Genomic DNA, 57,671 nt, shown 5'->3' with positions numbered 1-57,671 from the left:
CGAGTCGAGGATCTTGAGCGTCTCGAGGACGACCTGAGCCGCGAGGGCCGGGTCGCGCACCGAGGCAAACTCGACGAACCAGGCCCCGTCCGCGAAGGTACGTCGGGCCGAGCGGGCCACATGGAGTGCTGTGCGGGTCTTCCCGATGCCGGCCGGACCGGTGACAGTGACCAGGCGCTGGGTCGCCAGGAGGTTGCGGATGTCGGTCGCCTCCTGGCGACGACCGACCATCGTGTTCATCTCCAGCGGCAGGTGTCCGACCACCTGCTCCGCATGCGACGACCTCATTGCCCTCGCCTCGGCAGCTCGGCTTCCGATTCCGAATGTACTCCCGGCGCTCTGTCCGAAGTCGCTCGCCGGGGAGCTCAAAGAAGGAGGACAACGGGGGGCGACCCCATTCCGGTGACCTCGCCCATGCCGATCCACCGGGGTGTCCGGAGCGCCCTGGTGGGTCCGTCGAACGTCGAACCCGGAACCTTCCCGTTACGAGTCAGACGTCTTGTTGCTGCCCGTGAGCGCCCGGTTGCACGTGATCGCGCGCGTCAGTGCTCGGTCGTTCGTTCGCGTTGGTGCCCATCACCGTCACGCCAACAGTCAAAGGCGGACGGTTTCGCGGACGCTTGGGCCCGAAATGTCGGGAACGACGAGCACCAACGAGGGCCAGCAGGGCCCTGACGAGTACTGATGAGTGCGCCGCCAGGGACTCGAACCCCGAACCCAGTGATTAAGAGTCACTTGCTCTGCCAATTGAGCTAGCGGCGCAACGGAGGGAAACGTTAGCAGTCGCCCACGGTCCCGACAAAATCGGTTCGGACCCCCCGACAGCCTGTTAGGCGACCCCCCGGGACGGGCATGTGAGGGACGAGGCGCGCAGTCATTGAGGGATGGCTGCGCGCCCGCGACCATCCCTACCTGCGTCATGTACGCTCCGCGCCATGTCTCGCCTCGCGGCCTTCGCCGTGCCCGTCGCCGTGTCCCTTGTCGCACTGACCGCCGCATGCTCAGTACCGGACGCTCCGGCAGCCACTCCGGCCACCTCAGCGCCCGGATCTTCAGCCACCGCGACAGCGACCGGGAGTCCCACCGGCAGCACCACGAGCAGCCCTCAGGCGACCGCGACGACACCGTCCCCACAGGCGCGGTCGCGGACGAAGGCCGACCTCGAGGACGCCCTGCTGACGCTGGATGACATGCCGTCCGGCTTCTCGGAAGAACCTGTCGGCTCGGACGAGGGCGGTGCGCCGCGGATCACCTCGACGAACCCCAAGTGCGCCGCGTTCGTCAAGTACTCGAACGCCGAGAAGGCTCCGGGATCGCTGGCCAGTGCCTCGGCTTCCTTCTCGGGCGGCCAGGACGGACCGTACATCGATGAGTACCTCGACTCCCTCGGCAAGCCCGCGAACGTGGCGGCGCTCCACAAGAAGCTGAAGGCCGCGGTGGCCTCGTGCTCCAAGGTGACGCTGTCGCTGCCGGGTGTTGGCAAGTCCACGATGCTCGTCCGGGCCGTCAAGGCTCCGGCGGTCGGTGACGCCCCGGTCGCCTTTCGGGTGACTGCTGACGGAGGCGCCCTCGACGGGTTCGAGCTGACGCAGGTTCTCGTCGGTGCTTCGGACGTCGAGATGACGATGGTGTTCATCGGCGCCTACCCCGAAGAGATCGAGGGCGCGACCCAGGCCGCACACGAGAAGGCGACCTCCAAGCTGGGTGTCTCGGCCGGACAGCTGAGCAGCTGACCGAAAGCGACACGCGACGGTCGCTCGCCCGTCTACAGGGGAGGCGGGCAGTTCGCCTCGCCACCAGGTGGGGGAGGCATCGCGATGGGGCTGGGGCTGAAGACCGCTGCGCTGGAGGCCCTGAGCAGGGTGCCGATGTCCGCCGCCGTGCCCGATCGGCATCGGTGGCGGATGCTTCGGTGGCTCGGTTGGCAAGGGGTCGAGGAGTCGTGGATCAGCGCTGGCTGCCGGTTCACCGGCCAGGACCTTCACCTGGCGTACTGCTTCCTGAACCGTGAGGTGTTCATCGAGGCTGAAGCCCCGGTCAGGATCGGCCGGAACACCCTGATCGGACCGCGCGTCACGATCATCACAGCGACTCACGAGATCGGTGGCCCCGACTTTCGGGCAGCCCGGCTCACCCACCTCCCGGTCACGATCGGCGACGGATGCTGGATCGGTGCGGGCGCGACCATCCTCGCGGGAGTGAGCGTCGGCGAGGGGTGCGTCGTCGGGGCGGGTGCGGTCGTCACCCGGGACGCCGATCCTCACGGCCTCTATGTGGGTGTCCCTGCGAGGCGGGTCAGAGACCTCGACGCCTGAGCCCTCGTATGCCGTCCGCTGCTCCTCGCGGGGACCGCTGGCTCCCCGGGCGCGCCGGCTCCGCCAAAACCCCGACAGCGGCCAGCCTGCAGAGCACACTGGAACCAACGAAGCAGTGGCCTCGTGGTCGAGCGCCGATCGGCCCCAGATTCAAGCGGCGTCGACCGGAGGAAACATGAAGCGATCCCGTGCCCTGTTGTCGGCCGGTCTGCTGGTAGCGGCGGCCGTCCTCGCAGCCCCGCAGGCTTCGTCAGGAAGCCCAAGCGGGTCGCTCGGGCCCCTGTGCGAGCGGCATCCGACGCTCTGTCCCGACCCGAGCTCCCGTCAGGACTACGAAGGCGACTACGTGGGCCACGACGAGCCCGCCATGCTGTTCTACTCGAACCGGGCCGGATCCGGGAACACGAACACGTGGCAGCTCCGGCTTCCGCGTGAGGCGCCGACGCTGCCCAAGCAGGACGGGACCGGCGGCACGTGGAACTTCCAGCGCAGCATCGCGTTCTGGTTCGGCATGGATCTGTGCGAGACGCAGAGCTATCCCAACCCCGGCGTCCCGTGCACGCCGGACTCGGATGCCAACATCAAGGACAGTAGCGACCACGCCTCACCGGACTGGATGGGCAACCACGTGGGGACCGGCTTCCTTGAGCTGCAGTTCTATCCACCCGGCTGGGTGCCCGAGCCGAACGTGTCCTGCGACCCGACCAAGTGGTGCGCTGCGATGGCCGTGTTCGGCCTGTCCGCGACCCGCACCCAGCTGAACAACACCGACTGCCTGAACCGCGCGGGTGAGGAGTGGGTGGACTTCGCGTTCATCACCAAGAGCGGCTCACCTCAGGCGCCACCGGACCCGCTGAACGCCACCGCCGCGACGTTCACCCCTGATCCTGCGCAGGTGCTGCTCATGGACGCCGGCGACTCGCTGCAGATCTCGATTCACGACTCTCCGTCCGGGCTCGTCAACTCGGTCACGGACCTGACCAGCGGACAGAGCGGGTCGATGACCGCCAGCGTCGCGAACGGTTTCGCCCACCCGCTGTTCCAGCCGTCGGCGGCCACGTGTACCGAGGAGCCGTACGCGTTCCACCCGATGTACAGCACATCGAGCGAGCACACGATCGTTCCGTGGGCGGTGCACACCTACAACGCATCCTTCTCCGACGAGATCGGCCACTTCGAGTACTGCGACCGCGCGAACGTGCAGGGCAGCTGCGTCAACCCGGGTGTCGGTGAGGCGAAGAAAGATGCGGACGACACAGGCTGCTTCAACGCCAGTGCCTCCCTGCTTGCCCCGGTCGGTGGCTGCATCGGGACCGAGTTCGACTTCGACGGGACGTCGTACCAAGCCGACTGGTCCGGCACGCTGGCGGACCCGGTGAAGGACCAGCTGTTGCACTCGGAGTCCTTCGTCGTCACCAGCCCACAGACCAACGGCCACAACTACAGCCGGATGTCGTTCGAGGCGGACCTGCCGGCCATCCAGCCGTGCGCGCTGGACGGAACCGGCTGTGTCAACCCACCACCGGGCGCTCAGTTCTACCCCATCTACTCGACCCGGTCGGGCCCCAGCGGCGGGTGTGCGTGGCAGGAAGGAGGTACCTTCATCCCCGGCACGACGAACACGTTCGGAGGCACCTCCACCGCCGAGTACGGCCCCCAGCTGGCGACCTACTACCCAGGCGATCCCGGTTTCCCCGAGGGCACCTTCGTGAGCAACTTCCGCAACGTGCTGCCGGAGAACCCCTGCCCGAGCAGCGGCCGACTCCCGTAGGTCAGGGCTGCCGCGGCGTGGAACCGTGACCGTTTGACAGCCGCGGCATACCGCGTTGCGTCCCGGCAAGGGAGACGTCATGGTGAGCACGTGCGGTTCCTCGTCGGAGCGTTCGTCGGCCTGCTCTTCGTCGCGGCCTGCTCGGCACCGTCGATCCAGCCATTCCCGGCCTCCCCCGGGACCTCATCCCTCACCTCACAGCTGACCTCGGGCGCGGAGGGCACATCCTCCGGCGTCAGCGGCGATGCGGGTATCCCGCTGGACTGCAACGCGATCGGCGACGAGCTACCCACACCCGACCGCCTCGTCGTCCTCGGCCAGGTCGCGCTGCCCTCGCTGCGGGCACCGGCCCTGCAAACGGCCCGACAGCCGGATCACACGTCTCCGCTCTTGGCCTACTTCGCCAAGACGGGCCTCGGGTTCAAACGCGGGAGTCACTGGAAGCTGAGAGTCGCGCCCGAACATCTCGCGCACCTACGCATCGGCTGGGGATCGCCCGCTGTCCCGACGACGCTGGTTGTCCCGCCCACGACCTGTAGCCCCGCCTCTGGCACCGGGTGGCTGTGGTACCCCGGCGGCTTCTGGACCGATCGTCCCGGCTGCTATGCGGTTGTGGTGCAGGTCGCCGATCAGAGCAGGCGCGTCGCCGTCGGGGTGGGCGCTCCCTGCCCGGCACAGAAGCCGCCGCCTGAGCCGTCCGATCGCTGACGGCGCGAGAGCCTGGGCCGCGGGTCTCGAACCTGGTCACGGTCGGATGACCACGCCCCTCGATCCGCGGGATCCGGTTGGAGCCGCCGCCTCGTGAGCGCGTACTGCAACGAGGAGCGGGTCCCGGATCAGGGGGTCACAGCCCGGGACCTGCTCGGCTCGTGAGGCTGGGACCCGTTGCGTCAGGGCCCACAGGTGCCTGGTTGGTTGACGCACATGACGATGGTCAGAGGGATCGACGCGGTTCTGGTGCTCGTCCCGGACCGGTAGGTGATGGTGAGGTCTTTGGCGGTCACCGTAGGTGCGTGAACGGGTTGCATGGTGATGCGGAGCTCGGTACGGGACGTGCCGTTGGTGGCGCGGGGTGGCTTCACGCGAGCGTCACGCTGGTCGAAGCCTGCGCTGGCGACCGGTTGGGAAATCAGCGTGCCGAGCATGGTGTCCCCTGGGGCGAGGTCGCGCAGACCCCAAGCCTTGACGCGGACGAGGTCTGAGCCGGTGGCGAACTGCACATTGGTGATGGTGGGGGCAGCTCCCACGCCGGTACTGCACAGCAGGAGCGCGCCGATGCTTGCGGTGCTGGACAGAGTTGGGACTGGGATGCCCATCCCGAACGCCTGGTTGTCCTCAAACTCTCCGATCCAGTGGATCAGTGGCTCCACGCCTGTGCTCGGGTGGGTGGTGCCCGGTGTCTGGTGCACAGTCGGCGTGGTGCCGCTGGTTGTGGCGGCAAGCGCCGCCACAACCAGCGCCGGCATCAGCCGGTGCCTCCGCCGTGAGGGGAGACTCACCATGCAGTCACCACTTACGGGCGTCCAGGTCGGCTGAGCAGGGCCATCCCACGCTGCTCGACCCGCAGATGCGTGTGTTGGCCGTGATGGCCCAGGTCAGTTTCGTTCCCACATTCCACCCCGACTGTGCAGATACGTTCACGGGGCCGATGTCCACCCCAGAGCTGAACGTGACGTTGGTGCCTTGGTTCTTCCAGACTGACTGACCCGATCCCAAGGGTGTGGTTGCTGCCCGTGTCGAAGTCCACCGTCCCCTTGGACCCGGACCACGCATACACGTGGGCGAATGCATCGGGAAGGTTCGTGATGAGCGGCCCGGACGAGGTCACGCACGTCTCCATCGGCACTGCGGGTGACGTCTGACCCAGTGCGGGCTCATCCCACCCCTTCGCCGAGGTCCTTTCAACCGCCAGTTTCCGCGTGCCGAGCACCGGGGAGCCGAGGCGCCCGTCCGCCCCCGCTTGGCGTGACTTTGGCGACGATGCTGCATCGGCGGTGCCCTTGCCGATGTCCAACGTAACGATCTCGTTGCCGGCCTGGTTGCGGGCGGATGCGGGGACCCACACCCGGCTTCGCTGCTTGTCCTGCGTCAGCTGGTCCTTCTCCGCACGCACCACCGAAGTGAACCAGCTGGCTTGGCTCACGCCGTCCGAAACGATCAGCTCGAGATCGACCTGGTCGCCGCTGCCGAGGTATCGCGCCGGTAGCGCCGACGGATCCACGGTCACGGCGAAGCGACCGCTCGCGGGGATCGCTTGCCGTGAGACGACCGGTGTCGTGAACGAGTCGCCCTCAGGCAGGGCCGAAAGGATCTGTTGCAATGGCCAGACCCGAACCATCAAGCGGCCCGCAACCGCGTGACCGTCTCGTCTCAGCTCGCCAGTCACGGCCACGAGGTCACCCCCTGGCGGGGCTGTAGACACCCCGCTCTGCGTGACGGTTCCAACGTCCGGCTGCGAGTTGCTCGAATCAGACACGTCGCTCGTAGTGAGGTGCGCTGGTCCAAGGCCCGCCGATGGGCCTGCCCCCCTTCCGAGCTCGCTGATCGCGGTCGCTGGGCCTCCAGGCGACGCGGTGGCCAGCGCGTCTACGAGTCGGGGCGCTCCGGCGCCCCCGACGTGCGGCCTTCTTGGCGGATCACTGCGAAAGAACCCGCATCCCAGTTCGTAAGAAGGGATTTGTTTGCGGGACGCACGAATTTCGGGCGCCACATCACAAAAAACGCCACCACCCCCGCAAAGGCTGAGGCGATTTCGTGGCGTCTTTCGGTGGCGAGGGGAGCCAGGTCGGTTCTGTGATGTACTCGCGGCGTTGTCCCTGGAGGGGCAACGTCGACGGGCTCGCCCGCGGGGATTATGCCGGGCCATCGGCGGCCTCATAGCTGGTGGCGGACATCGTCGACCGCTCGGCGGGGCGTCGCACGTCCGCCCACCATTCGGTGCCGCCACGGACGAGCACGCAGCGGGGGAGGTCGCGGATGAACCCGACCTGGAGCGGGGACGCCCTACGCGGGCTGATGCGCTGCTCTGGTGAGATGAAGAGGACGGCAACGGCCCCCGATCCGCGTTTGCGCAGGTCAGGGGCCGTTTTTACCAACTCGATGTGGGGTGAGCGACGGGACTTGAACCCGCCGAGTGTCATGCTCGGCGGAGCGTCGATCCGGCGTTTCCGCAGGTCAGAGGACATTTTCAGCCTGGCATCGCTTGGCTTCGGAAGGCACCTGTAGCGACCTTTTTGTGTATATGTGCACAAACGCCGGGAGGCACGCTGCTCGCCGGGCTACGTTCGGCGTCACTTTCGGCCGCGAACCGTGTCTTACCCAGTGAGGGCGACCCGCGCTGAGCGGTGTCCCGCCCTCGGCCCGACCGGTTCAACAGGGGATCGGTAACACGGGCCCTGACACCGCTTTGGAGGGCATGTTGAGTCGCTCAGATCGTCCTTTCGTACCCGCTGCATCCGGTGACCGCGGGAGGCTTGTCATCGCGGCCGTCGCTCTCGCGATGGGGACACAGTCGCTGGCTGCGGCCGTGCCAGCGACCGCCGACGCCTCGTCGACAGACCAGGTGCTCACCGGTGTGGTTCAGCTCGCCGACGCGCACATCAGCAAGGGCAAGATCATGGCGGGCACGGCACGAAACGAGAGACCGGCGGCCCGTGCCCAGATCACTCTGTCGCTGCTGGATCTCCAGAACGCACGCGTCGGGACGGAACTGACGCCGCGTGTTCTGGCCAGCGCCACCGCCGACGACAGGGGGCACTACGCGCTCCGTGTACAGCCCGACGCCGACCTGCTGCAGAAGCTCGCGGCAAACAGCAACTACCTGAATCTCGACCTCGGGGTGCGTGCCAACGGCCAGGTGACCACAGAGGCGGTCAGTGTCTTCTGGAATGGCAAGGGGTGGGGCAACCCGGCGCGCCGGAGTTTCGCCCCGGGCGTGCTGCACTCGACCGTTATCGCCAAGGATCCAGCAAGCGGGGCGACCACCGGGGGGAAGGTGGCCTCGTCACTGACGCCCGACCTCGCACAGACCATCGTCTCGGTCCCGTGCTCGTTCATCGTCACGAGTAAGCCGACCAAGTACACCAAGGTCGTTGAGTTCCACAGCACCGGCGCGACTTCGGGCAGCTGGCGTTACGGACAGACCTCGGACAGTGACATCGATGCCGGCCTGAACATGTCCGGCACCGCCGGATGGGCTGTCAGCGGATCGACACACGTAGGCTCGTCGCTGAGCTCTTACGTCGGGGTCGACAGATCAGGGGTTCTGACGGGTAACTACGGCACGACGAACATGGAGTTCACCCAGGGCTACTACAAGCCGTACGGGCTGTACGACTCGTACACCTACTGTTCGGGGCTGTCGGTCAAGCCGAACACGCAGAGCCTCAAGGCGACCAGGTGGCTGGGTGGCGCTTCATCCAGCGGCAACCTCACGGCCCTGGACTGCTACGACGCCCCGCAGAGCAAGTGGCGGAACGTCCAGACCGTCGGATCTGTCTTCGGTACATCGTCCGCGCGCGCAGCCAAGCTGGGGGCCGCGGCGAGTTGGACGTTCATCTCGCTGGGCGCCACCAGCGGGTTTTCCACCGACGTGCAGCTCGACTGGAAGTGGGACCATGGACGATCCGGCCTGTCGTGCGGATCGAACGACTACCCGCCCTACGCCAAGACGGTCTATGTCAACTGACGCACCGAAGGGGTCCGCCGCAGCAACGGCGGGCCCTCGGCCGAACTCGCGACGTCGGCGTCGCATCCTGATGGGATCCATCGCCATTGGGGCAGCGCTTGTGGCCTGGTTCTTGTTCGGATTCGCGTCCAAGGCCGGCAGCGGGCCGGTGCACGCGGCGCCCAACCGAACCATCCATGGGGCAAGCATGCGGACGGGGGATGCCATCACCTGGGGTGGGGTGTACCTGCACAATGATGCCGGAGAACCGATCACCATCGAGAAGGCCACGCTGGTCCCGGCCATCGCGGGATCCGAGGATGCGGTCGAGGTCGAGCGCGTCGAGGCGCAGGACCCGAAGGGGTACAGCCTGGGGGTCGGCATCGACAATGGGGACGCATACGAGGCCGTCCCTTCCTCGCGACGGCACTCGATCCCCGGGTTTGTCACCCCGCCACGCGGGTACGCGAACTTGCTCATCAAGGTTCGTGCCGTTAAGCCCGGCACCTGGCGCTTTGACAGCGTCGACATCGAGTACCGGATCGGCGACAGCCGCTACGTCGTATCCATGCCCCAGGCTTTGGGGGTATGTGTAGACATCCCGGGAGACTGCAATGTCGATGCCCCGAGAGCGGGCTGAACGCCCTTACCGACATGGTCTGAGGATTGGAGCGTCTACCAGAGTGCCGCGCCTCATCGCTCGCGAGGCGCGGCGGGATTCCCGGGCCACCAGGTCAGGTCCGTGGCCCGGGACTCCCCTCATCGCACGGCGCGAGGTCTAGAGCGGGTGGTCGGCGACGAACCGTCGCGTCTGCTCGTACTGGGCCGCGATCCACTTCCCGAGCTGGACACTGGGCTTGGATCAGCGTCAATAACTAGGCCGGACTGCCGGACGGCTCCCATCGCCGCGAACGCGTCGAGCGTTTTGGGTGACACGTCAGTGATCAGCCTCCCGTAGACGCCGATCGTCGTCTGGATGCTCGCGTGTCCGATGCGCGACTACAGCTCAGGCAGCGACGCGCCGGCTAGGACCATCCACGCCACGTGCGTGTGCCGCAGCCAGTGCGGCGTGGGCCGCCGGCCGAGGTTCGCGGCCTTCACAGCGGGAAGCCAGTAGCGCTGGACGAAGTTCGAGTAGCGCCACTGGTTTCCGCCGAGCCCGTTCTGGGCGGTGACCCCGGTCGTGAAGACCAGGCCGCCGCGCACCTGCCGCGACACACGCGCGCGTACCATCGCGGCGGCCGCCGAGTCGAGCTCCACGGGCAGCATCTACGCGGCGGCCTTTCCGTCCTGCACGACGACGTGCTGCCCGGCCGCGTTGCGGCGCATCACCTGCGACATCGTCACCCACACCCGCTCGCCGTCGTCCTCGACGTCGAAGGTGTTGAGCGGTCGCCTCGGACCACCGCCACCCGGTGGCGAGCAGGAACCACGCCAGGTCCGCGACGTCGCCGTCGCCCTGGCGCAGCATCGAGTAGAGCGCGTCCCACTCCGCAGGGCGCAGACCTTTGGGCTGTCCCGGGCGCTTGGCCGACAGGTTGGTGGCGGTGCACGGGTTGTGGCTGAGCTTGTGGGGCGGGCCGGCAGCCCACTTGAACGTCGCGTGCAGTAGCGCATGCCGGTCGAGCACCGACTTCGCGGCCAGGGCCTTGCGGTCGCGTCCACCCTCGAGCATCCACTCGACCCAGGCCTGCACGTCGGCCTCCGTGACGTGCCCCGCCTCGGACGAGCCGAGCCGGGGGCGGATCCAGTTCTCGTAGTCGCGGCGGTAGTCCTTGATGGTGCGGTCGGAGCGGACGCGCTTGGCTTTCCAGTCGAGGTAGCCGTCGAACAGCTCGTCGACGGTGGGGGTGGTCTCGGTGTCCTCATCGAACATCCGCACGGCATAGTCGACGCCGCGGTCTACGACGTCCCCGGCGACGATGTCGGCCTTGCTCACGGTAGACCCGAGTTTGAGTATCCATCGTGTGTACGGCGATACGGCAACGGCCCCTGACCTGCGTTTCCGCAGGTCAGGGGCCGTTTTCACCAACTCGATGTGGGGTGAGCGACGGGACTTGAACCCGCGACCACCTGGACCACAACCAGGTGCTCTACCAGCTGAGCTACGCCCACCATGCAGACCACGAGCCGAGCCGTCATCGGCTCGGCGTCGTGAGACAGCGTCGCCAATCGTACATGCTCGGGCGGGGTGCTCGTGACCACCCCGGCGAGCGGCATACCCGGGCACGGCGAGCACCGGCATACTCCCACCGAGTGCGCCTGGCGAGCCCGGCGCGCGCGTTCAGTGCTCGATGACGTGCGCGGTGGCGAGCGCCTTGGCGGTCGCGCTGTCGGGCCCCGGGGGCGGGACGAAGACGGCCTCGCGGTAGTAGCGCAGCTCGGCGATGGACTCGCGGATGTCGGCGAGGGCGCGATGACCACCCGACTTCTTCGGTGCGTTGAAGTAGACGCGCGGGTACCAGCGGCGCGACAGCTCCTTGATCGAGCTGACGTCGATGATGCGGTAGTGCAGGTACGACTCCAGCACGGGCATGTCGCGGGCGAGGAAGCCGCGGTCGGTGGCCACGGTGTTGCCCCCGAGCGGGGCCTTGCGTGGCTCGGGCACGAAGGTGCGCACATAGTCGAGCACGATGTGCTCGGCCTCCTGGATCGAGACCCCTCCGTCGAGCTCCTCGATCAGCCCAGAGGTGGTGTGCATGTCCCGGACGAAGTCGTCCATCTGCTCCAGCGAGTCGGCCGGAGGCTTGATGACGACGTCGATGCCGTCGCCCAGCTGGTTGAGCTCGAAGTCGGTTACGAGCGCGGCCACCTCGACGAGGGCGTCGGACTTCAACGACAGGCCCGTCATCTCACAGTCGATCCAGATGATCCGGTCGGCGATGGCGCGGTGGTTCGTGTCGCTCACCGCTCCACCATAGATGCTGGGCGGCCTCGCCCGGACCGGTCAGGCCCGACCCGGCCCTAGGGCAGCTTGCTGCACTAGCCTGCCGACATGACTGCAGGGGATGCGTCACACGGCCCGTCCGACAGCGTGGGCACGAGCGGCCCGCTGCCGCAATGGAGTCCGGCGCCGAACCCGACCCGGCGGCCGATGCTCCGCACCGCCATCACGATCGGCGTCATCGCCTCGCTGTTCCTCGCCTGCCTGCTGCTTCTGGTCAGCATCGTCGGCGAACGGCTCGGCGCCCAGACCATCCTCGTCTCGGTCCTCATGGCCATCATCCCGCTGTTCATCATCGTGCCGACCTACCTCTGGCTCGACCGCTACGAGGCTGAGCCGGTCAGGTACCAGGTTGGGGCGTTCCTCTGGGGTGCGGTGGTCGCCGTCGTGGGGGCGTTCTTCCTCAACACCTTCGGACTGAAGCTCCTCGTCGAGGCCCGGTGGACCGAGCCCCTGGAGACCGGCGCGGTCTACCTCGCGCCGGTCACCGAGGAGACGCTCAAGGGCCTGGGCATCCTGCTCATCTACCTGCTCCGGCGGCGCGAGTTCGACGGGATCATCGACGGCATCGTCTACGCGGGCCTCATCGGCGCCGGCTTCGCGTTCAGCGAGAACATCCTCTACCTCGGCCAGGCATACACCCTCTACGGAGACGAAGGGCTCACCTCCACCTTCATCGTCCGCTGCCTCATGGGGCCGTTCGGCCACCCGCTCTTCACGTCCTGCATCGGCATCGGCATCGGCATCGCAGTGACCACGCGAAATCCCGTCGTCCGGGTCCTCGCGGTCGTGCTCGGCTGGGTCTGCGCGGTCGTCCTGCATGGCCTGTGGAACCTGTCGGCCCTGGCCGGCATGGACGGCTTCGTCGAGGCGTATGCCACGTACCAGGTGCCGCTCTTCCTGGCGTTCATCGGCTTCCTCGTGTGGCTGCGTCGCCGTGAGGGCAGGCTCATCGGGCAGTACCTCTCGCCGTATGCCGACGCCGGCTGGCTCACCTACGGCGAGGTGACGATGCTCTCCAGCATCCAGCTGCGCCGGGCCGCGCGGGACTGGGCGAAGCAGACCGGAGGCAAGGCGGCCAAGCGCTCGATGGACGCCTTCCAGGACAGCGCCTCCGATCTCGCGCTGCTTCGCTCGCGCCTCGTCCACGGGACGGCCGAGTCCAACGCGTCCGAGCGAGAGATGGTCCTGCTCAACGCGATCACCGCCCACCGGCGTGACTTCGTGGGCTCACCGGTGACCTGAGCCGGCCTCACCAGCCGGCTCCGGAAATCATCCGGGGCGGATGACGCACGAACCGGTCCCGTCGGACATCGTCGTGAGGATGAGACCCAGGTGAGCGCCCGGGAGGTCCGCGCGCCACCGCCCACTCATGACGGGAGAAGCATCCGATGGCGCCGACAACCCTCACCGAGCCGAAACCGGCGGATGTGCTCGTCATCTTCGGCATCACGGGCGACCTCGCCCGGGTCATGACCTTCCGGTCGCTCTACCGGCTCGAGCGCCGCGGGCTGCTCAGCTGCCCGATTGTCGGCGTCGCCGTCGACGACTGGAGCCGCGAGCAGCTCGTCGAGCGCGCCCGGACCTCGATCGAGGGCACGGGAGAGACGGTGGACCCGTCCGTCTTCGACCGGCTCGTCGCGCGGCTGTCCTACGTGAGCGGCGACTTCAACGCGCCGGACACGTATGCCGCCGTCGGCAAGGCGATCGCGGGCGCGCAGACGCCGGTGTTCTACCTGGAGATCCCGCCCTTCCTCTTCGGTCGCGTGGTCAAGGGGCTCTCCGAGGCCGGCCTGACCGACAGCGCCCGGGTGGTGGTGGAGAAGCCGTTCGGTCACGACCAGCAGTCGGCGCGGGCCCTGGCCGAGGAGCTGCACACCTACATCGACGAGTCGCAGCTTTTCCGGATCGACCACTACCTCGGCAAGATGGGGCTCGGCGAGATCCTCCAGCTGCGTTTCGCCAACGCGATCCTCGAGCCGATCTGGAGCCGGCAGTACGTCGACTGTGTGCAGATCACCATGGCCGAGGACTTCGGGGTCGAGGACCGCGGCCACTTCTACGACCCGGTGGGCGCCCTACGAGACGTCGTCGTCAACCACCTCATGCAGGTGGTGGCGGCTGCCGCTGCCGAGCCACCGTCGCGCGGGGATCCCTTGACTCTCAAGGAGTCCCAGGTCGCGCTCTTCCGCGCGATCGAGGAGGCCGACCCGGCGCACTACGTGCGCGGGCAGCACACCGGATACCGAGACATCGACGGTGTCGCCCCGGACTCCCAGACGGAGACGTATGCCGCACTCCGCCTCGACATCGAGAACTGGCGTTGGGCGGGGGTGCCGTTCTTCATCCGCACCGGCAAGCTGCTCCCGGTGACCCAGACCGAGGTCCGGCTCGTCTTCCGGCGCCCGCCACGCCTCGGGTTCGGCGGGGTGGACTTCACACCCGAGGCCAACATGCTCGTCGTCAAGCTCGACCCGATGACCGGCATTCGCATCCAGGTCGATGCCCACCGGGCCGACATGGCGAAGGTCGCGCCCATCACCCTCGACATGGAGTTCGCCGAGGAGGGCGGTGAGGGCCCGACCCCCTACGAGGTGCTGCTGAATGCCGCGATGACCGGCGACACGATGCGCTTCACGCGGCAGGACGCCGTCGAGGAGACCTGGCGCATCATGCAGCCGTTGCTCGACGCGCCGCCACCGGTTCATCCCTACGCCCCGGGCTCGTGGGGGCCGGCGGAGGCCGACGCGGTGACGGCGCACCACGGCGGGTGGCGCGACCCCTGGATCACCTGACCCAATCTGACAACACACCGAGCAACGGCCAACATCGCTGGTTATATCCGGCGGAGTTGGCCGTTGCTCGGTGTGTTGCCGGGGGAGATGCGCGGGCCGCGAAGCGGATCAGGCCAGCCGCGCGACCAGGTGGTCGCCGACGCGCAGCGCGTTCGCCATCGCGGTGAGGGCCGGGTTCACGGCACCGATGCTGGGGAAGAAGCTCGTGTCGACGACGTAGAGGTTGTCGACCTCATGGGCCTTGCAGTCGCGGTCGAGCACGGAGGTGGCCGGGTCGGTCCCGAACCGCACGGTGCCGGCCTGGTGTGCACAGCCCGCCACCGGCACGTCGTTCTTCATGTAGACGTCTCGGGGGACGAGGTGGTGCGGGTGCATCCCCAGGTGGCTCAGGTGCTTCTTCACCCGCCGGTAGAGCTGCTCCATCGGCTCCTGGTTGTTCGGCTTGTAGTTCAGGTGCACCTTGCCGTCGCCGTCGAGCGTCACCCGGTTGTCGGGGTCGGGCAGGTCCTCGACCGACAGCCAGAAGTCGACGGCGTGCTCGGCGACGTCGCGCAGGGCGAACATCGGCGCGAGCGCGGCCTCGATCGGCTTCTCACCCCGGTACATCGGCGCCGACGACTTGCCGACCATCTGGAGGTTGCCCATCGGGTACTCGAAGTCGGCGTCGCCGAAGTAGTAGTCGTTGAGGCCCAGCGTCTTCTGGAACCTCGTGTCGTTCTTCTCGGTCGACACGGCCAGGAACGCTCGGCTGTTGTGGAACACGTAGTTGCGCCCGACCTGGTCAGACCCGTTGGCCAGGCCGTTCGGGTGGCGGTCGTTCGCGCTCGCCAGCAGGAGCTTGGCGGAGTTGACCGCGCCGGCTGAGACGACGACCACGTCGGCGGCGAACCGCTGCTCCTCGCCGTCGACGTCGGCGACCACCGACGTGACGGTCCGCCCGGACGCGTCCGTCTCGAGCCGGCGCACGCGTGCGTTGCGCAGCAGTGTGACGTTGTCGTGGCCGATCGCTGGGCGCACGGCGATGACGTCGGCATCCGACTTGGCGTGCACGAGGCACGGGAACCCGTCGCACGTCGCGCAGCGGATGCAGGCGCTGAACGCAGGGCGGCTCTCGTCGAGCATCACGCCCGACGGCGAGTGGAACGGGTGCAGGCCCACGGCTTGCATGTCCTCGAAGAGCTTCTGGATGCGCGCCTCGTGCGAGACGGGCGGGTACGGATACGGCGCCGACGCCGGCGGCTCGGTCGGGTCCTGACCGCGGGCACCATGCACCTGGTAGAGCTCCTCGGCCTGGGTGTAGTACGGCTCCATCACGTCGTAGCCGATGGGCCACGCAGGGGACAGACCGTCGTGGTGCTTCAGCTCGCCGAAGTCGCGCTCGCGCAGCCGGTAGAGCGCGGCGCCGTAGAACTTCGTCGCTCCGCCGACGTAGTAGTGCACCTGGGGCTGGAAGGCCTTGCCGTCAGCGTCGAACCACTGCTCGGGCGAGACGTACCGGTTGTCGACGAAGACGGCCTCGGCATCCCAGTTCTGCGGCTCGCGCGGCAGCCAGTCGCCCCGCTCGAGGATGAGCACTCGCTTGCCGGATGGCGCGAGCCGGTGAGCGAGGGTGCCCCCGCCGGCCCCGGATCCGACGATGATGACGTCGTAGTGGTCGGACATGTCTTCGCTCCTCCGATAGCTGAGGGTCAGGACGTCGGCGAACCGCCGGGATCGACCGAGATGGTCGGCATGTCCAGGTCCTCGTCCCCCCAGGCGATGCGTCTGGGTGTCGACGACCCTTCGACGATGGCGGCATGGTCGCGGTCGAAGTAGTCCCACGCCCAGGACAGGAAGGCATCGGTCTTGCTGTGCGCCCCGCTGAGCAGCATCGCGTGGACGCCGAGCCAGGCGGCGAAGGCCACCGGTCCTTCGACCTGGTGCCGGTGGTGGCCGACCTCGGCGACGGCGGCGTTCCGGCCGATCATCGCCATGATGCCCTTGTCCTTGTACTGGAACGCGGCCGGCTCCTGGCCGCGCAGCTCGCGCAGGATGTTGCCCGCGGCCCAGCGCCCGGACTGCTGGGCCACCGACCCGAGCTGGGGAAGGGTCCCACCGCCCGCCGCGGGGATGTTCGCGACGTCGCCGACGGCATACACCTGCGGGTGACCGGGCAGCGTGAGGTCGGGCTGCACGTCCAGCCGCCCACCGCGGCCGGTGGCGAGCCCGCTGGCCTGCACGACGGCCGCGGCCGACTCGCCGCCACCCCAGACGACCGTCGGGGTATGCAGCGTGGTGCCGTCGTCGAGGTCCACGCCGTGTGCGTGCACGGCCTTGACCCCGGTCTGGAGCCGCATGACGGCGCCTTCGCGGGTGAGCTTCTTGTGGGCGTACTCGTGCGACTTGTCGGAGAACGCCCCGAGCACCGTCTGGCCGCGGTCGACCAGCGTGACCTTCCCGGGTCGCGGGATCGCCTTGGTGGCCGCCAGCGCCGCCATGAGCTCGGTGAGAGCCCCGGCCACCTCGACACCCGTGGGGCCGCCGCCGACGACGACAACGTCGAGCGAGGCCACTGCGTCGGGGTCCGCTCCGGCCGAGGCGGCCTCGATCAGCGCCTGCAGGTGACGGCGCAACCGCTCGGCGTCGGCGACGGAGTAGAGCGGGTAGGCGTGCTCAGCGGCACCCGGCACGCCGAAGAACTCCGGCCTCCCTCCAGCGGCGAGAACCAGGTGGGTCCCGGCGACCCTGTCTCCGTCCGCGAGCGTCACGCTGGGCTCCTCGACGTCGACAGCGACGACCTCCTCGGTCCTCAGGTCCACGGACGGGTAGCCGCGGAAGATCACGCGGTGAGGCCGGGCGATGTCCTCGGCGGGCAGCTGCGAGGTCGCGACCTGGTAGAGCAGCGGCTGGAACTGGTGGTAGTCGTTGCGGTCGACCAGGGTGACGCGGATCCCCTCGTCACCCAGCCGGTGGGCACAGGCGACGCCCGCCAGCCCGCCGCCGAGCACGACGACGTGCGTGCCCGCGCCCGGGCGCTCGGTCACAGCGACAGCTCCTCCCGGAAGTCGGACAGGACGATCCGCCCGGCGGCCTCGATGAGTGCCAGGTGCGAGAACGCCTGCGGGAAGTTGCCGAGGTGGCGAGCGCGCTCGACCTCGTACTCCTCCGCGTAGAGGCCGAGCGAGGACCGGATCCGCAGAAGTCGTTCCATGAGGTTCGTCGCGCGGTCCATCTCCCCGATCATCGCGAACGCGGAGACCAGCCAGAAGGAGCAGATGAGGAACGTGCCCTCCTTGCCGGAGAGGCCGTCGTCGGTCTCCTCGGTGCGGTACCGCAGCACGAATCCGTTCTCGGTCAGCTCGCTGTCGATCGCCTCGACGGTGTTGCGGATCCGCTCGTCGGTGCCGGGCAGGAAACCGAACATCGCCGCGAGCAGCGTCGAGGCGTCGAGCGCGTCGGTGTCGTAGTGCTGGCGCAGGACACCCCGGTCGCTGACCCCGCGGTCGAGGATGTCCTCGCGGATCTCTTCGGCGGTGGACCGCCACTTGTCGGACAGGGCATCGTCGTTGCGGATGGCCGCCAGCCGGGCCGCACGGTCGAGGGCCACCCAGCCCATCAGCTTGGACGACACGTAGTGCTGCGGCTTGCCGCGTGCCTCCCAGATCCCCTGGTCCGGCTGCTGCCAGGCCGCCGTCGCGCAGGCGGCTTGTGACTGGACGAGGGGCCACAGCCGCATCGGCAGGTGCTTGCTGCGCGCCGTGTGCAGCAGCAGCGAGTCGAGCACGGCCCCGAAAACGTCGTTCTGACGCTGGTCGAACGCCCCGTTGCCGATCCGGACCGGGCGGGCCCCCTCGTAACCACCGAGCTCGTCGCGCGTGGACTCGGCCAGGTCGCGGCGGCCGTCGATGCCGTACATGATCTGCAGCGAGCCGTCGGGGTTGGGCTCGAGGTCAGCGACGAACTGCATGAACTCGTCTGCCTCCCAGTCCAGGTTGAGGTAGTGCAGCGCCTGGAGGGTGAAGGTCGTGTCGCGGATCCACGTGTAGCGGTAGTCCCAGTTGCGCTCCCCGCCGGGCGTCTCCGGAAGGGACGTCGTCAAGGCCGCCACGGTCGCACCGGTCGGCATGTAGGTCAGGCCCTTGATGGTCAGCGCGGAGCGCTCGAGCGGGTGCCGGAGCGGGTGGTCGGGGATCCGGGCCCGCGACAGCCACCCGCGCCAGAACCGGACGGTCGCGGCGATCCGCGCCTCCGCGTCGGCGGCGTCCGCCGGAGAGGCGAGCCCGTCGGCCCACGAGAGCGCGCAGAACGCCTTGTCGCCCTTGTTGAGCACGTGCCGGGCGCGTGCCGCACCACCCTCGATGCCCACGAGCAGGTCGGTGGACAGGCGGAAGGCCTGTCCGGCACCCGCCGCGTCCGCCGCATGGTCGTCGTCACCGGCGAGCGTCCACGTGGCGGCCTGCCGGCCGTAGTCGAAGGCGGGCTCGCACACGAGCTCGACCTCGACCGAGCCCTCGATGCACTCGACGAGCCGCACGAGCATGTGGTCGGCATCGTCATCCGAGGGCGGCCGCGTGTGTGGCGTCACCGTGTCGGGACCGCGTCGCGGGCCCATGGTCAGCGCGTCGTGGACGGCGAGCCAGCCGCTCGGCGTGTGCCACGTGGTCGTCATGACGTTGGTGCCGGGGACGTAGTAGCGCGCGTTCGGCACGTTGATGCCGTAGGGGCCGAACCGGAAGGAGCCCGCCCCGCGGTCGAGCAGGTTGCCGAAACAGCTGGGCGCATCGAAGGCCGGGATGCAGAGCCAGTCGATCGAGCCGTCCGGCGCGACGAGGGCGCCGGTGTGGCAGTTGGACAGGAACGCGTAGTCGGCGATCGGCGGGAATGGTGACGTCGTGGCGCTCATGTCGGGGCTCCTCACACGTGCCGCTGGGGAAGGCACCTGCCCTCCACCATCGAAGGTTTGCCTGCACGAGGGATCCCCCGCCGCAGATGAACGGCCGCCGCGGGGTCCCTGGACTCACTCACGCGGACCATCGACGGCCAGGTCGCTCTCGTCCTCCACGCCCTCCTCGGGAAGCAGGCCGCGTTGGTCCAGCAGGTACAGCACCACGAACCCCGGCACGACGATCAGCACGGCGGCGCCGGTGGCGACCAGCAGGGCTGTCAACGTGCCCGTGGGTGCCGCGGCGTCGGCGAAGGTCAGCGTCTCGGGCAGGATGTATGGCCACTGGGCCACGCCCCACCCGACGATGATGGTGGCGACCGCGAGCGCAGCGAGCACCCGAGCGCCCCGGGTCGCCCGTCGGACGAGCAGCACCAACGCCCCGGCGCCGCAGAGCACGGACAGGACGAGCAGTGGCAGCGCCCGCGACGTGAGCCCTTGGTAGACGTGCGGCGCCCGGTCGTGGACGACGACGAGGCCGACGACGGCGAGCACACCGGCGACGCCGGCAGCCAGCACCGCCCGGCGGCGGAAGTACGCCACGAGGGCCTCGTCCCCACCGCGCCGCGCCTCCCATACGAGGTACACCGAGGCCAGGTATGCCGCGAGCACCACTCCGAGCGCTCCGGTGACCAGTGACGTCGGGTTCAGCCAGCTCTGGACGGGGTCGCCCGCACGGCCGCCCGAGGGGACCTGTCCCGATGCGTTGCCACCCGCGATCGCCCCCATGCAGAAGGGCACGAGCAGCGAGGACAGGGCGAAGCCGCCCCCGAAGATCCGGCGGTAGCGCGCACTGACGACGGCCTTGCGGAAGGCGAAGCTCGCGCCGCGCAGCACGATCCCCAACGCCGCGATCGAGAGCGGCACGAACATCGTCAGCACGATCGACTGGTACGCCGAAGGGAAGCCGGACCACGTGACGACGAAGATGAAGATCAGCCAGACATGGTTCGCCTCCCACACGGGCCCGATCGACCGCTCGATCAGCGCACGGGGCCGCTCGCCCCGCCGTGCGTCGCCCGCGGCCAGGTCCCAGAAGCCCGCGCCGAAGTCGGCACCCCCGAAGACGGCATACGCGACGAGGGCGACGATCAGGACGACGGCGACGGCGGTGCTCACGGAACCGGCTCCGTCTCGGGCGCTGCTTCCGTCTCCGGGCCGGACGGACCAAGGATCGCCTTGGGGCCGTAGGGCGTGTCGTGGTCGACGAACCCACCGGCCCGACGGAACCGACGGCTCATCGTGCGCAGCACCAGGATCGTCGTCGTACCGAGTGCCAGGTAGAGGACCGCGATCGCCAGGAACGTGACCCACACCCCGCTGTTCGCCGTCGCGGCGTCCTCGACCCTCATGATGTTGTAGACGATCCACGGCTGGCGGCCGACCTCGGTCACGACCCAGCCGGCCTCGAGGGTCACCACGGCGAGGACGCCTGAAGCGGCCGCGACGCGCAGGAACCACCGGCTCGCCGGCATCCGTCGGCGGAAGAGCCAGGTCGCGCCGTACCAGAGCGACACAAGGAACAGCAGCGTCCCCAGGCCGACCATGACGTCCCACGCAAGGTGCACGACATTGGTCTCGCGAACAGTCGGGCGGTCGTCGGTCGGGACGCTGTCGAGGCCCTGGACGACGGTCGAGCGGCCGGTGCTCGGGTTCGACAGCCACGACGCGAGGCCCGGGATGGGGAGGCCACCCGAGACCGTCCCGTCCTCGTTGAGGTGGCCCAGAAGCGTCTCGGGCACGTCCGAGCTCGTCGTCGGCACGAGCTCGATCGCCGCGAACTTCACCGGCTGGTTGTCGTAGACCCACCTGGCGAGCGCGTCTCCCACCCCCATCTGGACCGGGGTCATCACGGCGGCGACGGTGAACGCGATGAGGAACCCGAGCCGGTGGTAGCGGTCGGTGCGGCCCCGGAGCATCGCCGCGGCATACACGGAGGCGACGAGGAAGCCGCCGACGAGGTAAGCCGCCACGAGCATGTGGGCGGCCTGCAGCGGCATCGAGTCGTTGAAGATTACGCCGACCGGGTCGACGTCGACGACGGCTCCGTTCGCGTCGAGAGTGAACCCCGACGGCGCGTTCATCCACGCGTTCGCCGCCACGACCGAGACCGCGCCGAAGAGGCCCGCGAGCACGATCGGCACACCGGTCCAGAAGTGGGTCCAGGGCCGCAGCCGGCGCCAGCCGAAGATGTAGACCGCGACGAAGATCGCCTCGGTGAAGAAGAACAGGCCCTCGAACGCGAACGGCACCCCGAACGCCTGCCCCCACGCCCCCATGAACTTCGGCCAGAGCAGCCCGAACTCGAAGCTGAGCACCGTCCCCGTGACGGCCCCGACCGCGAACGTCACCGCCATGTACTTCGACCAGCGCTGCGCTAGCAGCAGCGCAGCGCCGTCGCCGTGCTTGATGGCGCGGTAGTTGGCGACCAGGGTCATGAACGCCCAGGACACGCCGAGCGGGACGAGGATGATGTGGAAGGCCAGGGTGAAGGCCATCTGCGCGCGTGCCCACGGCACCGGGTCGACGGCGGTGACGAGGCTTGCGGTGGTGATCATCGTGCTGGAGATCATGGGTCGTCCATCTCGGTCGATTCAGACCAGGTCGAGCTCGCGGGCTCGGCGCACGGCCTCGTGGCGACGGGAGACCGAGAGCTTGCCGAGAATCCTGCGGATGTGGGTCCGCACGGTGTTGGCCGAGATGAACATCTCGGCAGCGATCTCCTCGGTGGTGAGCAGGTCCGAGAGATGGCGAAGCACCTCGAGCTCGCGCTCGGAGAGATCCTCGACGACCGGCGCACGCTCCCGTCGGCGGTGCCGGTCCTGCGAGGTGGTGGTGTGGTTGGGCCGCAGCCAGTTCGCCTGCGAGCGTAGGGCTGGGTCGTCGCGAAGCAGCGCCCGGATCTCCGGCGATGCGTGCGTGAAGGGCCGGCGACGTTGTTCCCCTTGCGCCCGAGCGAGCGCGGCCGCGACGGCGGACCGGCTGGCACGCCGGTCTCCCCGGAGCCAGTCGATCCGTGCGGACTCGAGCATCGCGTTGACCTGATGCGTCGTCGCGACCGGGCGCGAGTCCGGCTCGTCCAGGCCGGCGGCGGGCGCGCGTCGGTCCGGGTGGAGCTCTGCCACCGAGGCGAGCAGACCCACCGCGGCAGCCTCCTCGTCGAAAGCGTCGCGCAGCCAGCCGACCCGCGAGTCGACGCCCTGAAGCAGGCGCCGCGCCCCAACGCCATCACCGTGGTCGCGCTTGAGCCGCACCCGTAACAGCAACGAAACCCATTGCAGCAGTGGCGGATCGACTCCATCGGTGAGCTGACCGACCCTGGCCAGAGCGTGGGCGGCGCGTGGCAGATCCTGCCTCTCGAGTGAGACCCAGGCGCGCGCCAGCTCGAGCGCCGGGGGAGGAGCCGTGGCACCCGACCGCTCGACGCCAGGAACACCTGCCTGCTTGGCGACCTGTTCAGCGGACTGCCCAGCGATCTGCCCAGCGATCTGTTCGGCGACCTGGTCAGCCGCGTCCGCAATCTCCTGCGCACGGGTGAGCCGCCCGAGGCACGCCTCGGCCAGGGAGAGCATCGACATGCATCGGAGCGTGAGGTCGCCGCGGCCGCCCTCGGCCGCGGCGGACACGGCGGCCTCGAGCGCGACCGACGCGTCCTGGAGCCTTCCGCCGTGGGCGTATGCCGTCCCCTCCGAGCACCGCACCAGTGCGGACACGGTGGCGAGCCCGGGGTCGCTGTCCTCCGCGTTCGCTGCCAGCAGGCTGCGCGCTCGGTCGGCCGCTGCCAGGGTCGCTTCATCGTCGCCGGACAGCTCGCCGAGGTGCGCAGCAAGGACCGCGGCCCACACCCGCCTGCGGTCCTCCGGTTCCGAGTCGTGCGCCGGTAGCCCGCCCGACCGGGGCTCGCCGCTGGCCCGCTCGGCGACCTGCCTGTGGGCCGGATACTCCTGTGCCAGGTGTTCTCGGGCACGGTCGAGGTCGCCCTGTGCCAGAGCCATAGCAGCGCGGACCACGGTGATCTCGGGACTGCCACCAGCCGGCATACCCCTGAGGCGCTCCGCGACAGCGGCGCCCTGAGGCGCCGTGAGAAGCAGATCGGCCAGGCCGTCGAGCCGTACCGTCCAGGCTGCCGCCCGCTCCCAGTCGCAGGCAGTGACGGCATGGTCGACGGCAGGGACCAGCTGCCCGGCAGCTCCGAACCAGTCCGAGGCGATGCGGTGCAGCTCGTCCTCCCGGCTCTCGCCGGTCGCCCGCCGCCGTGCAGCGAGAAGGCTTCGCAGGAGCGGGTGGATCCGGTGGTGGCCGGGGCGGCTCCGGACGGCCTGCACGAAGGCGTTGCGTCGCGCGAGGTCCCGCAGACATGCCTCAGCGCTTCGTTGCCCGCTCAGTGCGGCCGCCAGGTCGGGGGAGACCTCCTCGACGACGGCCACGCTCAGCAGCACGTCCTCCTCCGCCTCCGAGAGGGAGTCCAGCACCTCGGCGGCGAGATACTCCGCGGTGAACCGCTCCAGCGTGGAGCCGTCACCATCGGGCCGGAGGGCCAGTGCGGCCATCCTCGCGCCCGCCGCCCAGCCCTCCGTCCGCACGAGTACGTCCTGGACCGTCTCGTCGCGGGCGTCCAGGTGATGCACCTCGAGCAGCGTCGTGAGCTCGCCGCTTGTGAACGCGAGGTCGTCCTGACCGAGCTCGGCAACAGTGCCTTCTAACCGGAAGCGGTGCAGCGGCATCGGTGGCTCCTGGCGGGTCGTCATGACCACCCGGAGGAGTCCGCCCGCCCCGTCGACAAGGGCGGCGAGGCCGGCGAAGACCTCTTTCCCGACGAGCCGGTCGGCAGCATCGATCACGAGGACGACCGTCCTGCCGAGGCGCAGCAGCTGGTCCGCCAGCAGGTCGGCATCGTCTGCCTCGTCGGCATCGACCGGACCATCCGCACGATCGACGTGCTCGCCCGTTGCGCCGATCCGGACCGCGTCACCTTCGGCGAGCGCCGACCACACATGCCCCCAGAAGGCACGTGGGTCGCTGTCGCGCTCGCTGGCCGTCATCCACCCGAGGGGCGGCCGGGCGCTCCTGGCCCAGTGCGACACGAGGACCGTCTTGCCCGAGCCGGCGGGCGCGGACAGGACGGTCAGCGGCGCAGAGTCGACGGCGCCGGACAGCATGTCGAGCAGCCGGTGTCTCTCGACCAGAGCTGCCGGCAGCGTCGGGACCCGGAACCTTCCCGACCGCCTCGGCGCACTGCGTCGCGGGACGGCCGGAGGCCCAGAAAGCGGTCCCATCCCCGAGTCGACTTTCATGGCTACCCCTGACCGTCGCTAGCAGATGTCTTCCATCCCGCGCGACAGCCCGCCAGCGCGACGTGAGGGAAGGTCGCCCTTCGATGGTCACCCGCTCGACGCCCGAGGTCAACGCCCCGACGCGATGGTGTGGGACCAGAACGACGCACGGCGCCCCCGGGAGACACCGACGCCCCCCGCTCCTCGTGCCGTTCACCCCTGGCGGACACTCTGTCGAAACTACCGGCGCACCTTCGACCTGTTGGCCGGAACCGCCGAAACCCATCCGCGAACAGCGCAAACATACGAGGGTGAACGCGATACCAGCACACGAGTGCGGCGTCGCCCGGACGAGGGCGACGTCAATGGGCACCACTTGAGGCGATGGGGCAGGACGATGAGCGACGAACCGACCCTCGAACCGGATACGCCGGTGCTCGAGGCCCGCTGGCCGATCCTGCTCGCCGTCATCGTCATCATGACGCTGACGGCCCTGCGACCGGCAGAGATCCGGGTGGCGGCCCCGTGGGTCCTTCCAGCGATCGAGCTGGTCTTCCTCGTCGCGCTGGTCCTGGCCCACCCCGCACGGACCGGTCCGCGGGCGCGACCGCTGCGCATGGTGTCGATCGTCGTCGTCGGACTCGTCGTGGTCGACACGCTCGCAGCCACGGTGCGCCTCATCAACGTCCTGGTCAACGGCGGGCAGGCGACGAACTCCGCGGAACAGCTCCTGGCGGTCGGCGGCCTCATCTGGGTGTCCAACGTCATCGCCTTCGCGCTGCTCTACTGGCTCCTGGACAGCGGGGGTGCCGCAGTCCGAGCCGCAGGCGGCTCGCCGACCCCTGACCTCGCGTTCCCGCAGCACATGAACCCGGAGCTGGCACCCGCTGGATGGCGACCGATGTTCGCCGACTACCTCTACCTGGGCATCACTGCGTCCACGGCGTTCAGCCCGACGGACGTCATGCCGCTGGCCCGGTGGACCAAGCTCGCGATGGGCGCGCAGTCGCTCATCTCGCTGGCGGTCCTGGGCCTCGTCGTGGCGCGCGCCGTCAACGTCCTCACCTGATCGAGCCCGAGGTCGCCGTCCCGGCGACCGATGCCCTCCTGGCGCGCCGGGGCCGGCTTCCGGATGCCTATCATTGGACGGCGCCCGGATCGGGCGAACGGCCCCTGTAGCTCAGTGGATAGAGCAAGAGCCTTCTAATCTCTTGGTCGCAGGTTCGAGTCCTGCCGGGGGCGCTGCGCGACCGGGGTCCGGGGGTCGCGGAGCCCGACTGGCTCACGCCATTCGGGAATGTTCCGGAGCCCCCATGCGTCAAGTCATCGAGTGGACGCCGAGCGCACATGCCCGTCGTCCGGTTTGTCGCTGTCTGCGAGACAGGGAAGGATTGTGGCGTGGCAGGTGATTCAGGGGTGGGCGTCGCCCGTCTCCTCGCGACGGTGCAGGCCCTGCGGTCTGCCGTCGCCGAGACGACCCTCCCGCTGGACCTGCCCTCGGCGGGGTCGGCGCGCCTCACCCGCAGCCGTCTGCTCGACCAGCTCGACGACTACGTCATCCCGCGGCTCACCTCTCTCGACGCACCCCTGCTCGCTGTCGTCGGCGGCTCCACCGGCGCCGGCAAGTCCACGCTCGTGAACTCGATCGTCGGCCGTGAGGTGACCCTGCCGGGCGTGCTGCGCCCCACGACGCGATCACCCGTCCTGATCCACCACCCCTCCGACTCCGCCTGGTTCTCCGGGCAGCGGATCCTGCCCCGCCTCGCTCGGATCACCGGGAGGCACTCGGCCTCCGACGGCCCGGGGGCCGTGCGTCTCGTGTCGACCGATTCCGTCACCGCCGGGCTGGCGCTCATCGACGCGCCCGATATCGACAGCGTCGTCGAGGCCAACCGCGAGCTCGCCGCCCAGCTCCTTGCCGCTGCCGACCTCTGGGTCTTCGTCACGACGGCTGCGCGCTATGCAGACGCGGTCCCGTGGGAAATGCTGCGCGAGGCGTCGGAGCGCGGCACTGCGGTCGCCGTGGTGCTCGACAGAGTGCCGCCGGTCTCGGTCGACGAGATCCGCACCCACCTCGCATCGATGCTGCGCGAGCAGGGCCTCGGGCAGGCACCGATCTTCACCGTGCTCGAGTCCGAGCTCACGGACGGCCTGCTTCCCGCCGACCAGACCGAGCGGCTCACGGGCTGGCTCGCGGCGCTGGCGAGCGACGCGCAGGCGCGGGCGGTCGTCGTCCGGCAGACGCTCGACGGCGCCCTCGGGTCCCTCGACGCGCGCACGGACAGCCTCGTCGACGCCTCGAAGGAGCAGACCGCGGCAGGTCACGCGCTCGTCGAGGCCGCCCGGACGGCATACGACGAGGCGACGGCCCGCGTCCACGACGGCATGGTCGACGGCACACTCCTGCGTGGTGAGGTACTCGCGCGCTGGCAGGAGTTCGTCGGCACCGGTGAGTTCTTCCGGCACGTCGAGACGACGGTGTCGCGGATGCGCGACCGGTTCACCTCGTTCATCAAGGGCGAGCCCGCCCAGTCTGACCGGCTGGGGGAGGCCCTGCAGTCCGGCGTCGAGTCGCTCGTGGCCGACCAGGCCGAGCGGTCCGCCGGCTCAGCCGGGCGCGCCTGGCGCACGCTGCCCGGCGGCGACCAGCTGCTCGCCGCCGATGCGTCGCTGCTGCGGTCCAGCGATGCCGCCACCGAGCACATCCAGCGTCTCGTGCGCGACTGGCAGGGCGACATCCTCCAGATGGTCCGCGCGGAGGGCAAGGACCGGCGCACGACCGCCCGGATCATGGCGTATGGCGTCAACGGCCTCGGGGTGGTCCTCATGCTCGTGACGTTCGCGAGCACGGCGGGCATCACCGGCGCCGAGGTGGGGATCGCGGGTGGCACGGCCGTCGTCGGCCAGAAGCTGCTCGAGGCCGTGTTCGGGGACCAGGCCGTGCGCGACCTGGCACGCAACGCGCGCGAGCGCCTGCTCGCACGCGTCGAGGACCTGTACGCCGTAGAGCTCGCACGATACGAAGGAGCAGTCACGACGTTGCAGGTCGACGACGAGCAGACCAAGGTCCTCGAGCACGCTGCGGCGGCCGTGAAGGCAGCACGATGAGCCCGATCCGGATGGGCCGAGCGACCGTCAGGAAGGTCACGGCTGCCGAGCTCGGCACTCGCACGACCGCCCTGTCGATGGCGCTCCTCGCCGGCTCCGACGAGCTCGACCCTGTCGGGGTGGACCTGGCCCGCCGCGCGGTCGACAAGGCTGTCGAGCGGTCGAGCATCGCCGGCGAGCACACCGTCGTCGCCCTGGCCGGCGCAACCGGGAGCGGCAAGTCGTCACTGTTCAACGCGCTCGTCGGCGCCGAGGTCGCCACGATCGGAGCGCGCAGGCCCACCACGGCAAAACCGACGGCGGCGATCTGGGGAGACGGCGATGCGAGCGAGCTGCTCGACTGGCTCCGCATCGACGCGCGGCACGGGGTCGAGTCCGAGCCGCGCGATGGCGCGGACCCCGAGCCGGAGGGCGACGGGGCCAAGGCTCATGAGGTCGTCGGCTCCCTCGACGGGCTCGTCCTGCTCGACCTTCCCGACTTCGACTCCAGAGAGCTGGAGCACCGGCGCGAGGCGGAGCGGGTGCTCGAGCTGGTCGACGTGTTCGTCTGGGTCACCGACCCGCAGAAGTACGCCGACGCGAAGCTGCACGACGAGTTCGTGAGCCTCATGTCGCACCATGACGCCGTGACGCTCGGCGTGCTCAACCAGAGCGACCGTCTCCCAGAGGCAGCGGTGCCGACGCTCTCCGAGGACCTGGCGCGTCTGCTCGTCGCCGACGGCGTCCGGGACGCGAAGGTGCTCGTCACCTCGACGGTCACCGGCAGCGGGATCACGGAGCTGACCCAGCGGCTTGCGAATGCCGTTGCGGGACATGCCGCTTCGCGGCAGCGGCTCAAGTCCGACGTGGTCACGGTCGCATCGCGGCTCCGCCGCGACGTCGCCGACAGCGAGCCGGTCGTCGCCGAGCTAAAGCGGGACGACCTCGACGCGGCCCTTGCGCGTGCTGCCGGGGTGCCGATCGTTCTCGACGCCGTCGCCCGCGACTACCAGCGCGAGGCGTTCGCCCGCACCGGGTTCCTCTTCGCCCGCTGGACCAGGGCCTTCGGCGTCAAGCCGCTGCGCCGGCTCCGGCTCGACGGGAGCGGTGGCCGGACACCCATTCCGGTCGACATCGAGGGCGCCGACGTCCGCGCGGTGCTCGGCCGGTCCTCGATCCCCGCGCCGAGCGCTTCGGCGGTGTCCGCGGTCGATCTCGCGACCCGGCGGTTCGTCCGGGAGGCCACGACGCCGCTGCCCCCACGGTGGCAGCAGGCGGTCGAGGAGACCGTCGAGGGTGGAGAGGTCGATCTCAGCGATGCGCTCGACCGGGCGATGATGAGCACCTCCCTGCGCGCCCGGCGGCCGGTCTGGTGGTTCGTCGTCGACGTGCTTCAGTGGGCTGCCGGGCTCGCCGCCGTCGCCGGGCTGGCGTGGTACGTGTTCCTGTGGGTGACCGGCCTGCTGCAGTTGCCGCGGCCGGAGGTGCCGACCGTGTGGGTCCTGCCGGCCCCGCTCGTCATGCTCGTCGGTGGGGTGCTCGCCGGCCTGGTCCTCGGCGCCCTGTCGCGCTGGTGGGCCCGGGTCGGTGCTCGGCGCCGCAGGTCCACTATCGGCAGGCGCCTTACCGAGGCGGTGGCCACGGTCGCCGACGAGCGCGTCCTCATCCCTATCGACGAGGTGCTTGTCCGCCATCGCGAGACGCGTGAGCAGCTCGACGCGGCGGCAGCGTGACGGTCGTCCACATCCCCTGGGGCCACAGGGGGCTCGTCCACAGCTGTGCGCCTGTCGGTGTCGTGGGACGCCGCGGCGCCCGAAGGTGGTTCTGGCGGAACACCGCCTGCGGACCACCCCGGAGGAGCTGAACCCATGAACGAGACCCGAATCACCGTCCACGGCAACGTCGTCAGCGAGCCGGTCGAGCGCCAGGGGCGCAACGGCTCGGTCTTCACGACGTTCCGGGTCGCCACGACGCCGTACCGCCGGCTTCCTGACGGCCGCTTCATCGACGGCGACACGAGCTTCTACTCCGTGATCGCCTTCAACGCCCTGGCCGCCAATGTCGCCGCCGTTGTCAGGAAGGGGCACCCGGTGGTCATCGAGGGCAAGCTGGCGATCAAGCAGTACGTCGACAGCGATGGCCAAACCCGGACCTCACCCGAGATCGACGCCGACCACGTCGGCCACGACCTGTCGTGGGGGCGCTCGCGGTTCGAGCGGGTCAGCAAGGCCGCGGCCCTCGGGCACGACCGCACTGCCGACCCGCACGTGCGCGCCGAGATGCTGGCCATGACGGAGTCGGCCGACACACAGCAGCGCCCGCCGCATGTCGACGCCAACGGCGTCGTGAGCAACGACTACGACCCGGGTCCGGGCCTCGCCGGACCCGACGACGCCGTGGTCGGGTCCAGCGCGGAGCCGGGCGGGCCGGCCGACGGCCTGGGCGACCCCGAGACCGACGACTACGAGGTGGTCGACAGGGCGTCGGCCTGACCGGGCCGATTCGGTCGCAGGGTGCGGTGACGGATAGCCTTCAGGGCATGGCCGAGTACATCTACACCATGACCCGTGCCCGCAAGGCGCACAACGAGAAGGTCATCCTCGACGACGTCTCGATGTCGTTCTACCCGGGCGCGAAGATCGGCATGGTCGGTCCCAATGGCGCCGGCAAGTCGACCATCCTCAAGATCATGGCCGGACTCGACCAGCCGTCCAACGGTGAGGCACGACTCGCGCCGGGGGCCTCCGTCGGCATCCTCCTGCAGGAGCCGCCGCTGAACGAGGAGAAGACGGTCCTCGGCAACGTCGAGGAGGGCGCAGGCGAGATCAAGGCCAAGCTCGACCGGTACAACGAGATCTCCGCCGAGATGGCCAACCCGGACGCGGACTACGACTCCCTGCTGACCGAGATGGGCAAGCTGCAGGAAGACATCGACCACGCGGACGCCTGGGACCTCGACAGCCAGCTGGAGCAGGCGATGGACGCGCTCCGCTGCCCGCCCGGGGACTCCCCGGTTGCGAACCTCTCCGGTGGCGAGCGCCGCCGGGTCGCGCTGTGCAAGCTGCTGCTGCAGAAGCCCGACCTCCTGCTGCTCGACGAGCCGACCAACCACCTCGACGCGGAGTCGGTCCAGTGGCTGGAGCAGCACCTCGAGTCCTACCCGGGCGCGGTGATCGCCGTCACCCACGACCGGTACTTCCTCGACAACGTCGCGCAGTGGATCGCCGAGGTCGACCGTGGTCGGCTCTACCCCTACGAGGGCAACTACTCGACCTACCTTGAGAAGAAGTCCGAGCGGCTGCAGGTCCAGGGCAAGAAGGACGCCAAGCTCCAAAAGCGGCTCAAGTCCGAGCTGGAGTGGGTGCGCAGCAACGCCAAGGGCCGGCAGGCCAAGAGCAAGGCCCGACTCGCTCGCTACGAGGAGATGGCGGCCGAGGCCGAGCGCACCCGCAAGCTCGACTTCGAGGAGATCCAGATCCCGCCCGGTCCGCGGCTCGGGTCCACGGTGATCGAGGTCAAGGACCTCCGCAAGGGCTTCGGCGACCGCCTCCTCATCGACGGCCTCTCGTTCTCCTTGCCGCGCAACGGGATCGTCGGGGTCATCGGCCCCAACGGCGTCGGCAAGTCGACGCTGTTCAAGACCATCGTCGGGATCGAGCAGCCCGACGGGGGTGAGGTCAGGATCGGCGAGACGGTCAAGATCTCGTACGTCGACCAGGCCCGTGAGGGGCTCGACCCGAAGAAGAACCTCTGGGAGCTCGTCTCCGACGGCCTCGACCACATCAAGGTGGGCCAGGTCGAGATCCCGTCCCGCGCCTACGTGTCGCAGTTCGGGTTCAAGGGCCCCGACCAGCAGAAGCTCTCGGGCGTCCTGTCCGGCGGTGAGCGCAACCGTCTCAACCTCGCGCTCACGCTCAAGCAGGGCGGCAACCTGCTCCTGCTCGACGAGCCGACCAACGACCTCGACGTCGAGACTCTCGGATCGCTGGAGAACGCTCTGCTGGAGTTCCCCGGCTGCGCGGTGGTCATCTCACACGACCGGTGGTTCCTCGACCGGGTCGCGACGCACATCCTCGCCTACGAGGGTGACGACGAGAACCCTGCGAAGTGGTACTGGTTCGAGGGCAACTTCGAGTCCTACGAGGCCAACAAGGTGGAGCGCCTCGGGCCCGAGGCCGCGCGCCCGCACCGTGTCACCTACCGCAAGCTGACCCGCGACTGAGCGCCCGCCGCGCGACTCAGCGTCTGCGCTACTGGGCGCCGCGTGCCCGGGCCGGCGCGTGACCGGGCCGGCGCGTGACCGGGCCGGCGCGTGACCGGGCCGGCGCGTGACCGGGCCGGCGCGTGACCGGGCTGCCGCGCGAGTGCCCACTCGGCCGATCGAGTCGAGTGGGCACCCCGCGCGCGGATGTCGCGCTGCCTGCGTGCTGCGTGGTCGCTACGCGATGAGCGGGGTCGAAGGCTCGCTCGTCGAGCGACTGCCCAGTGCCAGCTGCCAGGCCTCGGCGAGCCTGCGCCCGACGCCGTCACACTCGTCGGCGGGCACGGAGTAAGGCACCCGGACGAACCGGTCCATCCCGCCACCCACCCCGAACTGCGTCCCGCGCGCCAGACGCAGGCCGACCGACTCGGCAGCCCGTGACAGCGCGTCGCCACGTTCGACCGGCAGCTCGCACCACAGCGTCAGACCGCCGGCGGGCACCATGAAGGCCCAGTCGGGCACATGGGTCCGTAGGGCGGTGACCATGGCGTCCCGACGGGCGCGGGCTTCGGCGCGTCGGTCGTCGAGAACCGCAGGGCCCGCGCGAAGGAGCTCGACGAGGACCAGCTGCTCGAGCACGGCAGTGCCGAGGTCGAGGCTGTGCCTCGCCTCCAGGACCGGCGACACGAGATCGCGTGGCGCTCGGACCCATCCGACGCGCAGCCCGCCCCAGAACGTCTTGCCCGCGCTGCCCAGGGTGATGGCTGACGCGGAGGCGGTGGCGAACGGCGCCGGAGGCGTGACATCGAGTCCCAGCTCGACGAAGGTCTCGTCGATGATGGGTTGGGTGCGGGTGCGTTTGAGCACGTCGGCCACCGCACGGCGCTCGTCGGCCCCCATGAGGCGACCGGTCGGGTTCTGGAAGTCGGGCACGAGGTAGGCCATCCGCGCCGCGCCCTGCCGCAGCGCGAGCTCGAGCGACTCGGGCTCCCAGCCGAGTGGGTCGATGGGATACGCGACCGGTCGCAGGCCCGACCGGCGAACGCCGACAAGGGCGTTCGGGTAGGTGGGCGACTCGAGCAGCACCCGGTCCCCGGGGTCCAGCACGGCCCGCAGCACCGAGGAGAGTCCCGCGTGGGCGCCGCAGGTGATGACGATGTGGTCGGGGTCCGTCGTCAGGCCGCGAGACTCGTACCAGTCCGCCAGCGCCTGCCGGGCCTCGGGCAGGCCGTGGGGGTCGTAGCCGGCCGATGCGAGGTGCCGCGGGAGCTCGGCCAGGGCCCGCTCGTAGGCACCGGTCACGCCCGACGCAGCGGGCAGTGCGGCATACGTCAGGTCGACGACGTCCTCGGGCAGTGCCGTGGGCATCAGCCCGGCGCTCGACAGGGCCAGGCCGCTCGGACCGGCGGGCAGCGCGGCAACGCTGCCGGACCCACGGCGCGTCACGACGAAGCCTTCGACGCGTAGCGTCTCGAAGGCACCACCGACGGTCGTCCGGCTGAGGCCGAGCTCGGCCATGAGGGCGCGCTCGCTCGGTAGGCGGGTGCCGACCAGCACGCGGCCGTCGCAGACGAGCCGGCGGATCCCGTCCGCGAGGGATCGGTAGGCGGGACGGGCGAGGGGCTCCCGACCGAGGAGGAGGGCCAGCGACCGGGCCGAGATGGTGCGCATGGGTCCACTGTCGCACGATTGGCTCTCAAAAAGCAGACCAGTTGCGATCATGCTGGACCTTATGAGACGTCAGGTCGCCTTGCAGAACCTCACCCCAGGCCAACAGGTGCGCGCCGGCCGGCTGCCCCGCCGCCTGGCGCAGCTGCTCGTGGGCCTGACCCTCTACGGCATCTCCATGGCGATGATGGTCCGCTCGACCCTGGGCCTTGACCCCTGGGACGTCCTGCACGCCGGTATCGCGGCCCACGTGCCGCTCAGCTTCGGTCAGGTGACGATCGTCGTGGGTGCGCTCGTGCTGCTGCTCTGGGTGCCGCTGCGCCAGTGGCCCGGCCTCGGCACGCTCGCCAACGTCGTCGTCATCGGACTGGCCGCCGATGCGGGGCTGGCGCTGATCCCGGCGCCCGAGTCGCTCTGGACGCGGGTGCCCCTGCTCGTCGTGGGCATCGTCCTCAACGGCATCGCAGGCGGCCTCTACATCGGCAGCCAGCTCGGTCCGGGCCCGCGCGACGGGCTGATGACCGGCTTCGCCCGACGGACCGGGCTCTCGATCCGCCTGGTGCGCACGACGATCGAGGTCGTCGTCCTCGCGGTCGGCTGGCTCCTCGGCGGCCCGGTCGGGCTTGGCACCGTCCTCTACGCGGTGACCATCGGGCCGCTCGTGCAGTTCTTCCTGCCACGCCTGACCGTCGACCTGACGCCCGCCGAGATGTCACCCGGTCGTCTGGAGCCCTCGACAGTCCCGTGACATCGCGTGGAGGATCGAGTCATGCGACTCGGACTCCAGATCTCTCATTTCGGCTGGCCGGACGCGCCGGCGTCTATCGGGCCCACATTCGGCCGCATCGCGCGCGACGCCGAGGCCGCGGGCATCTCCAGCCTGTGGGTGATGGATCACTTCTTCCAGATCGGGATGATCGGTCCGCCAGAGGACGAGATGCTCGAGGGCTACACCGCCCTGTCCTTCGCCGCGGGCCAGACGTCCACGATCGAGCTCGGCACGCTCGTCACCGGGGTGACCTATCGCCATCCGGGGATCCTCACGAAGATCGTCACGACGCTCGACGTCCTGTCAGGCGGGCGGGCGTGGCTCGGGATCGGTGCCGCGTGGAACGAGCAGGAGCACCGCGGGCTCGGCATCCCGTACCCGTCGACGAGGGAGCGGTTCGAGCGGCTGGAGGAGACGCTCCAGATCGCCCTGCAGATGTGGGCGGGCGACGAGTCGCCGTATGCCGGACGCCACCACCAGCTCGAACGCCCCCTCAACCACCCGCCGGCGATCCGCGAGCCGCATCCGCCGATCCTCATCGGCGGCATGGGCCAGAAGCGGACGATGCGGCTGGTCGCGACGTATGCCGACGCCTCCAACTTCTTCGACGTCGGGTCCGATGGCCTCCGGGCCGCCTGCCAGAACCTTCGCGGGCACTGCGCCGAGGTCGGCCGCGAATACGCGGACATCACCAAGACGGTGCTGACCCGGATCAGCGTCTCGGACGACGGCGCCACGGCTCCGTCGGGTGAGCCGACGATGTCCGTCGCGGCAGCTGTCGACCAGCTGGGCCGTCTGGCTCAGGACGGGATGGACTACGCGATCCTCGGGATGGGCAACGCGACCGACCCGCGAGCCTACGAGCTGCTCGCCGATGTGGTGCGCCAGTCAGAAGGAATCACGTCGGCGGACCGCTGACGCGAGACTGCGTGCACGCGCCCCGGACCCAGCCCTGACCTAGCCGCTTCACAGGGGTGGGTCAGGGTGTGGCGCTCACGAGCCGCAGGGCGAGGGCGGCGTTCGTCGCACCGATCTGACGGGGGGTGCGCCGGATCGTGGGGGAGTACCAGCGGGCCACGTCGACGGCGAGCGACAGCAGGGCCAGCGCCGTGTCGCCGCTGTCGTCGACGACGAACGCACCGTCGGCCACGCCACGGTCGAGCACGTCCCTCACGAGGGCGTCCATCTCCTTGCGCAGGGCCAGGACCTCGGCGTGATGCTCGGGACTGAGGTGGTGGTGCTCGTACTGGACGACGCGCGCCAGCTGGTACCCCTCGGCGTGCCACTCCGAGAAACGGGCGACGAGGTTGTGCAGCTGCTCGGTCGGAGTCCCACCGTCGGCGATCGCCGAGCGCAGCAGCCGCAGGGCGGACTCGTGCCCGCTGCGGCTGAGGTTGAAGAGCAGCTCCTCCTTGGAGCCGAAGTGGACGTACACCCCGGCCGGGCTGAGGCCGGCGCCGGAGGCGATGTCGCGGGTCGTGGTGGCATGGAAGCCCTTGTCCGCGAACGCGTGGGCGGCCGCCACCATGAGGCGGTCGACGGTGGTCGTGTCGGCGGGCGCGTCGGGACCGGGCGACGCGACCGTCTCAGGACTCACGCCGCCTCTGACACCAGGGCGCGCGTCGGGGCTCGTCGTGGGCTGCGGCACGTTGACAGCATGCCGCAGGGAAGGGACACTAAGCAAGCGCTTAGTGACTGGCGAGTAACCCCCGATGGAGGACCGATGCCCCGCAACATCTACGACGAGGACCACGAGGCAGTGCGCTCGTCGGCCAAGGAGTTCATCGACCGCGTCATGCGCCCGCGGGCCGAGGAGCTGATCGAGCTGAAGTCCATCCCGCGCGACATCTGGCGCGAGGCGGGCAAGCAGGGGCTGTTCGGCTTCGACATCCCCGAGGAGTTCGGTGGCGCGGGCGCGGACGACTACCGGTTCAACGCGATCGTGGCCGAGGAGTTCGCCCACTTCAACATGGCGACGAGCTCGTGCTTCGGCATCCACGCCGACGTCTGCCCGCCCTACATCGTCGACCTCGGCACCGAGGAGCAGAAGCAGCGGTGGCTGCCCGGGATCGCCAGCGGCGACCTCATCATCGGGATCGGCATGACGGAGCCCTCCGGCGGCTCCGACCTCGCCGCCCTCAAGACGACCGCGGTGCGCGACGGCGACGACTGGCTCCTCAACGGGTCCAAGACATTCATCACCAACGGGTACCAGGCCGACCTGGTCATCGTCGCGGCCCGCACCGACGCGAGCAAGGGTGCGAAGGGCATCACGTTGTTCATGGTCGAGCGCGGCATGGAGGGCTTCGTCAACGGCCGCAAGCTCGACAAGGTCGGCCTCGAGGAGTCGGACACCGCTGAGCTGTTCTTCGACAACGTGCGCGTGCCCGACGAGAACCGCCTGGGCGAGGTGGGGATGGGCTTCGTCGCCATGATGCAGCGGCTCCCGCAGGAGCGGATCGGCTCGGCCGTCGCCAACACCGCGCATGCCAAGGCGATCCTCTTCGAGACGATCCAGTACGCCAAGGACCGCAAGGCGTTCGGGCAGTCGATCGGCGCCTTCCAGTGGAACAAGTTCCTGCTCGCCGAGCTGGTGACCAAGATCGAGGTCGCGGAGGCGTACGTCGACGACTGCGTCCTGGCGCACACCAAGGGCGAGCTGACCGCGATCGACGCCGCCAAGGCGAAGTGGTGGACCGCCCAGGTGCAGAACGACGTGCTCGACGCGTGCGTCCAGATCCACGGTGGCTACGGCTTCATGAACGAGTACCGCGTCGCGCGTGCCTGGCGCGATGCTCGCGTGACGAAGATCTGGGCGGGCTCCAACGAGATCATGAAGGAGCTCATCGGCCGGGACCTCGGCTTCTGATGGCGGGGGAGGGCGGCGACCGGCGTCACGAGGGCGCGGTCGCGATCGTCACCGGTGCGAGCCGCGGCATCGGCCTCGGGATCGCCGAGCGTCTGGTCGCCGACGGCGCCAAGGTGGTCATCACGGCCCGCAAGCCAGAGGTGCTTGCCGAGGCGGTGGCCCAGCTGGGCGGCCACGCCAACGCCATCGGGATCGCCGGCAATGCCGCGGACGAGGAGCACCAGGATGTCGTGATCGAGGCTGCCCGGGAGACCTTCGGTGGCCTGCACCTGCTCGTCAACAACACCGGCATCAACCCGGTCTACGGCCCGATGCTCGACACGAGCCTCGACGTGGCCCGCAAGGTGCTGGACGTCAACGTCGTCTCGGCCTTCTCGTGGATCCGCAAGGCGGTCGCGGCCGGCCTCGGCGACGAGGAGCACCCGGGTGCCGTCGTCAATCTCGCGTCGGTCGCCGGCCAGGGCGCCAGCGGCGTCATCGGGTGGTACGGCGTGTCCAAGGCAGCCCTGATCCACCTCACCACCGAGCTGGGCTATCAGCTCGCCCCCGACGTGCGGGTCAACGCGGTCGCCCCGGCCGTCGTCAAGACGAAGTTCGCCGAGGCGCTGTACGAAGGCCGCGAGGCCGAGGTCGCGCGGACGTACCCGATGCGGCGGCTCGGTCTCCCGCAGGACATCGCCGGTGCGGTCAGCTTCCTGCTCTCCAGCGACGCCGCGTGGATCACCGGCCAGACACTCACCATCGACGGAGGCCGGACCCTGGGCGGGGCTCTCTGACAAGCGAGCCCCAGCACCGCCCCGGGCCTGGCCGCCCCCTCCTCGGGCGAGCTGGGCATGCCGCCTCGCCAGGTCGCCTTCATGAGGTACTGGAAGGTCGGCCGGATCGGCTGAGCACAGCTGCGGGACGCAAGCAGGCGGCATACCCGTTGGTGTTGCGCGGGACGCAGCCGGTCACGGAAGAATGGCGCTCCCGACAATGGAAGAGGGTCCATGGAGATCTGGCCCGGCAAGCCCTACCCGCTCGGTGCGACCTACGACGGCACTGGGGTGAACTTCGCCGTGTTCTCGGAGGTCGCCGAGCGCGTCGAGCTCTGCCTCATCGGTGACGACCTGACCGAGACCCGCGTCGACCTGCCCGAGATCGACGGGTTCGTGTGGCACGGGTATCTGCCCAACGTCCAGCCGGGGCAGCGCTACGGCTTCCGCGTGCATGGCCCCTACGACCCCGCCGAGGGCGACCGCTGCAACCCCAGCAAGCTCCTGCTCGACCCCTACGCGAAAGCCATCGAGGGTCAGGTCGACAACAACCAGGCGCTCTACTCCTACCCCTTCGGTGACCCCAAGGCCGCCACGACGACCAAGATCAACACCGACGACAGCATCGCCCACACGATGCACTCCGTCGTCGTCAACCCGTTCTTCGACTGGGCGAGCGACCGGCCGCCCCGGCACGAGTACCACCAGACGGTCATCTACGAGGCGCACGTCAAGGGCCTGACCAAGCTCCACCCCGACATCCCCGAAGGGCTCCGGGGCACGTACGCCGGCATCGCCCATCCGGCGATGATCCGGCATCTCACCGAGCTAGGGATCACCGCGATCGAGCTGATGCCGGTCCACCAGTTCGTGCACGACGCCCCGCTGGTCGAGCGAGGCCTCTCGAACTACTGGGGCTACAACACGATCGGCTTCCTCGCTCCGCACAACGGGTATGCCGCCGGTGGACAGCGCGGCCAGCAGGTGCTCGAGTTCAAGGGGATGGTGCGGACGCTGCACGAGCACGGCATCGAGGTCATCCTCGACGTCGTCTACAACCACACCGCCGAGGGGAACCACATGGGGCCCACCCTCGCGTTCCGCGGCCTGGACAACAACAGCTACTACCGCCTCGTCAGCGACGACCTGTCGCACTACTACGACACGACCGGCACCGGGAACTCCCTGCTCATGCGCCACCCGCACGTGCTCCAGCTGATCATGGACTCGCTGCGCTACTGGGTCACCGAGATGCACGTCGACGGGTTCCGGTTCGACCTCGCCGCCACGCTCGCGCGGCAGTTCCACGAGGTCGACAAGCTGTCCGCGTTCTTCGACCTCATCCAGCAGGACCCCGTCGTCAGCCAGGTGAAGCTCATCGCCGAGCCGTGGGACGTCGGCGTGGGCGGCTACCAGGTCGGCAACTTCCCGTCCTTGTGGACCGAGTGGAACGGGCAGTACCGCGACACCGTGCGCGACTACTGGCGCGGGCAGGGAGGCACGCTGGGGGAGTTCGCCTCACGGCTCTCCGGGTCGAGCGACCTCTACGAGCACTCGGGCCGCAAGCCGATCGCCTCGATCAACTTCGTCACCGCCCACGACGGCTTCACGCTGCGCGACCTCGTCTCCTACGACGAGAAGCACAACGAGGCGAACGGCGAGGGCAACAACGACGGCGAGAGCCACAACCGCTCGTGGAACTGCGGCGTCGAAGGCCCCAGCCCCGACGCCGCCGTCCGTGAGCTGCGGGCCCGGCAGCAGCGCAACTTCATCACGACCCTCATGCTGTCCCAGGGCGTCCCGATGCTGCTGCACGGGGACGAGCTCGGCCGCACCCAGGGCGGCAACAACAACGCCTACTGCCAGGACAACGACATCTCCTGGACCCAGTGGGTGCTCGACGAGGACGACGAGAAGCTCATGGCGTTCACGCAGTCGGTCGTCGCGCTGCGGCGCGAGCACCCGGTGTTCCGCCGCCGCCGCTTCTTCGCGGGCAGCGCCGACCACGGCGGGGAGAGCGAGCTCGGCGACATCGTGTGGTTCATGCCGAACGCCGAGCACATGGACGACGAGGCGTGGACCAATGGGCTCGCCAAGTCGCTCATGGTCTTCCTCAACGGATCGGCCATCCCCGAGCCCGACCCTCGCGGGCAGCAGATCCTCGACGACTCGTTCCTCATCATGTTCAACGCCCACTACGAGCCGTTGACGTTCACCGTGCCCGACGACGAGTACGGCGCTGCGTGGGTCCCAGTCGTCGACACCGCCCAGCCGAAGGTCGACCCGACCCCGCTGGAGCCGAGCTGGCAGCGCCCGGTCGACGCGCACAGCATGGTCGTGCTCCGATGCTCGAGGAAACCGGCGAACGGATCGGCGGTGGTGGAGGCCATCTCGTGAGGGGTCGCGAGGTTCCCGTCTCGACGTACCGGCTCCAGCTCGAGCCGGGGTTCGCCTTCGACGATGCGGCCGCGCAGGTGGACTACCTTGCGGCCCTGGGGATCTCGCACCTCTACCTGTCGCCGGTCCTGCAGGCGGCGCCCGGATCGCTGCACGGCTATGACGTCGTCGACCCGACGCGCCTGTCGGATGACCTAGGGGGCGAGGCGGGCTTCGCGCGTCTGGTCGACGTGGCCCGCCAGGCGGGCCTGGGCATCGTCGTCGACGTCGTGCCCAACCACATGACCACGCCGACCCCGCTGAGGCAGAACCGTCCACTGTGGTCCGTGCTGCGTGACGGACGCCGGTCGCCGTATGCCGCGTGGTTCGACATCGACTGGGGCGCCCAGGGCGGGCGCGTCCTGCTGCCGGTGCTCGGCGGGTCCCTTAAGGATGCCCTCCGGGCGGGCGAGGTCACGATCGGGCGGGTCGACGACGAGCCGGCGGTCCGCTACTACGACCACGTGTTCCCGGTCGCCCCAGGCACCGACCTCGCGGCGCCGCTGGCCGACGTGCTCACGGCGCAGCACTACCGCCTGGCGTCCTGGCGGACCGGTGCGAGCGACCTCAACTACCGCAGGTTCTTCGACGTGACGTCCCTCATCGCGGTGCGGGTCGAGGACCCTGCCGTGTTCGAGGCCACGCACGCGCTGCTGCTGCGGCAGGTCCGCACGGGTGCGGTCGCGGGACTGCGGATCGACCACCCGGACGGGCTGGCCGACCCGGAGGGCTACCTCGACGCGCTGGCCGATGCCACCGACGGCGCCTGGGTCGTGGTGGAGAAGATCTTGGAGGGCAACGAGCGTCTGCCCGTCTCGTGGCGCACCGCCGGCACGACCGGGTACGACGCCATGCTCCGCATCGGCGGGCTCTTCGTAGACCCCGCCGCGGCGGACCCGCTCGCCGATGTCGCCGCGGAGGTCCTCGGAGAGCGACAGGACCTGTCCCGGATGGTGACCGAGGCGAAGCGGTATGTCATCGAGAAGGTGCTCGTGGCCGAGGTCAACCGCCTCATGCGCGTGATCGGGCGCGCGTTACCCCGGCTCGACCAAGCGCGGGCTCGCCGCGTCGTCGAGGCGCTGCTGCTCGGGATGGACCGCTACCGCGTCTACGTGCGACCGGGCGAGCCGCCCTCGGGCGCCGCTGCGGTGCAGCTCGAGAGCGCCGCTGCGCGGGCCGTGGAGACCGTCGGCGAGCTCGACCGGGCCGTCCTCGATCCCATCATCGACCTCGCGCTCGGGCAGGCTCCGGGGGCCGACCCGGCGGCGCAGGCGGAGTTCATCGTGCGGTTCCAGCAGACGTGTGGCCCGGTGATGGCCAAGGCGGTCGAGGACACGGTCTTCTACCGGTACGTGCGACTGGTCGCCCTCAACGAGGTCGGCGGCGACCCAGGGCACGTCGGCGTCGGAGTGCCCGTGTTCCACGGTTTCAGCGGGAGCCTGCTCGCCGAGTGGCCGACCTCGTTGACGACGCTGTCGACGCACGACACGAAGCGGTCCGAGGACGTCCGGGCCCGACTGTTCGTCATGTCCGAGCACCCCGCGGCCTGGGCCGAGTGGGTTCGCGACGCGCGCCGCCTCCTCGCCGACGTGCGTCCCGCTGGGCTCGACCCTGCGACCGAGTACCTCCTGCTCCAGACGCTCGTGGGCTGCTGGCCGGTGTCTCGGGACCGGCTCTCGGCATATGCGCAGAAGGCGACACGCGAGGCGAAGATGCGCACGACCTGGACCGATCCCGACGCGGCGTACGAGGAGGCCGTCGAGGCATACGTCAACCAGCTCGTCAGCGACCCAGGCGTGGCGGCGCATGTCGAGGGCTTGCTGCAGCGGACCACCGCTGAGGTGCGCGCCAACACCCTCGGCCAGAAGCTCGTCCAGCTGACCATGCCCGGTGTGGCCGACGTCTATCAGGGCTGCGAGCTCGTGGACCTCTCGCTGGTCGATCCCGACAACCGTCGACGTGTCGACTACGCCGAGCGTCGACGGCGCCTCGGGCGGCTCGACGGCGGCGGCGCACCCACGGACCTGGCCGACGAGAAGCTGCTGGTCACGACCGCGGCCCTGCGCGCTCGCAAGGACCGGCCCGAGTGCTTCGTCGGACCGGGAGCGACCTATCTGGCCCTGGACACCGGCTCCCCGCACGCGGTCGCCTTCGGTCGTGGCCCTGGAGGCGCCGGCGAGGGTGGCGGTCGCCCCGACGAAGCCATCGACGTGGTCACCGTGGTCACCCGGCTGGCCGGGCAGCTCTCTGACGCGGGCGGGTTCGGCGAGGCGACCCTCGACCTCCCGTCCGGCACGTGGTCCGACCTGCTCTCAGGCCGCACCCACGAGGGGGGCCCGACCCTGCTTCGGCGCCTCGTCGGTTCTGGTGCGGGCGGGGTGGGGCTGCCTGTGGCGTTGCTCGTCCGGGTACGAGACCGGGCATGAGCTCATTGATCCGCGTCTGGGCGCCGGCCGCAGAGCGGGTCGACATCGCCTGGTCGGCGGCCCACCCCGACCCCTGCACCGGCATCGCCGCGCAGGCGGCCCAGGCGACCCAGGCGACCCAGGCGACCCGGTGCCCAGCGAGTCCGGCGACGACGACCCCCATGACTCCCGCAGACGACGGGTGGTGGTCCTGGTGGCCGGAGGGGGTCGGCGCCCTCGACTATGCGTTCCGCCTCGACGGCGGCGACCCGAGGCCCGACCCGCGAAGCCCGTGGCTGCCCGACGGGGTCCACGGCGCGACCAGAACCTTCGACGTGTCGGCGCACACCTGGCAAGACGCCGGATGGCGCGGTGCCCGTGACGGACGGGGCCTGCTCGGCGGGGTGGTCTACGAGCTGCACATAGGCACCTTCACGCAGGCGGGCACGCTCGACGCCGCCGTCGAGCACCTCGAGCACCTGGTCCGCCTCGGGGTCGACGTCGTCGAGGTCATGCCGGTCGGCGCGTTCGGAGGCACCCATGGCTGGGGCTACGACGGGGTGCAGCCGTATGCCGTGCACCAGCGTTACGGAGGCCCCGCGGCCTTCCAGCGGTTCGTCGACGCGTGTCATCGCGTGGGCCTCGGCGTCTGCCTCGACGTCGTCTACAACCATCTCGGCGCCACGGGCAACTACCTGGCGGAGTTCGGTCCGTACTTCACCGACCGCTACTCGACCCCCTGGGGACCCGCGGTCAACCTCGACGGCCCGGGCAGCGCCGTGGTGCGACGGTGGGTGGTCGACAACGCGCTCCGGTGGTTCCGCGACTTCCACGTCGACGCCCTCCGGCTCGATGCAGTGCACGCCTTCCACGACGAGTCCGACCGTCACATCCTTGCGCAGCTGTCGGACGAGACCGCGCTATTGGCAGCGGAGCTCGGCCGTCCTCTCGACCTCGTCGCCGAGAGCGACCTCAACGACCCGATCGTGGTCACACCTACGTCCCAGGGCGGCCGGGGCATGACTGCGCAGTGGGACGACGACGTCCACCACGCGCTCCACGTCGCGCTGACCGGCGAGACACAGGGCTACTACGCTGACTTCGCCGGCGGCACGCCCGCGTGGCCTGCGGGTGGGCCGCTGTCGGTGCTGGCCAAGACGCTCTCAGAGGTGTTCCTGCACGACGGGCGGCCGTCGACGTTCCGCGGACACTCCTGGGGTGTCCCCGTCGACCGGTCGAGCACCTCTGGTCAGCGGTTCCTGGCTTACCTGCAGACCCACGACCAGGTGGGCAACCGGGCGCGCGGCGACCGGATCAACCACACGGTCGACGAGGGGCTCCAGGCGATCGGCGCGGCCATCTACCTGCTCTCGCCCTACACCCCGATGCTCTTCATGGGGGAGGAGTGGCGGGCGAGTACACCGTTCGCCTACTTCACCTCGTTCGAGGAGGACTGGCTCGCAGAGGCCGTCCGTCGCGGCCGACGGGCTGAGTTCGCGGCCCATGGCTGGGCCGAGCAGGACGTGCCCGACCCGCAGGACCCCTCGACCCGCGACGAGAGCGTGCTGCGCTGGGACGAGGTCGACGGGCCCGGGCACCGCGAAACCCTCGAGTTCTACCGGCGGCTCGTCGAGCTCCGCCGTACGGAGCCCGATGTGGCCGACGGCGACCTGCCGACGATCGCGACTCGCCTCGACGAGGCGGCCCGATGGTTCGTCATGACGAGGGGCAGCGTCCAGGTCGTCGCCAACCTCGCCGCCGAGCCGCAGGTGGTCCCCGTGCCGGGCGGAGTCGGCGATGTGCTCGCGTCGTGGGGACCGACCCCGGATCGGGTGGCCGGAGGCCTGCGGCTGGCGGCCCACGACGTCGCCGTCGTCCGCACCACCTGACCACTCGACCAGTGAGCTCAGCCGAGTGGTCACGTTGACACGTCAGCACACAGTCGACTGGTCATGTCCAGACGCATTGGCGCGTGAGGAAAGCGAGTCACAAGGCAGTGATCTCGTCGAGCACGACGCGCGCGACGTCGTCCGCCGCAACGGCGTGATGGAGGTGCTCACCCTTCAGGCGAACAACCGGCCAGCCGGCGGACTCGGCGAATGTGGCTTCCTCCGCGTAGGTGTCGCCGAACGCGACGTACCCGTTGCGCGCCGCCACCCAACAAGCGGGAGGACGGATCACTACGTCGAAGTACGCCAGGGGGAGCTGTGGGCAGTCCCGGTCGACCGCCTCGAGCAGCGCGGCCGGGGCCAGGCCCGCGAGCTCGTCCGGAGGCCACCAGCGGGTCCATCGAGGGAGGCGACCCGTCTCGTCGGCGATGGTCTCGAGGAACGCCCGAAACTGTTGGGGTGCAAGGGCGGTCGGCGTGGAGGGTGGCAACAGGGCGGCGTCCATGAAGATGACGGGGAGGTCACCTCCGACACGCGCCCGCACCAAGGGAGCGAGGTATCCCGCGTTGCTGTGCGCCACGAGCCCGGTCGCGCCGAGACGTGTGGCGTGCTCTGCCCACGCCTCGACGAGCCGATGGGCCGCCGTCCCGGCCTCCGGCATTCCGGCGTCCGCGTGCCCGGTCCCGGGACCGTTGCCCACCTCGCCTGCGGCCGTCGCGATCGACGCCGACGCGATCGACGCCGACGCGAGCTCGGCGCTGACGCCGTGGCGAGCGAGCGCCTCGACGAAGGAGCCGTATGCCGCAGGGCCGAGCAGCGGGCTCGGCAGGACGAGGACTCGGCCTTCCACGGCGATCTCAGAACTCCTTGAGCCGGACCATGCCCTCCTGCGCCGTGGTGGCAACCAGCGTGCCGTCCTCGGCGAACATGTGGCCGATGGCCAGGCCGCGCCCACTCAGGGCCGAAGGCGACTCCTGGGCATAGAGCAGCCACTGGTCTGCGCGGGCGTCGCGATGGAACCACATCGAGTGGTCGAGGCTCGCCACCCGAAGGCGGCGGTCGGTCCATCTCAGCCCGTGCCGGCGAAGGACCGGCTCGAGCAGCGTGTAGTCGCTGGCGTAGGCCAGGACCGCGGAGTGCAGCAGCGGGTCGTCGGGGAGGTGCCCGATGGCGCGCATCCACACGTGGTTGGCGGCGACCTGCTCCGCACCGGCGTCGAGGAAGAGGTTGCTCTCGACGGGGCGCAGCTCGAACGGCCTCGACTCGGCGACGTGGCGCGCGCCCGGGTGGTCGTTCCCACGGAAGTCGTCCGCCAGTGAGGACAGGCCCTCCGGGCCGTGCACCACCGGCATCGGCTCCTGGTGGTCGAGGCCACCGGCCCGCTCCTGGAAGGAGCAGACCATCGACATGATCGGCGCTCCCTTCTGGACCGCATGCACTCGCCGCGTCGAGAAGGAGTTGCCGTCGCGCATCTCCTCGACGGCGAACCGGATGGGCAGGGTGTCGTCGCCGGGCCGCATGAAGTACCCGTGGAGGGAGTGGATCGGCCGCGGTCCGTCGCCGTCGTTGACGTCGCGCACGGTGATCCCGGCGGCCATGACGCACTGCGCCAGCACCTGTCCACCGAAGACCCGTCCGTGGGGCATCTTCTGGGATCGGCCCTCGAACACCCGAGCCGAGGTTGCCCCGATCGACTCGGCGGCATCGCGACCGCGCACGTCCGTGACGGCGATGTGCGCCGTCCCGACGTCCTTGAGCGTCAACACGTCGATGAGGTCGTCGATGGGAGACAGGACTGGCAGCTCGTCGGTCACGAGAGGACACTACCGAGCGCCGGCGCGACCCTGCCGTGCCACGCGGCGCGGTCAGGCATCGGCGGCCAGGACGAACGGCAGCACCGCCGGGGCGCCGGCCTCACGCAGGAGACCTGCGGTCACCGTGAGGGTCCACCGTGAGTCGGCCACGTCGTCGACCAGCAGCACCGGGCCGGGGATGCCGCTGAGCCGCGACGCGAGGTCCGGGCCGACCTCTAGGCGGCCCCAGACGTTGGCCAGCCGAAAGGCGCTGTTGCCACCTGGGTCACCAACCGGCCCGCCGTCCACGAGGTCCAGGGCGCCGAGGTAGGGCAGCCGCCCGAGCTCGCCGAGCGAGGTCGCCAGGGACTCGACCAGCTGGGGCCGACGCCGGGACGGCACGGCCACGACGGCGGCCGGACGCTCACTCCAGGACCAGTCGGCGAGCACCTCGACCGACGCCCGGACAACCTCTGGGGGCACGGCCCGGTCGCCGCCTTTAAGCAGGTCGCGGAGCCGCTGCCCCCATCCGAGGTCGCTGAGCCGGGCGACTGCCCGGCCCTCGTCCATCGCGACCGCAGGCGAGATCTTGCCCTTGAGCGGCACCCCGAGCCGGTCCATCCCGCTCGGCCACTGGGCCCTCGGCTCGAGCACGACGCCGGGCCGTTCGAGCCTGGTCCGCGCGGTGTTCACGGCGGCCTCGGGGATGGTGGTGTCGAACCAGGCGCCCGCGCAGCTGTCGCAGCGCCCACACCGAGCGGCGGTGTCGTCGTCGAGACATCCCTGGAGGAAGGCCATGCGGCACGAGTCGGTGCGTTCGTAGTCGACCATGAGCTGCTGCTCCCGCTCGCGTGCCTCGCTGACCCGCTCATACCGCTCGGCGTCGTATGTCCAGGGCTCGCCCGTCGCTGCCCAGCCGCCGGACACCCGCTGGACCGCTCCGTCGACGTCGAGCACCTTGAGCAGCAGCTCGAGGCGCGTGCGGCGGACGTCGACGACCGTCTCGAGCGCGACCGTCGACATCGGTCGGTCGCTCGAGGCGAGGGCACGCAGCACGGCGTCTGCCTGGTCCTGCCGGGGCATCGAGGCCGAGGCGAAGTAGCGCCAGATGTCCTTGTCCTCGGGCCCCGGAAAGAGCAGGACCTCGGCACGCTCGGTGGCCCGGCCGGCCCGGCCGACCTGCTGGTAGTACGCGACCGGAGATGCCGGCGCACCGAGGTGCAGGACGAACCCGAGGTCCGGCTTGTCGAAGCCCATGCCGAGCGCGGAGGTCGCCACCAGTGCCTTGACCTGGTTGTCGCGCAGCGCCTCCTCGAGGCGGATGCGCTCGGCGGGCTCTGTACGACCCGTGTATGCGGCGACGTCGTGGCCGGCCTCCCGCAGGGCGACCGCGACGTCCTCGGCCGCCGCGACGGTCAGCGTGTAGACGATCCCGGAGCCGGGCAGCTCGCCCAGGTGCGCGATGAGCCAGGCGAGCCGTTGCTCAGGGGCTGCGAGCGGCAGCACGCCGAGGCGCAGGGACTCCCGGGCCAGGGGACCCCGGAGCGTGAGGACCTGATGCCCGCCGGTCCCGAGCTGCTCGACGACGTCGGTGACGACGCGGGCGTTGGCGGTGGCCGTCGTCGCGAGGACGGGGGTGTGCTCCGGGAGGGTCACGAGAAGGTCGCGGATGCGGCGGTAGTCGGGGCGGAAGTCGTGACCCCAGTCGCTGATGCAGTGCGCCTCGTCCACGACGAGCAGACCGCACGACCGCGCGAGCGAGGGGAGCTGCTCGTCGCGAAAGCGCGGGTTGTTCAGGCGCTCGGGACTCACGAGCAGCACGTCGACCTCGTCGCGCGCGATGGCCTCGGACACCGTCCCCCACGCGTCCGCGTTGGTCGAGTTGAGCGTGACCGCGCGGATGCCGGCGCGGTCGGCGGCGGCGATCTGGTCGCGCATGAGTGCGAGCAGCGGGCTGACGATCACGGTGGGGCCGGCGCCGTCGGCCCGGCGCAGGGCGGTCGCCACGAAGTAGACCGCGGACTTGCCCCAGCCGGTGCGCTGGACCACCAGCACCCGGCGCCGGCCCTCGACCAGCTCGCCGATCGCCTCGAGCTGTCCTTCTCGGAACTCGACGTCGTCGCGGCCGACCAGCCGCTGCAGCGCTCCGAGGGCGCGCTGCTGCAGGTCGGTGGTCGGTGGGGCGGCGGGTGAGCTCGACATGCCACCCAAACTACGGGGCCGCACCGACTGGGCCGGACGGCATACGCCGGAGCTGTGGACGGGCGTGGGCGACGACAAGGGGGTGTGGACGGGGCTGCAAGGATGGCTGCCATGAGTGACCGCACGCCGTACGCCGCGCAGGTGTCCCTCCGGTGGTCCGACATGGACGCCTACGCCCACATCAACAACGTGCAGTTCCTGCGCCTGCTCGAGGACGCCCGCGTCATCGGGTTCCGCGACTGGTTCAACCAGGATCGGTCGCTGCTCGACGAGGGGGTGCTCGTGTCGCGGCACGAGATCGAGTACCGCGCCCCGCTGGGCTTCCGCCACGAGCCGGTCGAGATCCAGATGTGGGTCTCCCGTATCGGAGGCGCCGGCTTCGACGTGGCGTACATCGTGACCGACCCCCATGGCGTCGGCGAGGCCACCTCGCGCAGCATCTATGCCGTGGCCGAGACCGAGCTCGCTCTCTACGACTTCACCACGGCCTCACCCCGGCGCATCCGGCCCGAGGAGCGAGCCTCCCTCCAGCCACACGTGGGCGACCCGGCGCCCTTCCGGCGCCGTCGACGGTGAGAGCGGCCATGCAGATCGACTTCGGTGACCCCCGGGGACTCGCCGACCTCGGGACCTACCTCGGTCGGGCCCGCCGGGCCAACCCGGACGGCGCCGTGCGTCTGCACGTCATGGGGGACCTGCTCGTCGCCACCGTGGCCGTGATCGAGGGCAGTGGACTGATGGGAGAGGGGACGGTGCTCGGCATGCGCGTCGTTCGGGTCGCCGACGCGACACCGCTCGATGCGACGGTGTCGTTCGCATCGGTCGCGGACCGCCTCGCACGGCCCGGCGCCGGGTCGACCCTCAGCGTCCCGCCCGTGACGGTGCGCGTGGCGTGGACGGCGCTCACCCCGCCTCGAGACGGCTGGGAGCCCGTCGGCAAGCTCCCGACCGCAGCGGTGGAGTCCATTGCGCGACAAGGGATCGAGGAAATCGCAGGAGGATCACCAGAGGGCGCGGGGAGTCATGCGGTTGACGCGCTGCGGCGCCGCGTGTGGGCCAGGATGAGCGACTCGGCGCCGCCGGTCGCAGGCGGTCTCGCCTTCGGCGCGCACGTGCTCGGCTTCCTGGCGCCAGGGGAGCAGGCCGCTGTCGCTGCGCAGGGTCGCTGGACCCGGCTGTCGACGTCGCGGGGCCACGTGCTCGTCCGCTGAGCGCAGCCCTCAGGCCGTGCCCGTCCAGGTGCCGCGGTCGAGCAGCACCTGCTTCAGCACATCGATCCGGTCGCTGACCAGCCCGTCGACACCGAGGTCGAGCAGGTGGTTCATCTCGGCCGCGTCGTCGATCGTCCAGACGTGTACCTGCTTGCCGTGCTCGTGCGCGGTCTCGATCAGCCGTGGGGTCACCACGGTCACCTCGCGTCCCCGCAGCTGGATCGAGGCCGGCACCTGGAACACGTCTGCCGGACTCCTCAGCACGCGTGTCAGCAGCCGCGGCCCGTACCGCGCCAGCGCCACGCCGGGCGGAGCCGCCGACGTCGCGACCCGACCCCGCGCCAGTCGGCGGAACTCGGAGATGCGCCGCTGCGAGAACGACCCGACGCACACGCTGTCGTACAGCCCGCGCTCCTCGATCAGCGCCCACAACGGCGCGCCGGTCCCGGCGGCCTTGAGGTCGACGTTGAGGTTGATCCCGGGCCAGGCCTCGAGGACGTCCGTGAGGAGCGGCACGCGCTCGGAGTCGCCCAGGGTCGCCTCACGCACCTGTCCCCAGGTCAGCTCCCTGATCAGCCCGCTGCGGTCACTGACCCGGTCGAGGCGGTTGTCGTGGAAGGCGACGAGCATCCCGTCACGGGTGACGTGCACATCGGTCTCGAGGTGGGTGTAGCCCATCGCAACGGCGTTGCCGAAGGCGGTCATGGTGTTCTCGAGCCCGAGGTTGGGCCCATAGAGCGCACCCCCACGGTGGGCCAGTGCCACCGGAGTCTGTGCCAGGAACGCCCGCGTCGACATGAGACGACCCTAGAGCGTGGTCGTGGCAGGCAGACGCAGCGCCTCACGACGTGAGAGACCCTGCGAGGCTCGTCGCCGACGCGCAGATCGGTCGACGACAAACTGCGACAGGGTCAGGACCAGAGCGCCCAGACCGTCGTGTCGGTCGGGACGAGCCCGTCCTCCAGCGGCGCGGACGACAGGATCACCTCGGCGCCGGCGGGGAGCGCGACCGGCTCTGCCCCGAGGTTGGCCACCACGAGGACCCGGCCACGCTCTGACGAGCCGTTGGTCAGCGCGACGACGTCGGCGGCATACCCCTCGACCCATGTGAGCGAGCCGATGCCGAGCGCCAGCGCGCGGCGCGTCGCGAGCAGCGAGCGGTACAGCTCCAGCGTCGAGCCGGCGACGCCCTCCTCCTGGTCGACGGCGTACGAGCCGTACGTCGCCGGCTGGGGGAGCCAGGTGCGGTCGCTCGGGCCGAAGCCGAGCGACGGCGCGTCGGCGCGCCAGGGGATCGGGACGCGGCAGCCGTCGCGACCGATCTCCTCACCGTGCGTGCGCGCGAAGGTCGGGTCGTGCCGGAACTGCGCCGGCATGTCCGTCGAGTCCGGCAGGCCAAGCTCCTCGCCCTGATAGACGTAGGCGCCACCGGGGAGCGCGAGCATGAGCGTCGTCGCGGCGCGGGCGCGGCGGAGCCCGACGACCTGGTCAGGCTGAGGGTCGGTGGCCGCGATGCCGTTCATGCGGGGCGTGCCGGGGGCGAATCCGAGGCGCGACGCGTGCCGCACGACGTCGTGGTTCGACAGCACCCAGGTGGAGGGTGCTCCGACCGAGTCGGCGGCCTCGAGCGAGGAGGTGATGACGCGGCGCAGGTCGGTGGCGACCCACGGAGCCGTGAGGAAGTCGAAGTTGAAGGCCTGGTGCATCTCGTCCGGCCGGACGTAGCGGACCGCGCGTTCCTGCGGCTCGACCCACGCCTCTGCGCACAGGATGCGCTCGGGCGCGCCGTAGGAGTCGAGGACCCGGCGCCACGCGCGGTAGACCTCGTGCACAGCATCCTGGTCCCACTGCGGCGCTCGCTTGGTGTGGTCGATCCGCGGGCCCTCCACGGCCGTGCCGTCCCCGTCGGTGTCGGGCTCGGCGTGGCCGAGCATCGTGGTGCGCTCCTCCTCGGTGTCGGGAAGGCCCTGCTCCTTGATCAGGCCGTGGGCGACGTCGACACGGAAGCCGTCGACGCCGCGGTCCAGCCAGAAGCGCAGGATGTCCTCGAACTCGGCACGCACCTGCGGGTGCTCCCAGTTGAAGTCGGGCTGCTTCGGGTCGAACAGGTGCAGGTACCACTGGCCGGGCTGACCGTCCGCCTCGGTGACGCGGGTCCAGGCCGGTCCGCCGAAGACGGACTCCCAGTTGTTCGGGGGCAGCTCGCCGCGCTCGCCACGTCCCTCACGGAACATGTAGCGCTCTCGCTCGGCACTTCCCGGCCCCGCCGCGAGCGCGGCCCGGAACCACGGGTGCTCATCGGACGAGTGGTTGGGGACCATGTCGACGATGACGCGCAGGCCGAGCTCGTGGGCGCGGGCGAGCAGCGCGTCGGCGTCGGCGAGCGTGCCGAAGATCGGGTCGACGTCGCGGTAGTCGGCGACGTCGTAGCCCGCGTCGGCCTGGGGCGAGGTGTAGAAGGGCGAGAGCCAGATCGCGTCGACGCCGAGCGCGCGCAGGTAGTCGAGCCGGGCCGTGATGCCGGGGAGGTCGCCGATGCCGTCACCGTTGCCGTCGGACCACGACCGCGGGTAGATCTGGTATATGACGGCGTGCCGCCACCACGCCGAGTCGGGGCGGTCGGCGGCGTGCACCGCGGCATCGGCCTCGTGCACGGACGGGGCCTGATGGGTGCCGGTCGACAGCGCGCGGGACGACGGCACGGACAGGGTCGCAGCAGCGGATCGAGTCACAAGCCACCATCGTTCCGCATCAACCGCAAAAACCAAAACAGAAATGAAAGATCTTGCAGAGCAAGACGCGGTGTCGGCGCCTCCTGGTAGGCCTGTGCGCATGAGATATGGGTTCGTGGTGCCGTTCACGACAGAGGCTGAGTTCATCGACCTCGCCCGGCTCGGCGAGGCCCGCGGGTGGCACGGCGTCTTCACCTGGGAGGCCCTCTACGGCATCGACGCCTGGGTCCTGCTCGGTGCCACGGCCGCGGTCACGGACACGATCCGGCTGGGCACGCTCCTGACCCCGGCGGCGCGTCACCGCCCCTGGGATCTCGCCTCCGACGTCGGTTCCGTCGACCGGATCAGCGGCGGGCGCGCCATCCTCTCGGTCGGGCTGGGGGCGCTGCATCCAGGGTGGACCGCCTTCGAGCCCGACGAGGGGCGCGCCGTGCGCGTCAAGCGCCTCGACGAGTGCCTCGACATCTATGCGGGCCTGCTCAGCGGTGAGGAGCTGACGTATGCCGGGGAGTACTACCAGGCGGCGCCCTACGACTTCCCGAAGCCGCCCCCGACACCGCAACGCCCGCACCCGCCCGTCTGGGTCGTCGGCGCACCGACTCGGGGACGGGAGCGCCAGCCATCGCTCGAGCGCGCTGCCCGATGGCAGGGGCTGATCCCGGCCATCCATCCGCTGGACGAAGGGCCGAAGACGCTCGATGCGTTCCGTGCTGTCGTCGAGCCGGTGCGCCGGATCCGGGCGGATCTGGGCCTGCCGTGGGACGGCTATGACGTCGTCATCGAGGCTGACTCGTGGGGCAGCTTCACGACGCTCGAGCCGGCCGAGCCCGCGGCTTGGGAGGATGCGGGGGCCACTTGGTGGATCGAGAGCTGGTGGGACGTGCCGGAAGGTGAGGACGGGCTGGCCGAGCTGCGCCGACGGGTCGACGCGGGCCCACCAGCGGCCTGAGCGTTATCAGCTGTCTCCACCGCCGGTCAGCCTGTCGCGGTGCTCGTCCGTGAGGTTACGGATCCGCACGAGGTAGTCCAGCATGAACTCGAGCTGGTCGACGCTCAGCTCGTCGAGCATCGGTTGACCCGCTGCGACGAGGGGTCCGTAGACCTCCCAGGTGCGGGCGTGACCGAGCTCGGTCATCTCGACGAGAACGGTGCGGCGGTCGGTCTCCGGTCGCCGGCGACGCACGAGACCCCGGCTCTCCAGGCGGTCGATGAGGGCCGTCGTCGCCGCAGGTCGCAGTCCCGTGGCTCGGCTCAGCACGCCCGCGGTCTTGGGGCCGTCGGCCAGCCAGTCGAGGCAGCGAAGGTCGGCCGGCCCCAGTCCCAGGCGCCGTCCGACGGCATCGTCGAAGGCCTGGACGGACCGCTGGTACTGCTGCATCGCCTCGCCCAGCGCGCGCACGAGGTCGGCTCTGCCGGGTTGACGGGAGGGCGGCATACCCTTAGCCTTTCGAATATCGAACTATATGAATCTCGTAGGAAAGGCTATCAGGATGAAGGCTGTGATCGTGGGAGGCGGCATCGCGGGGCCAGCCACCGCACTGGCCCTGCGGCTGGTCGGGATCGAGGCGGTCGTCCTCGAGGCCTGGCCGAAGTCGGACGGTGAGGTCGGGTCGTACTTCACCATCGCGCCCAACGGGCTGCATGCCCTCGAGGTCATCGGGGCGCGCACCATCGCCACCGAGGTGGGCTTCCCGTCCGAGCGGAACGTCATGGTGGGCGCCACCGGCTCGGTGCTCGGCTCGATGTCACTCGGCTCGCCGCTGCCCGACGGGACTGTCGCACTGACCATGAAGCGTTCGCGCCTCGGACTCGCGCTCTCCGACGAGGCGGAACGACGGGGGATCGAGGTCAGGTACTCCAGCCGCGTCGTCGACATCGAGAGCCGGACGGACGGCGTGACGGTGGCGCTCGCCGACGGCTCGACCGTGGAGGGCGACCTGCTCGTCGGCGCCGATGGCGTCCACTCCCTCGTTCGACGCACCATCGACCCGAAAGCGGTGCCGGCCCGCTACGTCGGGCTCACCAACTTCGGCGGGATCACGCAGGCGTCCCCGCTCGCTGCCAGCCTTCCGGCACGACAGTGGCACTTCGTCTTCGGCTCCGAAGCCTTCTTCGGAGCGCACCCGACGCCGTCGGGAGATGTCGTCTGGTTCGTCAACCTGCCCCGCGATGCGATCAGCCGGCAGGAGCGGGAGAGGACCTCGGTGACGGAGTGGAAGGACCGGCTCGAGAGATGCATGGCGCCCGACGCCGGCCCGGCGGCGGAGCTGATCCGCACCGGGCGGCTGGAGCTCTGGGCCGACAACACCCACGACCTCGGGCACGTGAAGCACTGGCACCGGGAGCGCATGGTGGTGGTCGGCGACGCCGCCCATGCGCCGTCGCCGAGCTCCGGCCAGGGTGCCTCGATGGCGATCGAGGACGCCGTGGTGCTCGCGACCTGCCTGCGCGACGCGGCCACGATCGAGGAGGCGTTCACCGCATACGACGCCGCCCGGAGGACGCGCGTGGAGAAGATCGTCAGGGTGGGTGCGCGCAGCAGCAGCTCGAAGATCCCGGGCCGCATCGGTCGCCTGTTCCGCGACGCGATGATGCGGCTGGTCTTCCGTTACGTCGTCACCGAGAAGTCCAGCGCGTGGATCAGCGGCTACCGCGTCAGCGAGGTCCGCGCCCCATCCCGATGATGCCCTCCTTGGCCGCCTTCTTGACGGCGTCCGCCTCGGCCCGGGTCAGCTTCCCGTCCTTGACGGCCTGGTCGAGCCGGTCGTCGAAGGCCTTCTGGCGGTCTGCCGCAGCGGCTGCCCGCACCTCGGCCAGGGCCGTCTTGACCTTGTTCACGTCGAGCCCGAGCTCCTTGGCGAGCAGCTGCGCGAACTGGTCCTGCAGGGCGCTCACGTTGGGCTTCGCGCCGGGCGCAGCGGACTTCCGCGCGGCCTTGAACTGGTCCTTGAGGTCGTCGCGAACCGCCTTGAGCGCGTCGCGCAGCTTCGACTCGTCGACCCCGAGCTTGCTCGCGAGCGCCGAGAGGTCCGCGCCCTTGGCGACGCCGCCGACACCGCCGAAGCGGCCGCCCGGGCCCCAGCCCTTTCCGTGCCCGTGGTCGCCGGGGCCGGGTCCCGGTTTCGTCGCGCCTGGGCTCGGAGTGCTCGGCGAGCTGGTGGGGCTCGGCGTCGGTGTCGTGTCTGCGCGGGCCGCTGCGGAAACCCCGAGGCCGATGGCCGCAGCGGCCGCGCCCACAACGACGACGCTGGCAGTCTTCTTGTTGATCGAGACCATCTGGCGTCCCTCCATCAGCCCTCGGGCGCGTCCGCCCAGGTCCTCAGCACCAGCAAACACCTCGAGTGTCCCGCCCGCGCCGGCTTTCGCCTGTGACTTGCTGTGAGTCCTGGGGGTCCGCGTCAGAAAGTGCCGTCAGGCCCGGCCGTGTTCACCAGGCTGTATGCCGCACGCGTGAGGTAGTCGCGCAGCAGGTCGTCGTGCTCCGGCGCCAGCTCGAGCGTGTCGACGGCGCTCATCATGTGCAGCAGCCAGCGGTCGCGCATGTCGGGCGTGACCGCGAACGGCATGTGCCGCATCCGCAGCCGTGGGTGTCCGCGCTGCTCGGAGTAGGTCGTGGGCCCGCCCCAGTACTGCTCGAAGAACATCCGCAGCCGGTTCTCCGCGGGACCGAGGTCGTCCTCCGGGTACAGCGCGCGCAGCGCCTCGTCCTCGGCAACCCCGCGGTAGAACTCGCGGACGAGCTTGGCGAACGTCTCGTGGCCGCCGAAGTCGTCGTAGTACGTCACGGGTGCAGTCTCTCAGCCGGCGCTCACACCGGTGCGCCGCCCCCGAACGGCGGCATCACGGCGACCGGGCTGCGGATGCCCTCCTTGTCGAACGCACGCTTCACGCGCTCGCGGATCTCGCGCTGCAGCCCGAACTGCTCGTTGGCGATCGTCTTGGCCAGGACTCTGATCGTGATTGCGCCGTTGCCCATCGACTCGACCCCGGTGACGTTGGGCTCCTCGAGCAGCACGGCCTTCCACTGGTCCTCCTCGTCCATCGTCGAGACGACCTCGCGGATGACCTGCAGCGACCGTTCGACGTCCTCGTCGTAGGCGATCTGGATGTCGACGGTCGCTGTCGACCAGCCCTGGGTCCGGTTGCCGATGCGCAGGATCTCCCCGTTGCGCACATACCACGTCATCCCGCTCCCGTCGCGCAGCTGCGTGATCCGCAGCGAGACGTTCTCGACGGTGCCGATGACCTCACCGGTGTCGATGACGTCGCCGACGCCGTACTGGTCCTCGATGATCATGAAGACGCCGGACAGGAAGTCCTTGACGAGGCTCTGCGCGCCGAAGGCGAGAGCGACACCACCGATGCTCGCCGACGCGAGCAGCGGGCCGAGAGGGATGCCGAGCAAGGACATGACCGTGAGCCCGACGATGGTGTAGACGAGGAACGTCGTGATGCTCTTGAGCAGGGCGCCCATCGTCTCGGTGCGCTGGATGGTGCGCTCACCGGCGACCCCGACGGCCTGGAGGGCGCGGCTCGCCCCCGGCAGCTTGGCCAGCCGCTCGTTGGCGCGGGCCGTCGTCGAGGCGACGACGCGGTTGATGACCCGGATGAGCAGCCACCGCGCGATGATTCCGGCCACGACGGTGATCAGGATCAGGACGGGTGTGCCGATCACCCAGTTGTAGACCTGGTCCCACGTGACGCTGGGCATCGAGAGCACCAACTGTCCCTCCTTTCCCAAATGGACAGGCCAGTCCACGGACGGGTCGTGGGTCTGGACGGTGGGCGCAAGCATCGTGAAGGTGTCAGTCACAGCGTCTCAGTCGTTTCGGTGTCGTGGCGAGGTCGGGTCACGTGTCGAGGTCGGGGCCACGCCGGCGGGGCCTTGCGTTCCGCCCGGTGCGCCGTGCGCCGGGGTATGCCGTGTGCCCGGTGTATGCCGCCGCGCCGGGCCACCGTCGAGGGTGAC

General features: G+C 70.0%; 46 protein-coding genes, 3 tRNA genes and 1 pseudogene (1 of these 50 running past the window's edge). 25 read left to right on the top strand and 25 right to left on the bottom strand.

Features of this window, described 5'->3' with window-relative positions; all coding sequences use genetic code 11:
• Both ACWEOW_RS09740 and ACWEOW_RS09735 read right to left on the bottom strand, forming a co-directional pair.
• On the bottom strand, positions 1–288 hold the start of the coding sequence (locus ACWEOW_RS09740) for an ATP-binding protein (RefSeq protein ID WP_452268988.1). The gene continues 2,034 nt to the left of window position 1, outside the view; only the first 288 of its 2,322 coding nucleotides appear in the window; its start codon is at positions 286–288; its stop codon lies beyond the left edge, outside the window.
• A 401-nt stretch (positions 289–689) separates the two neighbouring features.
• A tRNA-Lys gene (locus ACWEOW_RS09735) sits at positions 690–762 on the bottom strand.
• 173 nt (positions 763–935) lie between these two features.
• Here ACWEOW_RS09735 and ACWEOW_RS09730 point away from each other — a divergent pair.
• The 4 genes from ACWEOW_RS09730 to ACWEOW_RS09715 all read left to right on the top strand — a co-directional run bounded on the left by ACWEOW_RS09730 (position 936) and on the right by ACWEOW_RS09715 (position 4,794).
• Positions 936–1,733 carry a hypothetical protein gene (locus tag ACWEOW_RS09730; RefSeq protein ID WP_452268987.1) on the top strand — a complete coding sequence of 266 codons (798 nt, stop codon included), beginning with the start codon at positions 936–938 and terminating at the stop codon, positions 1,731–1,733.
• Positions 1,734–1,817: 84 nt separating this feature from the next.
• Complete coding sequence (locus ACWEOW_RS09725) at positions 1,818–2,315, top strand: acyltransferase (RefSeq protein ID WP_452268986.1); 498 nt, start codon at positions 1,818–1,820, stop codon at positions 2,313–2,315.
• Between the two features lie 175 nt (positions 2,316–2,490).
• Positions 2,491–4,086: a hypothetical protein gene (locus ACWEOW_RS09720; RefSeq protein WP_452268985.1), complete on the top strand. Its 1,596-nt coding sequence runs from the start codon at positions 2,491–2,493 to the stop codon at positions 4,084–4,086.
• Between the two features lie 90 nt (positions 4,087–4,176).
• Entirely contained in the window at positions 4,177–4,794 is a 618-nt protein-coding gene (locus ACWEOW_RS09715) for a hypothetical protein (RefSeq protein ID WP_452268984.1), read from the top strand.
• Positions 4,795–4,976: 182 nt separating this feature from the next.
• On the opposite strand, the gene ACWEOW_RS09710 is transcribed toward ACWEOW_RS09715, so the two are convergent.
• Positions 4,977–5,552 carry a hypothetical protein gene (locus ACWEOW_RS09710; RefSeq protein WP_452268983.1) on the bottom strand — a complete coding sequence of 192 codons (576 nt, stop codon included), beginning with the start codon at positions 5,550–5,552 and terminating at the stop codon, positions 4,977–4,979.
• A 47-nt stretch (positions 5,553–5,599) separates the two neighbouring features.
• Positions 5,600–6,472, bottom strand: coding sequence for a hypothetical protein (locus ACWEOW_RS09705; protein ID WP_452268982.1), 873 nt, complete (start codon positions 6,470–6,472; stop codon positions 5,600–5,602).
• A 1,188-nt stretch (positions 6,473–7,660) separates the two neighbouring features.
• Here ACWEOW_RS09705 and ACWEOW_RS09700 point away from each other — a divergent pair.
• Both ACWEOW_RS09700 and ACWEOW_RS09695 read left to right on the top strand, forming a co-directional pair.
• Positions 7,661–8,773: a hypothetical protein gene (locus tag ACWEOW_RS09700; protein WP_452268981.1), complete on the top strand. Its 1,113-nt coding sequence runs from the start codon at positions 7,661–7,663 to the stop codon at positions 8,771–8,773.
• A 70-nt stretch (positions 8,774–8,843) separates the two neighbouring features.
• Positions 8,844–9,392 (top strand): hypothetical protein, encoded by a 549-nt coding sequence (locus tag ACWEOW_RS09695; protein ID WP_452268980.1) that lies wholly within the window; start codon positions 8,844–8,846, stop codon positions 9,390–9,392.
• A 359-nt stretch (positions 9,393–9,751) separates the two neighbouring features.
• Here the strand turns inward: ACWEOW_RS09695 and ACWEOW_RS09690 are convergent, their stop codons facing one another.
• From ACWEOW_RS09690 to orn, 4 genes and pseudogenes are all read right to left on the bottom strand, one after another.
• Positions 9,752–10,012 carry a hypothetical protein gene (locus tag ACWEOW_RS09690; protein ID WP_452269159.1) on the bottom strand — a complete coding sequence of 87 codons (261 nt, stop codon included), beginning with the start codon at positions 10,010–10,012 and terminating at the stop codon, positions 9,752–9,754.
• 478 nt (positions 10,013–10,490) lie between these two features.
• Positions 10,491–10,628 (bottom strand): annotated as a pseudogene (locus tag ACWEOW_RS09685) (hypothetical protein); the annotation flags it as partial.
• A 163-nt stretch (positions 10,629–10,791) separates the two neighbouring features.
• Positions 10,792–10,867 (bottom strand) — tRNA-His (locus ACWEOW_RS09680).
• Between the two features lie 169 nt (positions 10,868–11,036).
• Complete coding sequence (gene orn, locus ACWEOW_RS09675; RefSeq protein ID WP_452268979.1) at positions 11,037–11,660, bottom strand: oligoribonuclease; 624 nt, start codon at positions 11,658–11,660, stop codon at positions 11,037–11,039.
• 87 nt (positions 11,661–11,747) lie between these two features.
• Between orn and ACWEOW_RS09670 the strand changes: the two genes are divergently transcribed.
• Complete coding sequence (locus ACWEOW_RS09670) at positions 11,748–12,941, top strand: PrsW family intramembrane metalloprotease (RefSeq protein ID WP_452268978.1); 1,194 nt, start codon at positions 11,748–11,750, stop codon at positions 12,939–12,941.
• Positions 12,942–13,087: 146 nt separating this feature from the next.
• Positions 13,088–14,491 carry a glucose-6-phosphate dehydrogenase gene (gene zwf / locus ACWEOW_RS09665; protein ID WP_452268977.1) on the top strand — a complete coding sequence of 468 codons (1,404 nt, stop codon included), beginning with the start codon at positions 13,088–13,090 and terminating at the stop codon, positions 14,489–14,491.
• Positions 14,492–14,599: 108 nt separating this feature from the next.
• Here zwf and ACWEOW_RS09660 read toward each other — a convergent pair whose 3' ends face one another.
• From ACWEOW_RS09660 to ACWEOW_RS09635, 6 genes are all read right to left on the bottom strand, one after another.
• Positions 14,600–16,153: a GMC family oxidoreductase gene (locus ACWEOW_RS09660; RefSeq protein ID WP_452268976.1), complete on the bottom strand. Its 1,554-nt coding sequence runs from the start codon at positions 16,151–16,153 to the stop codon at positions 14,600–14,602.
• Between the two features lie 26 nt (positions 16,154–16,179).
• Complete coding sequence (locus ACWEOW_RS09655) at positions 16,180–17,514, bottom strand: NAD(P)/FAD-dependent oxidoreductase (RefSeq protein WP_452268975.1); 1,335 nt, start codon at positions 17,512–17,514, stop codon at positions 16,180–16,182.
• Complete coding sequence (locus ACWEOW_RS09650; protein WP_452268974.1) at positions 17,511–19,373, bottom strand: glycoside hydrolase family 15 protein; 1,863 nt, start codon at positions 19,371–19,373, stop codon at positions 17,511–17,513. Before ACWEOW_RS09650 ends, ACWEOW_RS09655 begins: the two co-directional genes overlap by 4 nt.
• Positions 19,374–19,487: 114 nt before the next feature.
• Entirely contained in the window at positions 19,488–20,531 is a 1,044-nt protein-coding gene (locus tag ACWEOW_RS09645) for a cytochrome d ubiquinol oxidase subunit II (protein ID WP_452268973.1), read from the bottom strand.
• Entirely contained in the window at positions 20,528–21,985 is a 1,458-nt protein-coding gene (locus tag ACWEOW_RS09640) for a cytochrome ubiquinol oxidase subunit I (RefSeq protein ID WP_452268972.1), read from the bottom strand. Before ACWEOW_RS09640 ends, ACWEOW_RS09645 begins: the two co-directional genes overlap by 4 nt.
• Positions 21,986–22,006: 21 nt before the next feature.
• Positions 22,007–24,688 carry a LuxR C-terminal-related transcriptional regulator gene (locus ACWEOW_RS09635; RefSeq protein WP_452269156.1) on the bottom strand — a complete coding sequence of 894 codons (2,682 nt, stop codon included), beginning with the start codon at positions 24,686–24,688 and terminating at the stop codon, positions 22,007–22,009.
• 394 nt (positions 24,689–25,082) lie between these two features.
• On the opposite strand from ACWEOW_RS09635, the gene ACWEOW_RS09630 reads away from it, so the two are divergent.
• From ACWEOW_RS09630 to ettA, 6 genes are all read left to right on the top strand, one after another.
• Positions 25,083–25,754: a hypothetical protein gene (locus tag ACWEOW_RS09630; protein WP_452268971.1), complete on the top strand. Its 672-nt coding sequence runs from the start codon at positions 25,083–25,085 to the stop codon at positions 25,752–25,754.
• A gap of 100 nt (positions 25,755–25,854) precedes the next feature.
• A tRNA-Arg gene (locus tag ACWEOW_RS09625) sits at positions 25,855–25,927 on the top strand.
• Positions 25,928–26,083: 156 nt separating this feature from the next.
• Positions 26,084–27,793, top strand: coding sequence for a dynamin family protein (locus tag ACWEOW_RS09620; RefSeq protein ID WP_452268970.1), 1,710 nt, complete (start codon positions 26,084–26,086; stop codon positions 27,791–27,793).
• The gene (locus ACWEOW_RS09615) at positions 27,790–29,505 is read left to right on the top strand and encodes a GTPase (protein ID WP_452268969.1); all 1,716 of its coding nucleotides are present in this window, start codon (positions 27,790–27,792) and stop codon (positions 29,503–29,505) included. The genes ACWEOW_RS09620 and ACWEOW_RS09615 overlap by 4 nt, the downstream gene beginning before the upstream one ends.
• A gap of 135 nt (positions 29,506–29,640) precedes the next feature.
• Positions 29,641–30,264, top strand: a complete 624-nt coding sequence (locus ACWEOW_RS09610; RefSeq protein WP_452268968.1) for a single-stranded DNA-binding protein — start codon at positions 29,641–29,643, stop codon at positions 30,262–30,264.
• Positions 30,265–30,311: 47 nt separating this feature from the next.
• The gene (gene ettA / locus ACWEOW_RS09605) at positions 30,312–31,994 is read left to right on the top strand and encodes an energy-dependent translational throttle protein EttA (protein WP_452268967.1); all 1,683 of its coding nucleotides are present in this window, start codon (positions 30,312–30,314) and stop codon (positions 31,992–31,994) included.
• Between the two features lie 216 nt (positions 31,995–32,210).
• Here the strand turns inward: ettA and yczR are convergent, their stop codons facing one another.
• On the bottom strand, positions 32,211–33,644 hold the full coding sequence (gene yczR / locus ACWEOW_RS09600) for a MocR-like transcription factor YczR (protein WP_452268966.1): 1,434 nt from the start codon (positions 33,642–33,644) through the stop codon (positions 32,211–32,213).
• Positions 33,645–33,705: 61 nt separating this feature from the next.
• On the opposite strand from yczR, the gene yczE reads away from it, so the two are divergent.
• Positions 33,706–34,389, top strand: a complete 684-nt coding sequence (gene yczE, locus ACWEOW_RS09595) for a membrane protein YczE (protein ID WP_452268965.1) — start codon at positions 33,706–33,708, stop codon at positions 34,387–34,389.
• Positions 34,390–34,410: 21 nt separating this feature from the next.
• A complete protein-coding gene (locus ACWEOW_RS09590) occupies positions 34,411–35,328 on the top strand; it encodes an LLM class F420-dependent oxidoreductase (RefSeq protein ID WP_452268964.1) in 918 nt (305 codons plus the stop codon).
• Positions 35,329–35,389: 61 nt separating this feature from the next.
• Here the strand turns inward: ACWEOW_RS09590 and ACWEOW_RS09585 are convergent, their stop codons facing one another.
• Positions 35,390–36,007: a TetR/AcrR family transcriptional regulator gene (locus ACWEOW_RS09585; protein WP_452268963.1), complete on the bottom strand. Its 618-nt coding sequence runs from the start codon at positions 36,005–36,007 to the stop codon at positions 35,390–35,392.
• 126 nt (positions 36,008–36,133) lie between these two features.
• Here ACWEOW_RS09585 and ACWEOW_RS09580 point away from each other — a divergent pair, with 126 nt between their 5' ends.
• From ACWEOW_RS09580 to treZ, 5 genes are all read left to right on the top strand, one after another.
• Entirely contained in the window at positions 36,134–37,279 is a 1,146-nt protein-coding gene (locus ACWEOW_RS09580; protein WP_452268962.1) for an acyl-CoA dehydrogenase family protein, read from the top strand.
• On the top strand, positions 37,279–38,055 hold the full coding sequence (locus ACWEOW_RS09575; protein WP_452268961.1) for an SDR family oxidoreductase: 777 nt from the start codon (positions 37,279–37,281) through the stop codon (positions 38,053–38,055). The genes ACWEOW_RS09580 and ACWEOW_RS09575 overlap by 1 nt, the downstream gene beginning before the upstream one ends.
• Positions 38,056–38,268: 213 nt before the next feature.
• Positions 38,269–40,431 carry a glycogen debranching protein GlgX gene (gene glgX, locus ACWEOW_RS09570; RefSeq protein WP_452268960.1) on the top strand — a complete coding sequence of 721 codons (2,163 nt, stop codon included), beginning with the start codon at positions 38,269–38,271 and terminating at the stop codon, positions 40,429–40,431.
• Positions 40,428–42,896 (top strand): malto-oligosyltrehalose synthase, encoded by a 2,469-nt coding sequence (gene treY, locus ACWEOW_RS09565; protein ID WP_452268959.1) that lies wholly within the window; start codon positions 40,428–40,430, stop codon positions 42,894–42,896. Before glgX ends, treY begins: the two co-directional genes overlap by 4 nt.
• Positions 42,893–44,764, top strand: a complete 1,872-nt coding sequence (gene treZ / locus ACWEOW_RS09560) for a malto-oligosyltrehalose trehalohydrolase (protein ID WP_452268958.1) — start codon at positions 42,893–42,895, stop codon at positions 44,762–44,764. Before treY ends, treZ begins: the two co-directional genes overlap by 4 nt.
• 97 nt (positions 44,765–44,861) lie before the next feature.
• On the opposite strand, the gene ACWEOW_RS09555 is transcribed toward treZ, so the two are convergent.
• Genes ACWEOW_RS09555 through ACWEOW_RS09545 form a run of 3 tightly spaced genes read right to left on the bottom strand, consistent with a single transcriptional unit; the run spans position 44,862 to position 48,759 of the window.
• Positions 44,862–45,614 carry a hypothetical protein gene (locus ACWEOW_RS09555; protein WP_452268957.1) on the bottom strand — a complete coding sequence of 251 codons (753 nt, stop codon included), beginning with the start codon at positions 45,612–45,614 and terminating at the stop codon, positions 44,862–44,864.
• Between the two features lie 7 nt (positions 45,615–45,621).
• On the bottom strand, positions 45,622–46,578 hold the full coding sequence (locus ACWEOW_RS09550) for an acyl-CoA thioesterase (protein WP_452268956.1): 957 nt from the start codon (positions 46,576–46,578) through the stop codon (positions 45,622–45,624).
• Between the two features lie 51 nt (positions 46,579–46,629).
• Positions 46,630–48,759, bottom strand: a complete 2,130-nt coding sequence (locus tag ACWEOW_RS09545) for a RecQ family ATP-dependent DNA helicase (protein WP_452268955.1) — start codon at positions 48,757–48,759, stop codon at positions 46,630–46,632.
• A gap of 111 nt (positions 48,760–48,870) precedes the next feature.
• On the opposite strand from ACWEOW_RS09545, the gene ACWEOW_RS09540 reads away from it, so the two are divergent.
• Both ACWEOW_RS09540 and ACWEOW_RS09535 read left to right on the top strand, forming a co-directional pair.
• Positions 48,871–49,335 (top strand): acyl-CoA thioesterase, encoded by a 465-nt coding sequence (locus ACWEOW_RS09540; RefSeq protein WP_452268954.1) that lies wholly within the window; start codon positions 48,871–48,873, stop codon positions 49,333–49,335.
• 8 nt (positions 49,336–49,343) lie between these two features.
• Positions 49,344–49,970 (top strand): hypothetical protein, encoded by a 627-nt coding sequence (locus ACWEOW_RS09535; protein ID WP_452268953.1) that lies wholly within the window; start codon positions 49,344–49,346, stop codon positions 49,968–49,970.
• A gap of 9 nt (positions 49,971–49,979) precedes the next feature.
• Here ACWEOW_RS09535 and ACWEOW_RS09530 read toward each other — a convergent pair whose 3' ends face one another.
• Positions 49,980–50,768, bottom strand: coding sequence for a glycerophosphodiester phosphodiesterase (locus tag ACWEOW_RS09530; protein WP_452268952.1), 789 nt, complete (start codon positions 50,766–50,768; stop codon positions 49,980–49,982).
• A gap of 113 nt (positions 50,769–50,881) precedes the next feature.
• Positions 50,882–52,702 (bottom strand): glycoside hydrolase family 13 protein, encoded by a 1,821-nt coding sequence (locus ACWEOW_RS09525; RefSeq protein ID WP_452268951.1) that lies wholly within the window; start codon positions 52,700–52,702, stop codon positions 50,882–50,884.
• A gap of 100 nt (positions 52,703–52,802) precedes the next feature.
• Between ACWEOW_RS09525 and ACWEOW_RS09520 the strand changes: the two genes are divergently transcribed.
• Positions 52,803–53,651, top strand: a complete 849-nt coding sequence (locus ACWEOW_RS09520) for an LLM class flavin-dependent oxidoreductase (protein ID WP_452268950.1) — start codon at positions 52,803–52,805, stop codon at positions 53,649–53,651.
• 6 nt (positions 53,652–53,657) lie between these two features.
• Here the strand turns inward: ACWEOW_RS09520 and ACWEOW_RS09515 are convergent, their stop codons facing one another.
• Complete coding sequence (locus ACWEOW_RS09515; protein WP_452268949.1) at positions 53,658–54,137, bottom strand: MarR family winged helix-turn-helix transcriptional regulator; 480 nt, start codon at positions 54,135–54,137, stop codon at positions 53,658–53,660.
• Positions 54,138–54,192: 55 nt separating this feature from the next.
• Here ACWEOW_RS09515 and ACWEOW_RS09510 point away from each other — a divergent pair, with 55 nt between their 5' ends.
• Positions 54,193–55,386 carry an FAD-dependent oxidoreductase gene (locus tag ACWEOW_RS09510; protein ID WP_452268948.1) on the top strand — a complete coding sequence of 398 codons (1,194 nt, stop codon included), beginning with the start codon at positions 54,193–54,195 and terminating at the stop codon, positions 55,384–55,386.
• On the opposite strand, the gene ACWEOW_RS09505 is transcribed toward ACWEOW_RS09510, so the two are convergent.
• The 3 genes from ACWEOW_RS09505 to ACWEOW_RS09495 all read right to left on the bottom strand — a co-directional run bounded on the left by ACWEOW_RS09505 (position 55,358) and on the right by ACWEOW_RS09495 (position 57,515).
• Positions 55,358–55,978, bottom strand: a complete 621-nt coding sequence (locus ACWEOW_RS09505; RefSeq protein WP_452268947.1) for a phage protease — start codon at positions 55,976–55,978, stop codon at positions 55,358–55,360. The two genes, ACWEOW_RS09510 and ACWEOW_RS09505, sit on opposite strands and share 29 nt — an antisense overlap.
• 122 nt (positions 55,979–56,100) lie before the next feature.
• A complete protein-coding gene (locus ACWEOW_RS09500) occupies positions 56,101–56,487 on the bottom strand; it encodes a globin (RefSeq protein ID WP_452268946.1) in 387 nt (128 codons plus the stop codon).
• 23 nt (positions 56,488–56,510) lie between these two features.
• The gene (locus ACWEOW_RS09495) at positions 56,511–57,515 is read right to left on the bottom strand and encodes a mechanosensitive ion channel family protein (RefSeq protein ID WP_452268945.1); all 1,005 of its coding nucleotides are present in this window, start codon (positions 57,513–57,515) and stop codon (positions 56,511–56,513) included.
• Between the last annotated feature and the right edge of the window lie 156 nt (positions 57,516–57,671).

Source organism: Monashia sp. NPDC004114 (assembly GCF_053603855.1).
The sequence above is the reverse complement of the archived record's forward strand: the minus strand, read 5'-3'. Positions and strand labels throughout refer to the sequence as shown.

What these genes read in the sequence shown, in the direction of transcription:
- ACWEOW_RS09730 (WP_452268987.1), top strand. Translation starts at nt 936, where the DNA reads ATGTCTCGCCTCGCGGCCTTCGCCGTGCCCGTCGCCGTGTCCCTTGTC.
- ACWEOW_RS09725 (WP_452268986.1), top strand. Translation starts at nt 1,818, where the DNA reads ATGGGGCTGGGGCTGAAGACCGCTGCGCTGGAGGCCCTGAGCAGGGTG.
- ACWEOW_RS09720 (WP_452268985.1), top strand. Translation starts at nt 2,491, where the DNA reads ATGAAGCGATCCCGTGCCCTGTTGTCGGCCGGTCTGCTGGTAGCGGCG.
- ACWEOW_RS09710 (WP_452268983.1), bottom strand. Translation starts at nt 5,552, where the DNA reads ATGCCGGCGCTGGTTGTGGCGGCGCTTGCCGCCACAACCAGCGGCACC.
- ACWEOW_RS09695 (WP_452268980.1), top strand. Translation starts at nt 8,844, where the DNA reads ATGGGATCCATCGCCATTGGGGCAGCGCTTGTGGCCTGGTTCTTGTTC.
- ACWEOW_RS09670 (WP_452268978.1), top strand. Translation starts at nt 11,748, where the DNA reads ATGACTGCAGGGGATGCGTCACACGGCCCGTCCGACAGCGTGGGCACG.
- zwf (WP_452268977.1), top strand. Translation starts at nt 13,088, where the DNA reads ATGGCGCCGACAACCCTCACCGAGCCGAAACCGGCGGATGTGCTCGTC.
- ACWEOW_RS09660 (WP_452268976.1), bottom strand. Translation starts at nt 16,153, where the DNA reads ATGTCCGACCACTACGACGTCATCATCGTCGGATCCGGGGCCGGCGGG.
- ACWEOW_RS09650 (WP_452268974.1), bottom strand. Translation starts at nt 19,373, where the DNA reads ATGAGCGCCACGACGTCACCATTCCCGCCGATCGCCGACTACGCGTTC.
- ACWEOW_RS09640 (WP_452268972.1), bottom strand. Translation starts at nt 21,985, where the DNA reads ATGATCTCCAGCACGATGATCACCACCGCAAGCCTCGTCACCGCCGTC.
- ACWEOW_RS09635 (WP_452269156.1), bottom strand. Translation starts at nt 24,688, where the DNA reads ATGGGACCGCTTTCTGGGCCTCCGGCCGTCCCGCGACGCAGTGCGCCG.
- ACWEOW_RS09630 (WP_452268971.1), top strand. Translation starts at nt 25,083, where the DNA reads ATGAGCGACGAACCGACCCTCGAACCGGATACGCCGGTGCTCGAGGCC.
- ACWEOW_RS09615 (WP_452268969.1), top strand. Translation starts at nt 27,790, where the DNA reads ATGAGCCCGATCCGGATGGGCCGAGCGACCGTCAGGAAGGTCACGGCT.
- ACWEOW_RS09610 (WP_452268968.1), top strand. Translation starts at nt 29,641, where the DNA reads ATGAACGAGACCCGAATCACCGTCCACGGCAACGTCGTCAGCGAGCCG.
- ettA (WP_452268967.1), top strand. Translation starts at nt 30,312, where the DNA reads ATGGCCGAGTACATCTACACCATGACCCGTGCCCGCAAGGCGCACAAC.
- yczR (WP_452268966.1), bottom strand. Translation starts at nt 33,644, where the DNA reads ATGCGCACCATCTCGGCCCGGTCGCTGGCCCTCCTCCTCGGTCGGGAG.
- yczE (WP_452268965.1), top strand. Translation starts at nt 33,706, where the DNA reads ATGAGACGTCAGGTCGCCTTGCAGAACCTCACCCCAGGCCAACAGGTG.
- ACWEOW_RS09590 (WP_452268964.1), top strand. Translation starts at nt 34,411, where the DNA reads ATGCGACTCGGACTCCAGATCTCTCATTTCGGCTGGCCGGACGCGCCG.
- ACWEOW_RS09580 (WP_452268962.1), top strand. Translation starts at nt 36,134, where the DNA reads ATGCCCCGCAACATCTACGACGAGGACCACGAGGCAGTGCGCTCGTCG.
- ACWEOW_RS09575 (WP_452268961.1), top strand. Translation starts at nt 37,279, where the DNA reads ATGGCGGGGGAGGGCGGCGACCGGCGTCACGAGGGCGCGGTCGCGATC.
- glgX (WP_452268960.1), top strand. Translation starts at nt 38,269, where the DNA reads ATGGAGATCTGGCCCGGCAAGCCCTACCCGCTCGGTGCGACCTACGAC.
- treZ (WP_452268958.1), top strand. Translation starts at nt 42,893, where the DNA reads ATGAGCTCATTGATCCGCGTCTGGGCGCCGGCCGCAGAGCGGGTCGAC.
- ACWEOW_RS09545 (WP_452268955.1), bottom strand. Translation starts at nt 48,759, where the DNA reads ATGTCGAGCTCACCCGCCGCCCCACCGACCACCGACCTGCAGCAGCGC.
- ACWEOW_RS09540 (WP_452268954.1), top strand. Translation starts at nt 48,871, where the DNA reads ATGAGTGACCGCACGCCGTACGCCGCGCAGGTGTCCCTCCGGTGGTCC.
- ACWEOW_RS09535 (WP_452268953.1), top strand. Translation starts at nt 49,344, where the DNA reads ATGCAGATCGACTTCGGTGACCCCCGGGGACTCGCCGACCTCGGGACC.
- ACWEOW_RS09530 (WP_452268952.1), bottom strand. Translation starts at nt 50,768, where the DNA reads ATGTCGACGCGGGCGTTCCTGGCACAGACTCCGGTGGCACTGGCCCAC.
- ACWEOW_RS09520 (WP_452268950.1), top strand. Translation starts at nt 52,803, where the DNA reads ATGAGATATGGGTTCGTGGTGCCGTTCACGACAGAGGCTGAGTTCATC.
- ACWEOW_RS09515 (WP_452268949.1), bottom strand. Translation starts at nt 54,137, where the DNA reads ATGCCGCCCTCCCGTCAACCCGGCAGAGCCGACCTCGTGCGCGCGCTG.
- ACWEOW_RS09510 (WP_452268948.1), top strand. Translation starts at nt 54,193, where the DNA reads ATGAAGGCTGTGATCGTGGGAGGCGGCATCGCGGGGCCAGCCACCGCA.
- ACWEOW_RS09505 (WP_452268947.1), bottom strand. Translation starts at nt 55,978, where the DNA reads ATGGTCTCGATCAACAAGAAGACTGCCAGCGTCGTCGTTGTGGGCGCG.